52 protein-coding genes (2 of these 52 running past the window's edge) are annotated in these 55,212 nt (G+C 72.1%); 25 read left to right on the top strand and 27 right to left on the bottom strand.

Annotated elements, in window-relative coordinates; genetic code table 11:
• Positions 1–720: the 3' portion of a cytochrome P450 gene (locus tag ACNNMR_RS01055; protein ID WP_419992549.1), read on the top strand. It extends 708 nt beyond the left edge of the window; the window shows 720 of its 1,428 coding nt (coding positions 709–1,428); the start codon falls outside the window, past its left edge; its stop codon occupies positions 718–720.
• On the opposite strand, the gene ACNNMR_RS01050 is transcribed toward ACNNMR_RS01055, so the two are convergent.
• From ACNNMR_RS01050 to ACNNMR_RS01030, 5 genes are all read right to left on the bottom strand, one after another.
• A complete protein-coding gene (locus tag ACNNMR_RS01050; RefSeq protein ID WP_419992548.1) occupies positions 721–1,506 on the bottom strand; it encodes an SDR family oxidoreductase in 786 nt (261 codons plus the stop codon).
• Entirely contained in the window at positions 1,490–2,158 is a 669-nt protein-coding gene (locus ACNNMR_RS01045; RefSeq protein ID WP_419992547.1) for a TetR/AcrR family transcriptional regulator, read from the bottom strand. The genes ACNNMR_RS01050 and ACNNMR_RS01045 overlap by 17 nt, the downstream gene beginning before the upstream one ends.
• 61 nt (positions 2,159–2,219) lie before the next feature.
• Positions 2,220–4,016: a bifunctional sugar phosphate isomerase/epimerase/4-hydroxyphenylpyruvate dioxygenase family protein gene (locus tag ACNNMR_RS01040; protein ID WP_419992546.1), complete on the bottom strand. Its 1,797-nt coding sequence runs from the start codon at positions 4,014–4,016 to the stop codon at positions 2,220–2,222.
• Between the two features lie 11 nt (positions 4,017–4,027).
• Positions 4,028–4,894 carry a shikimate dehydrogenase gene (locus tag ACNNMR_RS01035; protein WP_419992545.1) on the bottom strand — a complete coding sequence of 289 codons (867 nt, stop codon included), beginning with the start codon at positions 4,892–4,894 and terminating at the stop codon, positions 4,028–4,030.
• Between the two features lie 13 nt (positions 4,895–4,907).
• Positions 4,908–6,257: an MFS transporter gene (locus ACNNMR_RS01030; RefSeq protein WP_419992544.1), complete on the bottom strand. Its 1,350-nt coding sequence runs from the start codon at positions 6,255–6,257 to the stop codon at positions 4,908–4,910.
• Between the two features lie 198 nt (positions 6,258–6,455).
• Between ACNNMR_RS01030 and ACNNMR_RS01025 the strand changes: the two genes are divergently transcribed.
• Positions 6,456–7,283: an alpha/beta fold hydrolase gene (locus ACNNMR_RS01025; protein WP_419992543.1), complete on the top strand. Its 828-nt coding sequence runs from the start codon at positions 6,456–6,458 to the stop codon at positions 7,281–7,283.
• Here the strand turns inward: ACNNMR_RS01025 and ACNNMR_RS01020 are convergent.
• The 3 genes from ACNNMR_RS01020 to ACNNMR_RS01010 all read right to left on the bottom strand — a co-directional run bounded on the left by ACNNMR_RS01020 (position 7,274) and on the right by ACNNMR_RS01010 (position 9,480).
• Entirely contained in the window at positions 7,274–8,644 is a 1,371-nt protein-coding gene (locus ACNNMR_RS01020) for a permease prefix domain 1-containing protein (protein ID WP_419992542.1), read from the bottom strand. The two genes, ACNNMR_RS01025 and ACNNMR_RS01020, sit on opposite strands and share 10 nt — an antisense overlap.
• A complete protein-coding gene (locus ACNNMR_RS01015) occupies positions 8,641–9,018 on the bottom strand; it encodes a PadR family transcriptional regulator (RefSeq protein WP_419992541.1) in 378 nt (125 codons plus the stop codon). Before ACNNMR_RS01015 ends, ACNNMR_RS01020 begins: the two co-directional genes overlap by 4 nt.
• A gap of 111 nt (positions 9,019–9,129) precedes the next feature.
• Complete coding sequence (locus tag ACNNMR_RS01010; RefSeq protein WP_419992540.1) at positions 9,130–9,480, bottom strand: YybH family protein; 351 nt, start codon at positions 9,478–9,480, stop codon at positions 9,130–9,132.
• 63 nt (positions 9,481–9,543) lie between these two features.
• Between ACNNMR_RS01010 and ACNNMR_RS01005 the strand changes: the two genes are divergently transcribed.
• The 3 genes from ACNNMR_RS01005 (at position 9,544) to ACNNMR_RS00995 (ending at position 12,255) form a co-directional block, all read left to right on the top strand.
• Positions 9,544–10,521 carry a helix-turn-helix transcriptional regulator gene (locus tag ACNNMR_RS01005; protein ID WP_419992539.1) on the top strand — a complete coding sequence of 326 codons (978 nt, stop codon included), beginning with the start codon at positions 9,544–9,546 and terminating at the stop codon, positions 10,519–10,521.
• 65 nt (positions 10,522–10,586) lie between these two features.
• Positions 10,587–11,294: a TetR/AcrR family transcriptional regulator gene (locus ACNNMR_RS01000; protein ID WP_419992538.1), complete on the top strand. Its 708-nt coding sequence runs from the start codon at positions 10,587–10,589 to the stop codon at positions 11,292–11,294.
• Complete coding sequence (locus ACNNMR_RS00995; protein WP_419992537.1) at positions 11,251–12,255, top strand: AurF N-oxygenase family protein; 1,005 nt, start codon at positions 11,251–11,253, stop codon at positions 12,253–12,255. Before ACNNMR_RS01000 ends, ACNNMR_RS00995 begins: the two co-directional genes overlap by 44 nt.
• A 12-nt stretch (positions 12,256–12,267) precedes the next feature.
• Here the strand turns inward: ACNNMR_RS00995 and ACNNMR_RS00990 are convergent, their stop codons facing one another.
• The 3 genes from ACNNMR_RS00990 to ACNNMR_RS00980 form a co-directional block, all read right to left on the bottom strand.
• The gene (locus ACNNMR_RS00990) at positions 12,268–13,233 is read right to left on the bottom strand and encodes an acyltransferase domain-containing protein (RefSeq protein ID WP_419992536.1); all 966 of its coding nucleotides are present in this window, start codon (positions 13,231–13,233) and stop codon (positions 12,268–12,270) included.
• Positions 13,230–15,032: a glycoside hydrolase family 20 zincin-like fold domain-containing protein gene (locus ACNNMR_RS00985; RefSeq protein ID WP_419992535.1), complete on the bottom strand. Its 1,803-nt coding sequence runs from the start codon at positions 15,030–15,032 to the stop codon at positions 13,230–13,232. The genes ACNNMR_RS00990 and ACNNMR_RS00985 overlap by 4 nt, the downstream gene beginning before the upstream one ends.
• A 99-nt stretch (positions 15,033–15,131) precedes the next feature.
• Complete coding sequence (locus ACNNMR_RS00980) at positions 15,132–16,040, bottom strand: polysaccharide lyase (protein ID WP_419992534.1); 909 nt, start codon at positions 16,038–16,040, stop codon at positions 15,132–15,134.
• Positions 16,041–16,166: 126 nt separating this feature from the next.
• Here ACNNMR_RS00980 and ACNNMR_RS00975 point away from each other — a divergent pair, with 126 nt between their 5' ends.
• The 7 genes from ACNNMR_RS00975 to ACNNMR_RS00945 all read left to right on the top strand — a co-directional run bounded on the left by ACNNMR_RS00975 (position 16,167) and on the right by ACNNMR_RS00945 (position 24,419).
• Positions 16,167–17,351, top strand: coding sequence for a GntR family transcriptional regulator (locus tag ACNNMR_RS00975; protein WP_419992533.1), 1,185 nt, complete (start codon positions 16,167–16,169; stop codon positions 17,349–17,351).
• On the top strand, positions 17,348–18,370 hold the full coding sequence (locus tag ACNNMR_RS00970; protein WP_419992532.1) for a Gfo/Idh/MocA family protein: 1,023 nt from the start codon (positions 17,348–17,350) through the stop codon (positions 18,368–18,370). The genes ACNNMR_RS00975 and ACNNMR_RS00970 overlap by 4 nt, the downstream gene beginning before the upstream one ends.
• On the top strand, positions 18,367–19,128 hold the full coding sequence (locus ACNNMR_RS00965) for a sugar phosphate isomerase/epimerase family protein (RefSeq protein WP_419992531.1): 762 nt from the start codon (positions 18,367–18,369) through the stop codon (positions 19,126–19,128). The genes ACNNMR_RS00970 and ACNNMR_RS00965 overlap by 4 nt, the downstream gene beginning before the upstream one ends.
• Positions 19,129–19,192: 64 nt before the next feature.
• The gene (locus tag ACNNMR_RS00960; protein WP_419992530.1) at positions 19,193–20,503 is read left to right on the top strand and encodes an ABC transporter substrate-binding protein; all 1,311 of its coding nucleotides are present in this window, start codon (positions 19,193–19,195) and stop codon (positions 20,501–20,503) included.
• A complete protein-coding gene (locus ACNNMR_RS00955; RefSeq protein ID WP_419992529.1) occupies positions 20,500–21,438 on the top strand; it encodes a carbohydrate ABC transporter permease in 939 nt (312 codons plus the stop codon). Before ACNNMR_RS00960 ends, ACNNMR_RS00955 begins: the two co-directional genes overlap by 4 nt.
• Positions 21,435–22,343, top strand: a complete 909-nt coding sequence (locus ACNNMR_RS00950; protein WP_419992528.1) for a carbohydrate ABC transporter permease — start codon at positions 21,435–21,437, stop codon at positions 22,341–22,343. Before ACNNMR_RS00955 ends, ACNNMR_RS00950 begins: the two co-directional genes overlap by 4 nt.
• 81 nt (positions 22,344–22,424) lie before the next feature.
• The gene (locus ACNNMR_RS00945; protein WP_419992527.1) at positions 22,425–24,419 is read left to right on the top strand and encodes a sulfatase-like hydrolase/transferase; all 1,995 of its coding nucleotides are present in this window, start codon (positions 22,425–22,427) and stop codon (positions 24,417–24,419) included.
• 6 nt (positions 24,420–24,425) lie between these two features.
• Here the strand turns inward: ACNNMR_RS00945 and ACNNMR_RS00940 are convergent, their stop codons facing one another.
• Positions 24,426–24,608: a hypothetical protein gene (locus ACNNMR_RS00940; RefSeq protein ID WP_419992526.1), complete on the bottom strand. Its 183-nt coding sequence runs from the start codon at positions 24,606–24,608 to the stop codon at positions 24,426–24,428.
• Positions 24,609–24,780: 172 nt separating this feature from the next.
• Between ACNNMR_RS00940 and ACNNMR_RS00935 the strand changes: the two genes are divergently transcribed.
• Complete coding sequence (locus ACNNMR_RS00935) at positions 24,781–25,983, top strand: MFS transporter (protein WP_419992525.1); 1,203 nt, start codon at positions 24,781–24,783, stop codon at positions 25,981–25,983.
• Here the strand turns inward: ACNNMR_RS00935 and ACNNMR_RS00930 are convergent.
• Positions 25,928–26,902: a GlxA family transcriptional regulator gene (locus ACNNMR_RS00930; protein ID WP_419992524.1), complete on the bottom strand. Its 975-nt coding sequence runs from the start codon at positions 26,900–26,902 to the stop codon at positions 25,928–25,930. The two genes, ACNNMR_RS00935 and ACNNMR_RS00930, sit on opposite strands and share 56 nt — an antisense overlap.
• Before the next feature lie 127 nt (positions 26,903–27,029).
• Here ACNNMR_RS00930 and ACNNMR_RS00925 point away from each other — a divergent pair, with 127 nt between their 5' ends.
• From ACNNMR_RS00925 to ACNNMR_RS00915, 3 genes are all read left to right on the top strand, one after another.
• The gene (locus tag ACNNMR_RS00925; RefSeq protein ID WP_420000232.1) at positions 27,030–27,683 is read left to right on the top strand and encodes an HD domain-containing protein; all 654 of its coding nucleotides are present in this window, start codon (positions 27,030–27,032) and stop codon (positions 27,681–27,683) included.
• Positions 27,684–27,710: 27 nt separating this feature from the next.
• Positions 27,711–28,121, top strand: a complete 411-nt coding sequence (locus ACNNMR_RS00920; RefSeq protein WP_420000231.1) for a nuclear transport factor 2 family protein — start codon at positions 27,711–27,713, stop codon at positions 28,119–28,121.
• Between the two features lie 161 nt (positions 28,122–28,282).
• Positions 28,283–29,647, top strand: a complete 1,365-nt coding sequence (locus ACNNMR_RS00915) for a phosphatase PAP2 family protein (protein WP_419992523.1) — start codon at positions 28,283–28,285, stop codon at positions 29,645–29,647.
• Positions 29,648–29,767: 120 nt separating this feature from the next.
• Here ACNNMR_RS00915 and ACNNMR_RS00910 read toward each other — a convergent pair whose 3' ends face one another.
• The gene (locus ACNNMR_RS00910; protein WP_419992522.1) at positions 29,768–30,106 is read right to left on the bottom strand and encodes an alpha-L-fucosidase; all 339 of its coding nucleotides are present in this window, start codon (positions 30,104–30,106) and stop codon (positions 29,768–29,770) included.
• A 362-nt stretch (positions 30,107–30,468) separates the two neighbouring features.
• Here ACNNMR_RS00910 and ACNNMR_RS00905 point away from each other — a divergent pair, with 362 nt between their 5' ends.
• A complete protein-coding gene (locus ACNNMR_RS00905; RefSeq protein ID WP_419992521.1) occupies positions 30,469–33,597 on the top strand; it encodes a discoidin domain-containing protein in 3,129 nt (1,042 codons plus the stop codon).
• Positions 33,598–33,639: 42 nt separating this feature from the next.
• Here ACNNMR_RS00905 and ACNNMR_RS00900 read toward each other — a convergent pair whose 3' ends face one another.
• From ACNNMR_RS00900 to ACNNMR_RS00890, 3 genes are all read right to left on the bottom strand, one after another.
• On the bottom strand, positions 33,640–34,893 hold the full coding sequence (locus ACNNMR_RS00900; protein WP_419992520.1) for a hypothetical protein: 1,254 nt from the start codon (positions 34,891–34,893) through the stop codon (positions 33,640–33,642).
• Between the two features lie 174 nt (positions 34,894–35,067).
• A complete protein-coding gene (locus ACNNMR_RS00895) occupies positions 35,068–35,913 on the bottom strand; it encodes a dienelactone hydrolase family protein (RefSeq protein WP_419992519.1) in 846 nt (281 codons plus the stop codon).
• Between the two features lie 174 nt (positions 35,914–36,087).
• On the bottom strand, positions 36,088–36,786 hold the full coding sequence (locus ACNNMR_RS00890; protein WP_419992518.1) for a TetR/AcrR family transcriptional regulator: 699 nt from the start codon (positions 36,784–36,786) through the stop codon (positions 36,088–36,090).
• Positions 36,787–36,870: 84 nt separating this feature from the next.
• On the opposite strand from ACNNMR_RS00890, the gene ACNNMR_RS00885 reads away from it, so the two are divergent.
• The gene (locus ACNNMR_RS00885) at positions 36,871–38,082 is read left to right on the top strand and encodes a hypothetical protein (RefSeq protein WP_419992517.1); all 1,212 of its coding nucleotides are present in this window, start codon (positions 36,871–36,873) and stop codon (positions 38,080–38,082) included.
• A 9-nt stretch (positions 38,083–38,091) separates the two neighbouring features.
• Here ACNNMR_RS00885 and ACNNMR_RS00880 read toward each other — a convergent pair whose 3' ends face one another.
• Complete coding sequence (locus ACNNMR_RS00880) at positions 38,092–39,249, bottom strand: agmatine deiminase family protein (protein WP_419992516.1); 1,158 nt, start codon at positions 39,247–39,249, stop codon at positions 38,092–38,094.
• 88 nt (positions 39,250–39,337) lie between these two features.
• Between ACNNMR_RS00880 and ACNNMR_RS00875 the strand changes: the two genes are divergently transcribed.
• From ACNNMR_RS00875 to ACNNMR_RS00860, 4 genes are all read left to right on the top strand, one after another.
• Positions 39,338–39,904 (top strand): TetR/AcrR family transcriptional regulator, encoded by a 567-nt coding sequence (locus tag ACNNMR_RS00875; protein ID WP_419992515.1) that lies wholly within the window; start codon positions 39,338–39,340, stop codon positions 39,902–39,904.
• An 11-nt stretch (positions 39,905–39,915) separates the two neighbouring features.
• A complete protein-coding gene (locus ACNNMR_RS00870; protein WP_419992514.1) occupies positions 39,916–40,983 on the top strand; it encodes an ABC transporter substrate-binding protein in 1,068 nt (355 codons plus the stop codon).
• Between the two features lie 54 nt (positions 40,984–41,037).
• Positions 41,038–41,820, top strand: coding sequence for a phytanoyl-CoA dioxygenase family protein (locus tag ACNNMR_RS00865; protein WP_419992513.1), 783 nt, complete (start codon positions 41,038–41,040; stop codon positions 41,818–41,820).
• A gap of 78 nt (positions 41,821–41,898) precedes the next feature.
• Positions 41,899–42,951: a cation diffusion facilitator family transporter gene (locus ACNNMR_RS00860; RefSeq protein ID WP_419992512.1), complete on the top strand. Its 1,053-nt coding sequence runs from the start codon at positions 41,899–41,901 to the stop codon at positions 42,949–42,951.
• A 12-nt stretch (positions 42,952–42,963) separates the two neighbouring features.
• Here ACNNMR_RS00860 and ACNNMR_RS00855 read toward each other — a convergent pair whose 3' ends face one another.
• The 3 genes from ACNNMR_RS00855 to ACNNMR_RS00845 are packed head-to-tail and all read right to left on the bottom strand — an operon-like array spanning position 42,964 to position 45,706.
• Entirely contained in the window at positions 42,964–43,803 is an 840-nt protein-coding gene (locus tag ACNNMR_RS00855) for an arylamine N-acetyltransferase family protein (RefSeq protein WP_419992511.1), read from the bottom strand.
• A gap of 32 nt (positions 43,804–43,835) precedes the next feature.
• On the bottom strand, positions 43,836–45,017 hold the full coding sequence (locus ACNNMR_RS00850) for an NADH:flavin oxidoreductase (protein ID WP_419992510.1): 1,182 nt from the start codon (positions 45,015–45,017) through the stop codon (positions 43,836–43,838).
• 35 nt (positions 45,018–45,052) lie between these two features.
• Complete coding sequence (locus tag ACNNMR_RS00845; RefSeq protein ID WP_419992509.1) at positions 45,053–45,706, bottom strand: TetR/AcrR family transcriptional regulator; 654 nt, start codon at positions 45,704–45,706, stop codon at positions 45,053–45,055.
• 67 nt (positions 45,707–45,773) lie between these two features.
• Between ACNNMR_RS00845 and ACNNMR_RS00840 the strand changes: the two genes are divergently transcribed.
• Positions 45,774–47,318: a serine hydrolase domain-containing protein gene (locus ACNNMR_RS00840; protein ID WP_419992508.1), complete on the top strand. Its 1,545-nt coding sequence runs from the start codon at positions 45,774–45,776 to the stop codon at positions 47,316–47,318.
• On the opposite strand, the gene ACNNMR_RS00835 is transcribed toward ACNNMR_RS00840, so the two are convergent.
• On the bottom strand, positions 47,272–48,288 hold the full coding sequence (locus ACNNMR_RS00835) for a hemolysin family protein (protein ID WP_419992507.1): 1,017 nt from the start codon (positions 48,286–48,288) through the stop codon (positions 47,272–47,274). The two genes, ACNNMR_RS00840 and ACNNMR_RS00835, sit on opposite strands and share 47 nt — an antisense overlap.
• Positions 48,285–49,634 carry a hemolysin family protein gene (locus ACNNMR_RS00830; RefSeq protein ID WP_419992506.1) on the bottom strand — a complete coding sequence of 450 codons (1,350 nt, stop codon included), beginning with the start codon at positions 49,632–49,634 and terminating at the stop codon, positions 48,285–48,287. The genes ACNNMR_RS00835 and ACNNMR_RS00830 overlap by 4 nt, the downstream gene beginning before the upstream one ends.
• Before the next feature lie 440 nt (positions 49,635–50,074).
• Between ACNNMR_RS00830 and ACNNMR_RS00825 the strand changes: the two genes are divergently transcribed.
• Together ACNNMR_RS00825 and ACNNMR_RS00820 are read left to right on the top strand one after the other, a co-directional pair.
• Positions 50,075–51,790: an LCP family protein gene (locus ACNNMR_RS00825; RefSeq protein WP_419992505.1), complete on the top strand. Its 1,716-nt coding sequence runs from the start codon at positions 50,075–50,077 to the stop codon at positions 51,788–51,790.
• On the top strand, positions 51,790–52,203 hold the full coding sequence (locus tag ACNNMR_RS00820) for a hypothetical protein (RefSeq protein ID WP_419992504.1): 414 nt from the start codon (positions 51,790–51,792) through the stop codon (positions 52,201–52,203). The genes ACNNMR_RS00825 and ACNNMR_RS00820 overlap by 1 nt, the downstream gene beginning before the upstream one ends.
• A 21-nt stretch (positions 52,204–52,224) precedes the next feature.
• Here the strand turns inward: ACNNMR_RS00820 and ACNNMR_RS00815 are convergent, their stop codons facing one another.
• The 4 genes from ACNNMR_RS00815 to ACNNMR_RS00800 form a co-directional block, all read right to left on the bottom strand.
• Positions 52,225–53,193: a lytic polysaccharide monooxygenase auxiliary activity family 9 protein gene (locus ACNNMR_RS00815; RefSeq protein WP_419992503.1), complete on the bottom strand. Its 969-nt coding sequence runs from the start codon at positions 53,191–53,193 to the stop codon at positions 52,225–52,227.
• A gap of 112 nt (positions 53,194–53,305) precedes the next feature.
• Positions 53,306–53,860, bottom strand: a complete 555-nt coding sequence (locus tag ACNNMR_RS00810) for a dihydrofolate reductase family protein (RefSeq protein WP_419992502.1) — start codon at positions 53,858–53,860, stop codon at positions 53,306–53,308.
• Between the two features lie 61 nt (positions 53,861–53,921).
• Positions 53,922–54,626, bottom strand: coding sequence for a helix-turn-helix domain-containing protein (locus ACNNMR_RS00805; protein ID WP_419992501.1), 705 nt, complete (start codon positions 54,624–54,626; stop codon positions 53,922–53,924).
• A gap of 29 nt (positions 54,627–54,655) precedes the next feature.
• On the bottom strand, positions 54,656–55,212 hold the 3' portion of the coding sequence (locus tag ACNNMR_RS00800; RefSeq protein WP_420000230.1) for a DNA alkylation repair protein. It continues 85 nt past the right edge of the window; only the last 557 of its 642 coding nucleotides appear in the window; the start codon falls outside the window, past its right edge; it ends in the stop codon at positions 54,656–54,658.

Genomic DNA, 55,212 nt, shown 5'->3' with positions numbered 1-55,212 from the left:
ACGTACTTCCGCGACCGCCTGGCCGACAAGCGCGACAGCAAGAGCGACGACCTGTTCAGCGTGCTCTGCCATGCGGAGAGCGAGACCGGAGACGCCTTCGGCGACGACGACATCGTCAACCACATGATCTTCGCGATGATGGCGGCCCACGACACCAGCACCCTCACCCTCGCGATGATGGCCTACCACCTGGGCCGCAACCCGCAGTGGCAGGACCGCCTCAGGGCCGAATCCGAAGCCCTCGGCAGGGACGCCCTCGACTACGACGACCTCGACCGGCTCCCGCTCCTCGACCGGGTCTTCAAGGAGACGCTGCGTATCAACGCACCCGTGGGCGGCCTCTTCCGGGAGGCGGTCAAGGACACCGAGATCCTCGGGTACTACATCCCGGCAGGCACCCGGGTACTGGCGAGCATCTACCAGACGCAGCGCATGGAACCGTGGTGGGACCGCCCGGACGTCTTCGACCCGGACCGCTTCACCGAGGACCGCCACGAGGACAAGACGCACCGCTACGCGTGGTCGGCCTTCGGCGGCGGCGCGCACAAGTGCATCGGCATGTACTTCGGCGGCATGGAGGTCAAGGCGATCATGCACCGGATGCTGCTGCGCTTGGAGTGGCGCGTCCCCGCCGGCTACGACCCACCACTGGCGTACGGCACCGGACCCGCGCCCGTGGACGGCCTGCCGCTGTCGCTGCGGCGCCTGGACCCGTCCTGATCAGACGGTGTACCCCCCGTCCACCGCCAGATGCTGCCCGGTCACGAACCCCGCCAGGTCCGAGGCGAGGAAGGCCACCGCCTCCGCGATGTCCTGGGCGGTGCCGAAGCGGCGCAGCGGGATGTTGCGGCGGGTGATCGCCAGGGCCGCGTCGTCGAGTTCGCCGTCCGCCATCAGGCGGGCGGCCATTCCGTCCGTCAGCATGCCGGGGCCCACGCAGTTGACCCGCACGCCGTAGCGGCCCTCCTCGGCGGCCAGGGCGCGGGCCACGGCCTCGACCGCGCCCTTGGCGCCGGACGACAGCCCGTCGCGTACGGGAAAGCGCTGGGTCGCGGCCGTGGTCACCGCGACCACGCTGCCGGCGCGTTCGCGCAGGGCGGGGAGGGCGGGGTGGACCAGGTTGTAGAAGGCCATCGCGTCCGCGTCGAGCTGCTCGCGGAAGCGGGCGGGCGGGACCGTGCTGAGGTGCCGCATCGGCACGTGCGGGCCCGCCGCGTACACCAGCGTGTGCAGCCCGCCGTCCGCCGCCGTCTCGCGGACCGCCCGCGCCGCGGCCTCCTCATCACCGAGCTCGGCCTGCAACGCCCGCGCCCCGCACTCCCGTTCCAGCTCCCGCGCGGCGCCCTCGCTGCTGCGGTACGTGAACGCCACGTCGCTGCCGTACCGGGCGAGCGTGCGCACCACCGCCGCGCCGATCGCTCCCGTGCCGCCCGCGACCAGCGCGGTGCCCTTGCGTCCGGAGAAGTCCATCGGGCCTCTATAGCGGACGTCAGCTGCGGTTTCCATCCCCGGTGAGGTACGAGAGGACGAGGTCGCCCAGCATCGCGCGGTAGTGGTCGCGGCGGTCGGGGGCGGTGAGGTCGCGGCCGAAGATGGTGTGGAAGGTGTGCCGGTTGGCGACCCGGAAGAAGCAGAATGAGCTGATCACGGCGTGCAGATCGACGGCGTCCACGTCCGCGGTGAAGACGCCCTGGGCCCTGCCCTCTTCGAGGATGCGGCCGATGACCTCGATCGCGGGGGAGTTGAGCGAGCTCAGCGACTCGGAGGCGGCGATGTGGACCGCCTCGTGGATGTTCTCGATGCTGACGAGCCGGATGAAGTCCGGGTGCGCCTCGTGATGGTCGAAGGTCAGCTCGGCGAGCCGCCGGATCGCTGAGACCGGGTCCAGGTGCTCGACGTCGAGCTCCTGCTCCTGGCGGCGGATGACCGCGTACGCCCGCTCCAGCACCGCCGTGAAGAGCTGCTCCTTGCTGCCGAAGTAGTAGTAGAGCATCCGCTTCGTGGTGCGGGTGCGATCGGCTATCTCGTCCACCCGCGCACCCGCATAGCCCTGGCGCGCGAAGACCTCCGTCGCCACGTCGAGGATCTCCGCCTGGGTCCTGGCCGCATCCCGCGTGCGCTTGGCGGACCCGGTCGGCGGGTGGACGGCGGCTGCCATGCGGCTCCTCTGCGGGGACGATACGGCGCCGCCAGTCTAGAGCCAGCCCACAGCTCCGGCCTCAGTGGGCGAAGGTGGTGTGCTGGGCGGCCAGCCGGACCATTGCGTTGTGGGCGCCGTAGCCGCGATACCCGCCCGTGCGCTCGACGATCTCGAAGAAGACGCGGCCGACGGCGGCGGTGTAGAAGTGCCGGAACTCGCCGTGGTCGTCGCGGTCGTAGAGGATCCCGAGCTCGCGCAGCGTGGCCAGCTCCGCCGCGGCCAGGTCGTAGCGGGCCTGCAGGTCGTCGTAGTAGTTGGCCGGGACCGGCAGCAGGGGCGCACCCCGCTCCCGTACGTGCCGGGCGGCCGCCACCGCGTCGTCGGTGGCGAGGGCGATGTGCTGCAGCGGTACGCCCGGATCGCCGGGGCCCGGCGCGACGCTGAGCGCGATGCGCAGGGAGCCGTCGGCGTTCGCCATGGCGCGGCTGCGGAAGAGGCCGTACGGGTCGGCGATGTCCAGGCTCTCGTCCGCGCGCAGCCCCAGCACGCTCCGGTAGAAGAGCGCCGCCTCGTCGAAGTGGTGCCACGGCTGGGTGACCGTGATGTGGTCGATACGGGCGAGGCCGGCCGGCTCGGCCGGTCCGGGTGGCACCGGCTCGAAGTCCCCGGTCCAGGTGGCGTGGCCCGCCCGGTGCGTGCGGCAGAAGAACAGCTCGGTGCCGTCGGGCGCGGCCACCGCGTCGAGCGGCGCCTCGCCCGCCGTGCGGCGGCGCGGCAGCACGGGCGCGAGCAGCGCCTCGGCGCGTCGTACCGCCCCGGCGGGGTCGGCGGTCTCCAGGCCGATCGCGGCCAGCGCCGGGCCCTCGCGGCCGGCGCCCGCGTGCGCCGCGGTGTTGAGCAGCAGCCGGGCTTCGCCCTGCTCCCACAGCTCCACCGGCTTCGCCGGATGCCGGCCGGTCCTGGAGAAGCCGAGCGCGGTCAGCAGCCCGCCCAGCGGCTCCGTATCCGCGACGGCGAGCTCGGCGAACGCGACGCCGGTGGGCACGACCGGCGCGGGCAGCGGCGCGAGGCCCGTCGACTCCTCCAGGGTGCGCAGCGAGCGCATCGCGTCGACGGCCGTACCGGAGGCGTCGGCCTGCCGGAAGACGTCGTTGAAGACCTCCAGGGACAGCGGCCCGGCGTAGCCGGCGTGCACGGCGAGCGAGGTCAGTCCGGCGACGTCGAAGCCGCCCTGGCCGGGGAAGCAGCGGTAGTGGCGGCTCCATTGCAGCACGTCCATGGCGATCCGGGGCGCGTCGGCCAGCTGCAGGAAGAAGATCTTCTCGCCGGGGATGTCCTCGATGCCCTTGGGGTCGCTGTCCCGGGAGAGGATGTGGAAGCTGTCCAGGCAGGTGCCGAGCGCGGGATGGTCCGCCAGCCGCACGATGCGCCAGGCGTGGTCGTACGTGCTGACGTGCCGGCCCCAGGCCAGGGCCTCGTACGCGATCCGGATGCCGTGCTGCCGCGCCTGTTCGGCGAGCGCGTGCAACTGCTCGGCGGCGAGGGCGTCGTCGTCGATCGCGTCGGGGGAGACGCTGGAGCACACCAGCAGCAGATCCGCGCCGAGGCGCTCCATGACGGCGAACTTGCGCTCCGCGCGCCGCAGATTGCGGGTCAGCACTTCGCCCGGCACGGCCTCGAAGTCGCGGAAGGGCTGGTAGAGCTCGATGGTCAGGCCGAGGTCAGCGGCGCGGGCGCGGACCTCCTCGGGGTGGAGCGGGCTGGCGATCAGGTCGTTCTCGAAGATCTCCACGCCGTCGAATCCGGCGCCGGCGGCCGCGGTGAGCTTCTCCGAGAGCGAGCCGCTGAGCGACACCGTGGCGATGGACTTGCGCATGGCTGGTCTCCTCAGATGGACGTGGCGCGGGCGAGGTCGGCGAGCATCAGCTCGGTGTGCGGCTCGAGGCCGGTGAAGAGCCGGAAGGCGTCCGCGGCCTGGAAGGCGGCCATGCCGCCGCCGTCGAGCGTGCGGCAGCCGCGCAGCCGCGCCTGGCGCAGCAGCTCGGTCTCCAGCGGCCGGTAGACGACCTCGGCCACCCACAGGTCGGCGCGCAGCAGTTCGGCGGGCAGCGGCAGGCCCGGGTGGGCGGCCATGCCGGTGGGGGTGGCGTGGACGAGGCCGTCGGCGCGGGCGATTTCGTCGGCCGTACCCGCGGCGGGGATGACGGCGCGGCCGGTGCCGAACCGGCCGCAGAGCGCCTTGGTCAGCCGCTCGGCCCGGCCCCGGTCGGTGTCGATCACGGCCAGCCGGTCCACGCCGATGGTCAGCAGCGCGTGCGCCACCGCCGCCCCGGCGCCGCCCGCGCCCAGCTGCACCACGCGCCGGGTCGGCGCCTCGGGCAGGCCCAGGGCGAAGGAGCGGGCGAAGCCGGTGGCGTCGGTGTTGTGCCCGGTGGCCCGTCCTTCGCGGAACACGACGGTGTTCACCGCGCCGAGCTCGGCCGCCTCCGGGGCCAGTTCGTCGAGGTGCTCGATCACCAGCTGCTTGCAGGGGTGGGTGATGTTCAGGCCGTCGAAGCCGAGCGCCCCGGCCGCCCGTACCAACTCGCCGACCGCCTCCGGCGCGAAGCCGAGCGTGTCGATGTCGATGGTGCGGTAGAGCAGGCGGACGCCGTGCCGGTCCGCCTCCCGCTCGTGCAGCGCGGGGCTGAGGGAGGGGCCGATGCCGGCGCCGATCAGTCCGGCGAGGTACGCGGCCCCGGTGCTACGCGTCATCGGGCGGTCTCCGTCAGGTCGTTGCCGAGTGGGTCGCGGCCGTCGGGGCCGGGGCGGCGGCGGGACGCTCGCCGAGCTGCGCGGTGGGGACCCGGTGCGTCTCGCGGCCGGTCGCGATGGCGAGGGAGCTGAGGAGGCAGAAGGCGGCCGTGAAGATCGCGACACCGGTCCAGTTCTGCCCGGACCGGCCGTCGATCTCCGCCGCGAAGGTGACCGCGAAGCCGGCGATGGCGAAGCCGCACTGGGTGCCGATGGCCATGCCGGACAGCCGGACCCGGGTGCTGAACATCTCGCCGTAGAGCGAGGGCCAGATGCCGTTCGCCGCGCTGTAGACGACGCCGAAGAAGAGGATGCCGGTGGTGAACACCAGGGCGTAGCTGCCGGTGGAGATCGCCCACAGATAGACAAAGATCATCACGCCGCAGCCCAGGGTGCCGAAGAGGAACACCGGCCTTCTGCCGATCCGGTCCGACAGCGTGGCCCACAGCGGGATGGCCAGCAGCGCCACGCCGTTGGCGAGGCCGTTCACCCACAGCATCGCCGTCTTGTCGAGGCCGACGCCGTCGCTCGTGGCGTACGACAGCGCCCACACCGAGAAGATGGTGCTGACCGTGGCGATGGTCGCCGCCGCGATCACCCGCAGCACGTCCGCCCAGTGGTGGACCAGCAGGTCGAGGAGGGGGAGCTTGGCGACCTCGTCGTTCGCCGCGGCCTGCTCGAAGACGGGGGTCTCCTCCAGCTTGCGCCGGATGATGTAGCCGGCGACCGCCACGACGACGCTGAGCAGGAACGGGATCCGCCAGCCCCAGGTGTACAGCTGGTGGTCGGGGAGCGCGGCGACCGGGATGAACACCACGGTGGCCAGGATCTGCCCGGCCTGGGTGCCGTTGAGCGTGAAGCTCGTGTAGTAGCCGCGGCGGTGTTCCGGGGCGTGTTCGAGGGTCATGGAGTTCGCGCTCGCCTGCTCGCCGGCCGCCGAGAGGCCCTGCAGCACGCGCATGAGGACCAGCAGCACCGGTGCGGCGGTGCCGACCTGCGCGTACGTCGGCAGGCAGCCGATCAGGAAGGTCGAGACGCCCATGAGGACCAGGGTGGTCACCATGATCCGGCGGCGGCCGAGCCGGTCGCCGAAGTGGCCGAGGAACAGGGCGCCGACCGGGCGGGCGGCATAGGCGACGCCGAAGGTCGCCATGGAGGTGAGCGTCGCGGTGGCCGGGTCGTCCGGGTTGAAGAAGACTTTGGGGAAGACCAGGGCCGCGGCGCTCCCGTAGATGAAGAAGTCGTAGTACTCCAGGGCGCTGCCGATCCAGGCGGCGACGGCGGCCTTCTTCGGCTTGCCCTGGGGGATGGCGGGTTGGGACACGGCTGCTCCTCTGGGGACGGGGGAGGAGGTGCGTCCAGTGAACTCACTGGATAGTTAATTACTGACCGGAGATGCTGGAGCCGGTCCTGCCCGCTGTCAAGGTGCGCCGCGCGACCAATCTCCGGGCGGCGACCGGCCATTGACCGCCGCGCCGTTCAGTGAGTTACTGCTCGGTACGTTACCGACGGGGAGGTCGTTGTGCTGGCATACGAACGCTTCGGAAGCGGCGAGCCGCTGGTCCTGCTGCACGGGATCGGACACCGAAGGCAGGCCTGGGAGCCGGTCGTCGCGCGGCTGGCCGAGGAGCGCGAGGTGATCGTCGTGGACCTCCCGGGCCACGGTGAGTCCGGCCGGCTGCGGACCGGCGGCAAGTCGACCGCGGAGGCGGTACGCACGCAGGTCGTCGAGTTCCTCGCCGAGCTGGGGCTGGACCGCCCGCACCTCGCGGGCAATTCCCTCGGCGGCGGGATCGCCCTGCAGATCGCCGCCGCGGGCGGGGCGCGCAGCGTCACCGCACTGTCCCCGGCCGGCTTCTGGTCCTCGCCCCTCGACTGGGCGTACACCGGCGGCCTGTTCTGCACGATGCTCACCGGCGCCACGCTGGTCGCGCCGATCGCTCCGCGGATGACGAAGTCGGCGTTCGGACGGTGGGTGCTGATCGGCTGGACCACCGACAAGCCGTCGCGGCTGAGCCCGGAGCGGTCCCTGGGCGACTTCCACGCCTTCCGCCGCGCGGCCGGCACCGTGCTCCGCTACGGATACTTCCGGCTCGACGCCCCGCTGGCCGGCGCGATACCGGAGGACGTGCCGGTCACCGTCGCCTGGGCGGCCCGCGACGTCGTGCTGCCGCGCTACCAGCGTCGGCGCGCCCGCCGGGTGCTGCCCGCCGCCGACCACCATCTCCTGGCGGGCTGTGGCCACGTGCCGATGTCCGATGACCCCGAGCGGGTCGCCGGCCTGATCCTCCAGGGCAGCGCCCCGGCCGCGTCACACCAGGCCACCGTACGCAGGACCGGTCACGCGTAGCTGAAGAGCGGGGGGAAGATCAGGGCCACCACCCAGCCCCACGCCGCGTACACCGGCAGGTAGCCGGTCTGCCAGCGTTCGAGCGCGGAGAAGGGCTGCCGGTGCCGGATGAACGACAGCAGCAGCCACGCCGACCACGCCAGGTTGGCGAGCAGGATGACGTTCTCGCCCAGGGCCGCCGTCTTGTTGGGCGTGGTGCCGTATTCCGAGATGCGGCCGGCGATCTCCACCAGGACCAGCACGTCGATGGCGAGTGCGCCGGTGACGAGGGCGAGTTGCAGCCGGTCGAAGGGGCCGGGTGGAGCGAGTGGTTCGCGGGCCGAGATGGAATACAGGAGCAGGCCCAGTACGACGACAAGCAGAAGGTCGAAGAGGATCAGCGCTTCGCGCTCCATGTCGATGCCGGAGCTGTTCCACCCGACGGTGATGAGGAAGGCCAGCAGGGTGGCGGCGAACAGCGGTGTGAACAGCCGCGCCAGCACCGGCGCGATGTTCTCGACCACGCTCTGCTTGGCCTCCACGAGCCAGCCGGCCACGACGACCGCAGCCGCGGCCCCGCAGGGCAGCAGCCACTGCTGGATGACGTCCTCCGGGACGATCCCGATGGCCTCGAAGGTCCCGAAGGTGAAGGCGGTCAGCACACCGCCGCCGGCGGCCATGAGCGCGAGATAGACGAACCATTCGCCGGTGAAGCGGATGAAGTCCATGTGCCGGCGCGGCGATCGCAGATCGTCGGCCACGTACGCCAGGCCGACCGCGAACCACAGGGCGATGGCCAGGTGGATGGCGGTCAGGACCACGGACTGCGAGTCCTCCGCGAGCGGGTACACATTGGCAGCCACGGCGCCGAGCGCGAACAGCGCCGCCAGCACGCCGATCAGCGCCGGCCCGACCTGCCGCCGCCAGGCCAGGAAGGCCGCCAGCCAGGGGAGGGCGAACAGGGCCAGGTTGCGCCCGTAAAACGCGCCGTCGTCCGCCAGGCCCACCCCGAACAGCGCGGGCACCTTGACGGACACCGCCGCCCCCGCCGCACAGCAGACCAGAGCGATCAGGTCGCGACGGGCGCGGGAGTCCGCCGGGCCGTCGGCCTCGCCGGTCAGCACCAGTTGCTTCCACAGCCGCTCGGAGTGTTCCCGGGCGAACTCCCGCGACAGCTCATCAAGGCCGCCCATGCGCTTGACCGCGACCAGGAAAGCCTCGTCCGCCCGCAGGCCGAGGGCGGTGAGCTCGGCCACGGAACCCCGGAGGTGGTCCTCCAGCTCCTCGGCATCGGACGTCCGCAGCTCCGGCCGACGCTGTACGTAATGACGCCACTCGGCGAACTGGGCCTCCAACCCGCCGCGATCGTCCAGCGCGGTCATGCCAGACCCTCCAGCGGCCGCGCCGCCCGCGGGCGCGGATCACCGGGGTCGCCGTGCCAGACCTTCTTGAGCGCGTCCACCACCGTGTCCCACTGGCGGCGCTGCTCGGCGAGCTCGGTCAGGCCGCCGTCGGTGATGCGGTAGTACTTGCGCCGCCGCTCACCGGCGACCGACTGCCAGCTCGACTCCACGTGCCCGAGGCGCTCAAGCCGGTGCAGCAGTGGGTAGAGCAGGCCCTCGGTCCAGTCCAGTTCGCCGTCGGACAGGTCGCTGATCCGTTTGAGGATGGCGTAGCCGTAGCTCTCGCCCTCCGCCAGGATGCCCAGCACGATCGGGGTCGCCGAAGCGGCCACGAGATCCTTGGTGACTCGCATGAGCCCTCCCATACATCCGCATGCCTAAGACCGTGATGCATAGTAGCTCTAGGTATTAGACCCGCACAAGAATCGTCGCGGCCGCTCGGCGACAAGCCGTGCCGCTCCGAACTACCGTGCCAGTGACGGCTGGTCCGCGGACCACAGCCAGGAGCCGTCGGGCTGGCGGCGGGCGACCTCGACGGTGATGTCGCCGTTGGTGAGCGTCGAGGCCGTCAGCGCCAGGTCGCCGGAGATCAGCGCCGGGTGCTGCCGGCCCGGCGAGAGCACCGGTGCGGCGGCGACGAACTGCTCGTACACCTTGCGGATTTCGGCATGCCCGGTCGCAAGATTGCCCGGCGGAAAGGCCAGCACGGCGTCCGGCTCGTACAGCGCCACCAGCCCGTCCACATCCCCCGCGTTGGCGCGCTCAATGAAGTATTTGCCCAGGTCATTCGGCTCGTTGGCCGCTGCGTGTGTCATGTGGGCAAGCCTCGCAAGGAATACATGACATCTTGTGTCACATATCTGGGATAGTTTTTTCGGATGCGTGCCGACCGCCTGGTCTCCCTGGTCCTGCTCCTGCGGCAGCACGGCCGGCTGTCCGCTACCGCGCTCGCCCGCGAGCTGGAGGTCTCCACCCGCACCGTCCTGCGCGACATCGAAGCGCTGTCCGCGGCAGGCATCCCGGTCTACGCCGAACGCGGCCGCAACGGCGGCTTCGCGCTGCTCCCCGGCTTCCAGACCGAACTCACCGGCCTCAACCACGACGAGGCCCTCGCCCTCCTGGTCGCCGGCTCGCGCCGCGGCGCGCAGGCCTTCGGCCTCGGCTCCGCCCTCGCCTCGGCCATGCTCAAGGTGGTCGACGCGCTGCCCGAAGGCCACCGGGCCACCGCGGCGGGCGCGGCCCAGCGGGTGCTCATAGACCCGGAGACCGACCTCCTCTCCCGTCGGCTGGTCAGCGAGGAGGAGGTGCCCGACGCCGTCGTGGCCGAGATCCGGCGCGCGGTGTTCGCCGGACACAAGCTGCGTATCCGGTACGCGGCCGTCGACCAGGCGCCGAAGTGGCGGACGGTGGACCCGATCGGCCTGGTCACCGCTGGCGACCGCGGCTACCTGCTGGCGACGCGGGCCGGCGCGGACCGCACGTACCGCCTCTCCCGCGTCCTCGCCGCCGAGGAACTCGCCGAGCCGGCCCAGCGCCCCGACCGCGTCGACCTGGACCGCGCCTGGCAGGAACGGAGCGCCCGCTTCCGGACCGGCGGCGACCAAGTCGCCGTGCTCGTACGGCTGGACCCGGCCCGCCGCGAAGACCTGGTGAACACCGCGCTCGCAGTCCTCACCGAGGAAGCCGACGCGGACGGCCGCCTGCGGATGGAGGTCGCCTTCCAGGACCGGCGGCACGCCGAGTGGGCCCTGTGGCAGCTCGCCACGTACGGGGAGGCCCTCAGCCCGCAGTGGCTGCGAACGGCCCTCCGCGACCGCGCCGCCGCGATCGCCGCCCGCTACGGAGGGCCCGCCTGAGGCGCGGCCCACATCACTTACATGCAGGCTTGCATGCTTGTTTGTTGCGGCCGTACGGTAACGCCATGCCCGTAACCAGCACTGGCAGTACGGAAATTGAGCCGGGCGCCCGCCGCACCCAGAAGGAGCGGCGGACGCGCACGCAGGCGCGGCTGCTCGATGCCACCATCGAGTGCCTCGCCGAGCTCGGCTGGTCGAAGACCTCCACCACCGAGGTCGCCCGCCGCGCCGGCGTCTCGCGAGGCGCGCAGCAGCACCACTACCCCACGAAGATGTCGCTGGTCGACGCGGCCGTGGAGCATCTGCTGGACCAGCAGCGGCAGGCGTACGAGGCGGCCTTCGCGGAGCTGCCGCCGGAGCGGCACAACGTCGAGGGGGCGCTCGACCTCCTCTGGGACGTATTCCGCTCACCCTCCGCCCGGGCGATGCTCGAGCTGGCCGTCGCCTCCCGTACGGACCCGGAGCTGCACGCGCTCTGCGTCGACCTCAACGACCGCGTCCTGGACCTCATCCTGGTCACCTTCGAGCAGCTCTTCCCGCAGACCAACCTGCCGGACGGCTCGGTGCCGACCACGCTGCGCACCGTGCACGCGATGTTCGTGGGCCTGTCGGTGCACAACGCGCTCGACGACGACGTCCACGGCCACCAGCGCGCCGTACTCGAACAGGTCAAGTCGCTCGCCAGACAGCTCATCCCCGACCCCGAAGCCGATCCGAGGGACACCCGACATGACGCAGGCACCCAAGGAACTCGCCCAGGAAATCCGCACTGACGTCAAGGACAAGCAGTCCTTCCTGGCGGTCATCGAACGCCTCAACAAGGCGTCCGTGGACAAGCACTGGGAGGCGTACGCGGACATCGCCTGGGACGACCCCGAGCTGCAGATCGACCGGAACGACCCGCGCTGGATCCTGCCGGAGGCCGACAAGCTGGGCCGCACGGAGTGGTATCGCGCGCAGCCGCCGGAGATCCAGGCGCAGATCGGGCTGTGGCGTGTCGCCACGGCGATGAAGATCGGCCTGCAGTTCGAGAACCTGCTCAAGCGCGGCCTGCTCAACTACGCCTACCGGCTGCCCAACGGCCGCCCGGAATTCCGGTACGTCTACCACGAGACGACCGAGGAATGTCATCACGGGATGATGTTCCAGGAGTTCGTGAACCGCACCGGCCTGCCGATCCGCGGCATGCCGCGCTCGCTGCGGCTGATCGCCGAGGTGACGCCGCTGATCCCGCTGATCAACACCGAGCTCTTCTTCGTCTTCGTACTCGGCGGCGAGGACCCCATCGACTACGTCCAGCGCAAGTCCCTCAAGGAGGGACACATCAAGCACCCGCTGGAAGAGACCATCATGCGCATCCACATCGCCGAGGAGGCCCGCCACATCTCCTTCGCCCGCCACTACCTCAGGCACCGCGTCCCGGGCATGCTGCCGATCCGCCGCCGGATCCTCGGGCTGATCACCCCGGTCATCCTCGGCGTGATGTCGCGGATCATGCTGTCGCCGCCCGGGACGATGATCCGGCGGTTCGAGATTCCGCCGGAGGTGGTGCGGGAGGTGTACGAGTCGGAGACGGCGCAGGAGGAGATCCGGGCGTCCGTGGGGAAGGTGCGGGAGTTGATGGGGGAGCTGGGTCTGATCACGCGGGTCAACAAGCGGGTGTGGAAGGCCTTCGGTATCTGGGCCGAGCCCCGTCGTCCGCGCCGGGGCTCAGAGGCCGCGAAGGCTGCCTGACCGCGCGGCACGCTATCGGGGCAGCGCGGTCCAGCCATGGCCCATCCGCCAGTGGCCCCCGGACCGCAGCTGGCCCAGGATCGCCCGCTGCAATGCGCTGTCGCGCGGCAGCCGGTCCAGGTCCGCCGTGCCGGGCGGCGCGTCGAAGACGAACTCCAGGATGTCGTCGTCGCACACCGGCCGGTCGCCGAAGAGGCGGAAGCGCCGCTGGAAGCGGACGATGTTCGCGTCGGCGGGCAGGTGACGGGCGAGTTGGTCGTCGAGCAGCCAGGAGTGGCAGGTCGCGTACGGATACGGGGTGCCGGGGAAGTGGCGGGCGTAGAAGGCCGGGGCGGCGGCGAAGGAGGCGTCGCAGCGGGCCGGTGTCATCGGGCCGTCGCCCGGGATGTGGACGTCCAGTACCGGCTCGCCGTCCTCGGGGCCGTCGCCGTCAGGCTTGCCGCCGCAGGCGGCGGCGTCGAGCGTGGTGCGCTCGAACTGCAGCCTGCCGAGGCGGTGCAGGGTGCCGCGGAAGTGCCGGACCAGCCAGGACTGGCGGTCGAGGCCGCCGGTGCCGTGGGCCCGGCGATACGTGATCAGCTTCGCGCCGAGGTCGGCGAAGGTCGCGCGGATGACGTCCGGTGGCACGTCGTGGCGGCGCTGGCGTTCCAGGGCTTGCGGCAGCGCGAGTGCGTAGAGGTGCACGTAGAAGTAGCGGCCTGCGGCGCCGAGGCGCTCGGGGGCGTTCGGCCAGTCGACCCGGGCATCGGCGAACAGCGTGCGATGACAGTGCAGCAGCGCCTGCCACAGCTCGGGGGTCCTGGCCGGACTGGGCAGGGACGCGAGCACGGCCGCCCGGTCCTCCTCCGGTACGGCGAGCAGCCGCATCCGGTCCCAGGTCTCGGCGGCGGTTGGCAGGTGCGGGTCGGGGATTCCGGGCGCCGCCGACTGGCCGGCGAGGGTGCTCAGCCAGCGTTCCAGGGCGGGTCCTGCCGTCATCGCTGCGCAGCCTTCAGCAGGTCGTGCCGTACGCGATCGATGCGCGCGACGCTGTCGTCGAGGCCGCCCGGGCGGGAGCGCAGCAGCCAGCAGGCGCGCTGCTCGGCGAGGAGCGGGTCGAGCTCCAGGAGCAGCCGCCGGGCCGTCGCAGGGCCGATCGCATCCGCCCCGCCGTCCGCCTCCCCGCGCGCCCGCAGCAGCTCCACCGCGAACTCGGACAGCGCGATGCCATGGGCGAGTTCACGTCGTACGACATCGCCGTCGGCCGCAGCGGGATCGGCACTGGCCAGCTCGCGGCGGCACTGCGCCAGCGTGCCCGAGACACCGTCGAGCGCCGCCGCCGTCGGGTACTCCGGCAGTGGCGGCCCCACGTCCGGGAACAGCACCCGCGCGATCGGGGAGCCGTTGAGCAGCGGCACACCGAAGGACCTGGCCACCCGCCCCAGGCGGTCGAGCACCGCGCCCGTGCGGCCGGTGCCGTCCAGCAGCACGTGCTCGTTCAGCACCCCCGCGATGTCGAGATCGCGGTTCGCCTCCAGGCACCAGCTCACCGCGCCGCCGTAGAGCGCCGGACCGAAGCTGACCGACGGTGGGTCCCACATCCCGTGGTCGCCCCAGCACGTGAGCAGATAGCCCCCGGCGGCGTTCTCCAGGCCGACCGAGGCGGCGTCGGTCATGTTCTCGACCGCGTTGTCGAGGCGGCCCAGGAGCGAGTTCCAGTTCCCGGTGCCCGGCGCCACCCAGAACGGCACCCCCGCCTCCCGCAGCAGCTTCGCCCGCCCGCGGAAGCCGTCCCGCAGCCGCTCGACATCCGCGCCCAGCCGCCGCCAGGAGCGGAGCTCGCCGCCGTCCGCGGCGATCACCTCCGCGACGCTGCGCGGCGCGTCGTACTGCCAGACGACCGGCACCGCACCCGGCGGCACCCGGTCCATCAGCTCCGGGTGATCACCGAAGACATCGGCCCAGAACTCCACCGCGTAGCCGGCCTCCAGCCACGGCCGCATCACCGACGTCACGTAGGAGAGATAGACGTCGCCCAGGCCCTCGCGCACCACCCGCTCGCGCGAGCGTCCGGTGCCGAGCTCGAAGGGCTCGTCGGCGCCTATGTTGATGCGCTTCGTACGGACATGGCGCGCCATCTCCGCGAGCAGCCCGCCCGCGAAGGCGGCGTTCTCCGCGGTCGGCGCCAGTGTGCTCGGCGGGTAATGCCGCCCACCGCGCTCGAAGCCCCCGGGGTTCTCCGCGCGGTGGGCGTACGGCTCGTGCGCGAGGAACCGCTCCATATGGCCGAAGGTGTTCTGGTTCGCCACAAGCTCGATGCCCAGGGCCGCGCAGCGGGCGTCCAGCCACCGCAGGTCGTCGGCCGTGAGCGGGGAGGCGTCCTGCCAGACCTGTGCGTGGTCGCCGTAGGCGAAGGTGTGCTCGCAGTACAGCTCCAGCTGGTTGAAGCGGGCCAGTGCGAGGATGCCCAGCCAGCCCTCCAGGGTGCGGCGGGTCGGCACCCGGTCGCGGCTGATGTCGAGGTGGAAACCGCGGACCGGGAAGTCGGGGTGGTCGGCGATGTCGTACGCCACGGCGGGGAAGTCGGGGGCGGCACGCAGCTGGTCGAGGGTCTGCAGTGCGTAGCGCAGGCCTGCCGGGTCGCGGTGGGTGACGGTGATGCCGCCGGGGCCGGTGCGCAGCCGGTAGCCCTGGGCGGGCAGCGTCGGGTCCGCGGTTACGGTGACGGGCGCGTCGGCAGGGGCGCCGCCGGTGCCGGTGGTGAGTGAGCGGGGTCGCGGGAAGGGCGTTACGGGCACGGGCTGCTCCGAGGTCGGGACGGCCGGGGGAGGGGCGGGCGTCCGTGCCGGGAGGGCAGGGTGGTGGGTCCTCCCGGCACGGGGATACGGGCAGCGGGCTCAGGAACAGCCGCTGAGCTCGCAGATGTCCGCCGGATCGGTCGAGACCTTGACGTCGTCGTACCAGATATAGCTGTCGTTCCGCGGCGCGAACTCCGTCGTGGCGCCGCCCGCGAAGCTGTCGAAGTACGCCTTGTCCACCTGGTCGTCATTGGTGACGAAGCGCAGCCCGGTGACCTCGGCGGCGGACTCGCCGTTGTAGAAGACCTCGATCTCGCCGTCGCGGTTGGCCTGCCCGTCGGTGACGGAGTTGACCTTGACCCGCTGCACGACATTCACCCACTCGCCCTTGGGCCACTTGATGACCGAGCCGTTCTTCTCCAGCGAGACGTAATCGCCGTACGTGTCCTTCTTGTCCATGTGGTAGTAGTACAGCGCCGCCTCACCCCCGGCCCGCCGCCAGATGAAGCGGGAGCTGAAGCCGTTGGTGCCGTCGCAGGTCTGGCCGCCGGAGCAGGACTTGCCGCCCGCGAGGCCGATGCCGACCTTTCCGGCGTACTGCGAGGTGCCCCAGCTGAAGTCCTCGTCGAATCTGATCCACATGGACACGTAGTACTCGCGCGCCTTGTCCAGCTGGAACGGCGCCTGCGCGCCGGAGTCCTCCGGGCCGATCTTGCCCTCCGGGTAGAGCACCCGCAGCGACTTGTCGCCGCTGTGCGCCGGGGAGCCGTCGTCGACCAGGGTGCGCTCGTCCATGCCGAGCTCCCAGGGCGCGCTCCAGCCGTCCTCTTTCCAGGCGTTGAGCGAGTACGGGCCGCCGGCGGCCGGGCGCTCGAAGGTGTTCTCTTGATACGCGGCCGCCCGCGTGTCCTCGGCGGGGGAGCCGGACGCGAACTGCGGGTAGAGCACCGCGGGCGCCAGCAGCGTGGCGGCCGCGGCCGTGCTGATCATGAGCTTCTTCGACTTCATGGGTCCTCTCCCGGTGCCGAATTCATTCCAAGAAAGGGAATGAATTCCTCGAATTCTGCGGGCTTGGGTTACGAAAGCACCGCCAAGGGCTTGACGCAAGAGATTGATTACTGCAATCTCCTCGGCATGAAATCGCAAGAAGAGAAGGAATCATTCCTTCCCGGACCCAAGTACCGAAGGGTCGCGGAACGGCTCCGCCGGGAGATATCCGACGGCAATTGGGCCCCCGGCGCACAGCTCCCCGTCGAGCGCGAGCTGGCCGACTCGCTCGCGGTCAGCATCAATACCCTGCGCCGCGCCGTCAGCCAGCTCGTGGACGAGGGCGTGGTGCAACGGCGGCAGGGCGCGGGCACGTTCGTGCGCCCGCAGGACGCGCCGCCGCCGACGCCACCGGAGCCGTCACCCGCCGTCTCCCGCCGCCTGATCGGCGTCCTGGTCCCGTCGACGACCTACTACTATCCGCGCGTCGTCGACGGCATCCAGCGAGTCCTCAGGGACGCCGGCGCCGGCGTCGTGCTGGCGTCCTCGAAGTACGACCTCGGCATCGAGAGCAGCGAGCTGCGGGCGATGCGCGAGACCGGCGTGCAGGGGCTGCTGCTGGTGCCGAATCTGCATCTGATGGACGATCCGCAGGGGTACGTGGACGGGCTGCGCGAACTGCCCGTGCCGTACGTGCTCGTGGAGCGCCGGCCGCCGCACCCCGCCCCCGACGATCCAACGACGTACGTGGAGACCGACCACGCCGGTGGGGTGTACCGCGCGCTGCAGCATCTGCGTGCGCTCGGCCACCGGCGGATCGGCCTCGTCGGGCGGCGGCTCACCGGCACCAGCGAGCTGGTCGCGCGCGGCTTCGACGCCGCGGCCAGGCTGCTGGACGTCGAGCTGGTCGAAGGTGCAGTGGTCCGCCGCGAGTTGTGGACGCCCGCGGACACCGCCGCCTACGCGCGGCACTGCGCGCAGGCGGGCATCACCGCCGTCTTCTGCCACGGCGACCGGGACGCGGCCGCGCTCATCGTGCACGCCCGCCAGGGCGGCCTCGCCGTGCCCGGCGACCTGGCCGTGGTCGCGTACGACGACGAGGTGGCGGAGGTGGGGGACGTGCCGCTCACCGCGGTTTCCCCGCCGAAGTCCGAGGTCGGCGCCCTCGCGGCGGAACTGCTGCTGCGCCGCCTGGAGGCGGGCGAGGAAGCGCCCACGCACCGCGTGCAGCTGCAGCCGCGGCTGGTGATCCGCGCTTCCTGCGGCGCCGTGCAGCCGGGTGCAGGGGCCGTGCAACAGGCGGGCGCTCACCGGTCGGTGGTGCGGGCGTGACACCCCGAACCCACACCGGCCGCTTCCGCATCGGCGTGCTCGGCGCGGGTGCCGTCGGCACCGACCACGTCCGGGCGGCCGCCGGCGCCGCCGCGTACGAGATCGCCGCCATCTGCGACGTGCACCGTGCCGCGGCCGACGCCCTCGCCGCCCCGACCGGCACGCCCGTCTACACCGACCACCGCGCGATGTTCGCCGCCGCCGGGCTCGACGCCGTCATCGTCACCGCGCCGCATGCGCTGCATGCGCCGCTGGTCGTCGAGGCCGCGGCGGCGGGGCTGCACGTCCTCGTGGAGAAGCCGATGGCGACCACCGCCGACGACTGCACCCGCATGATCGAGGCCTGCCGGGAGGCGGGCACGCTGCTGGCGGTGGCGCATGTCATCCACTTTGACCCGGTGGTGAGGGAGGTGCGCCGGCTGATCGCCTCGGGGGAGTTCGGCGACCCGCTCCTCATCACCCACCGGCGCTCGTCGCATTACGAACCCGGCTCCCGTCCCGGCTGGTTCTTCGACCGCGCGGTCGCGGGCGGCGGGATCGTGCTCAACGTCGGCACCCACGGCCTGGACCGCATCCAGCTTTTCGGCGGGGCCGCCGTGCACAGCGTCAGCGCGGTGGTGCGCGGCCGCCCCGGCATGGAGGTGGAGACCGACGCGCTCGCGCTGCTGGAGCTCGACAACGGCGTCCATGCGAGCCTCACGCTGACCAGCCGCGGAGCGCCGTACTACGACGAGACGGAGGTGGTACTGGAGCATGCGACGCTGCGGGCCTCCCGGGCGGACGGGCTGTCGCTGCTGCGCGACGGCGCGGCCACGCCGCTGCTCGCCGCGGATCCGGCGCATGGGCGGGCGGCCTTCCGGGCGCAGTTGGACGGCTTCGTCGCGGCGGCCCGCGGGGGAGAGGGGGAGTACGCCGATGGGGCCTACGGGCGCTCAGTGGTGGCCGCCGCCCTCAGCGTGTACGCGTCGGCGGAGGCCGGCCACACCGTCGAGGTGCAGGGACCGGTGGTGGTCCCGTGAACCGGCGGGCGTTCAGCACGCTGGGATGCCCTGAGCTGGATCTCGCCGGTGTCGTCCGGCTCGCGTCGGCCGACGGGCGCTGCGCGGGCGTCGAACTGCGCTGCGCCGACGGCCAGATGATCGCGCCGGACAAGAGTGCGGCGGAGGCGGACGCGATCGCCGCCCGGCTCGGCGCGGCGGACCTGGCGGTGGTCTGCCTCGCGTCGTACGTCCAGGTGGCCTCCCCGGCCTCCGGCGTGGTCGCAGAGCTGGAGCGTCACCTGCGGCTTGCGGCCAGGCTGGGCGCCTCGTACGTGCGGGTCTTCGGAGGCATCGGCAGTCCCGAGCGGGCCGTACGCAATCTCGCCGCCTCCGTGCCCGCCGCCGAGGCCGCCGGGGTCGGCATCGTGCTCGAGACCCACGACGAGTTTCTGACCGGTGCCGCCGTGGCCGACGTGCTCGCCGCCGTCGGCTCCCCGGCCGTCGGCGCGGTGTGGGACGCGGTGAACCCCTGGCGGGCGGGCGAGCCGGTCGCCGAGACCGCCGCCGCGCTTGGGCCCTGGCTGCGGCACGTGCAGTTCAAGGACGTCGCGTCGGCGGCCGACCTGCGGCCGGTGCTGCCCGGCGCGGGCGTGCTGCCGCTGCAGGACATCCGCGCCGCGCTGGACCGGATCGGCTACGCGGGCTGGATCAGCCTCGAATGGGAGCGGGCCTGGTATCCGGAAGCCGCCCCGCTGGCCGAGGCGCTCGGGCGCTTCCACCGGGTGCTCGACGCTTAGCCGAAAAGCCGCCTCCAGCCCACGCATTCATTTGGCATGCATTTGACAATCACGAGGAGACCTCATGATCAGCAGGCGCGGCCTCCTGGCCGCAGGCGCCTGGACCACCCTGGCAGGCGTGACCGCCGCCACGGCGGGGTGCAGCGCGGCCAGCGCCGCGAACAGCGACCCCGACGGGCCGCTCACCTTCTGGTCCGCGCTGCGCGGCACGGACACGCTGGTGGCGGCCTGGAACGCCAAGCACCCGGACGACCCGGTGCAGTTCGACATGATGACCTCAGGCCTCGCCGGCGGAAATGCCAAGCTCTCCAACGCCGCCCGGGCCGGCAACGCCCCCGACATCGTCTCCCTCGTCGACGCCGACCTGCCGGGCTTCGCCATCGACGGCGTCTGCGCCGACGTCACCGACCTCATCACCCCGCGGCTGCGCAGCCGCCTGGGCCCGCAGGCGTGGACGAGCGCCGAGCTCGACGGCCGCCGCTACGGCGTCCCGTTCGACCTCGGCCCCATGCTCTTCGCCTACCGCGCGGACCTCCTGCGCAGGCACCGGGTCGACGTGCCCACCACCTGGGATGAATTCCGCGACGCCGCCCGCAAGCTGAAGCGCTCCGCGGGAATCGACCTCGCCACCTTCCACCCGAACGCCTACAACGTCCTCGCCGGGCACGCGATGCAGGCGGGCGGCCAGTGGTTCGGCATCGAGGGTGACCACTGGGAGGTGAACTTCCTCGACGCACCCACCCGCCGGGTGGCGGCGTACTGGCAGGGGCTGATCGACGACGACCTGCTGATGGTCGCCCCCGGCAGCAGCCAGGAGTGGCTGTCCGCGCTCGCCGGCGGCCGGGTGGCAGGACACATCGTCGGTCCCTGGGGCCTGGCCGCCCTGGTCGCCTCGGTGCCCGGCGGCGCGGGCAAGTGGCGCGTCGCCCCGCTGCCGCAGTGGAATCCGCGGCGGCCGGTCCTGGGCACCGACGGGGTCTCCCTCCACGCCATCACCGCCGACAGCAACAAGAAGGAGCGCGCCATGCGCTTCCTGGACTGGCTGACCACCACCCCCGAGGCGATCACCGCCCGGCTCTCCAGCGGCCGCTCCAGCATCCTGCCCGCGGCCGGGTCCCTGGTGAAACCGGCCGCCCGGCAGTTCAAGACGGACTACTACGGCGGCCAGGACATCTACCAACTCGTCGCCGAACAGGCGGAATACCTCCGTACCGGCTGGATCTGGGGCCCGCGCATGCAGGCCACCGCCACCTCCCTGCACCACGCCCTCGCGCGGCTGTCGTACGGCACCACCATCACCGAGGCGCTCGCGACCGCCGAGGCCGAAACGCTGCCGGACATGCGCAGCCTGGGACTGTCTGTGAGGCAAGCATGAGCGCTACGACTTCCACGACCACCGGAGCTGCCGGGCACCGCCCCCACCGTCTCGCCATCGGGGTCCTCCTCGGCCCCTTCGCCGCGCTGCTGCTGTGCGTCTTCGTCGTGCCGACGCTGTACGCGATGTACCTGAGTTTCTTCTCCACCACCCACCGCGGCCTCGGCTTCGGCAACGCCGAGACGGCCTTCGCCGGGATCCGTAACTACGCGGCCGTCCTCGACGACCCCAGCTTCGTCCGTGGCGTGGGGATCACGCTGCTGTACGCGGTGGTGTTCATCCCCGTGGTCGTCGTCGGCGCCCTCGTGCTCGCCCTGCTCTTCGACTCTGGCGTCGTATGGGCCCGGCGGCTGTGTCAGACCGTGCTGTTCGTGCCGCACGCCGTGCCCGGGATCATCGCCACCGTCATCTGGCTCTACCTCTACACGCCCGGCATCTCGCCCGTGCTGAAGGCCCTGGGCGGCGCCGACCTCGAGGTGAACTTCCTTACCCTGCACATGATCGTGCCGTCGCTCGTGAACATCGCCCTGTGGAGCGGCCTCGGCTACACCGCCGTTATCTTCTTCGCAGCGCTGCGCGCCATTCCGCAGGAGCTCATCGAGGCGGCCGCGATCGACGGCGCCGGGCCCGTACGCACCGCGCTCACGATCAAGCTGCCGCTGATCCGCGGCACCCTCGCCACCGTGGCCATCTTCACCACCATCGGCGCTCTGCAGCTGTTCACCGAGCCGATGCTGCTCGGCAAGGCCACCCCGCTCATCGGCCCCCGCTTCACCCCGAACATGTACATCTTCGACGCGGCCTTCACCCGCAACAACTACGGCCTGGCCGCCGCCGCCTCCGTCCTGCTGCTGCTGATCTGCTGCGCCCTGTCCTACGCGGTGACCCGCGGCACGTCGTACGCCCCCAGAAGCCCGAGGAAGGTGCAGCCGTGAGCGCCACCGTCGAAACCTGCCCCCGCGCCACCACCCCCGCCCCGGCCGCCCCGCCCCACCGCCGGCGCCGCGGCCTCTGGACCGGGCGCGGCGCCGCCAACCTCGTCGTCGGCGTCAGCGTCCTCTACGCGCTGCTGCCGCTGCTCTGGCTGCTGCTCGCCTCGACCGTGAACTCCGAGGCGCTCTTCGCCTCCAAGTTCTTCGACCTTTCGCACTTCGCGCTCATCGACAACATCCGCGCACTGCTCGACGAAGGCGGCGGCGTCTATCTCCGCTGGTACGGCAACAGCCTCCTGTACGCGGTCGGCGGCGCCGCCGTCGGCGCGCTGCTGAGCACCGCGGCGGGCTATGTCTTCGACAAGTACGAATTCACCGGCAAACAGCAGCTGTTCGCCCTCGTCCTGGTCTCGGTGATGGTGCCGGCCACGGTGCTCGCGCTGCCGATGTATCTGCTCGCCTCCGGGCTCGGGCTGGCCAACACGCTCTGGTCGGTGCTGATCCCGGTCCTCTTCAACCCCTTCGGGGTCTATCTGGCGCGCATGTTCTCGACCGCGTACGTCCCGGACGAGGTCCTGGAAGCCGCCCGGGTGGACGGCGCGAGCGAGCTGCGGAGCTTCTTCTCCGTGGGCCTGCGGATGCTGGCGCCGGGATACGTGACGATCTTCCTCTTCCAGCTGACCACGATCTGGAACAACTTCTTCCTCCCGCTGGTCATGCTCTCCGACGAAGACCTCTACCCCCTCAGCCTCGGCCTCTACAGCTGGAACGCCACCGCCTCCATCAACCCCGACTACTACCCGCTGATGGTCATCGGCTCCCTCCTGGCCCTGCTCCCGCTCGTCATCGCCTTCCTGCTGCTGCAGCGTTACTGGCGCTCGGGCTTGACGGCGGGCAGCGTCAAGTGACATACGGTGTTCATATCAACGTTGCAGACAACGTTGTAGGTTGACAGTCCGTCAGCACCCGAGGACCTGGAGGACCCACCCATGGCAGCAGCGAAGCCCGACCGGCGCACCGTGCTCCGCGGGCTGGCCGCGGCCGGACTCGGCGGGGCGGTCGGCTCCAGTGCCGGAGCCGGCGCCGCCGCGGCCGCCGCGAAGCGCAACATCATCGTGGTCCTCATCGACGACCTCGCCCGGCGCGAACTGGGCTGCTACGGCAACACCTTCAACGAGACCCCGCACATGGACCGGCTCGCCGCCGACGGCATCACTTTCGAGCACGGCTATGCCGCCGCGCCCGTCTGCTCGCCGACCCGCGCCAGCATCATGACCGGCCAGTACCCGGCCCGCGTAGGCATCACCGAGTTCCTCGACGCCACCGGCGACGACTACCTGCCGACCAGCCACCACACCCTGCCGGAGACGCTGCGCGACGCCGGCTACCGCACCGGTCTGATCGGCAAGTGGCACCAGACCGAGACCTACACCGGGCCCGTACGCGACCGGCCCGGCAATCCCTGGTCGCACGGCTTCACCGATGTCATCGCCTCAGAGCAGAAATACATCGCGGGCGGCGACTACTTCCACCCGTACTTCATGCTCCCCGACCTGCCCGCCCGCCAGGAGAACGAGTATCTGACCAGCCGCCTCAATCTGGAGGCGACGGACTTCATCACCCGCGCCCACGGCGACGACAAGCCGTTCTTCCTCTATCTGTCGCACTACGCCACCCACACCAAACTGGCCGCCCCGCAGCCGCTGATCGACAAGTACGCGGCCAAGCCGGGCGCGGGCGAACCGGGCCGTAACCCCGTCCTCGCCGCGATGCTGGAGGTCATCGACGACGGCGTCGGCGCCATCCGCGACACGCTGCAGGACCTGGGCATCGCCGAGGACACGGTGATCCTGCTGCTCTCGGACAACGGCGGCGACACCGGCGTGGCGGTCAGCGACCCGCTGCGCGGCGGCAAGGCGACGCTGTACGAGGGCGGCGTCCGGGTGCCGATGATCGCGTACCACCCGGCGGGGGACGCGGGACGGGTGGTCGACACCCCGTTCAGCACGGTCGACTTCATGCCCACCCTGCTCGACACCGCGGGCGTCGCCCGCCCGCGCGGCCAGCACCTCGACGGCGTCAGCTTCGCCGGGCTGCTCGCCGGTGGTACGGCGCCGCGGCGCGGCGACCTGTTCTGGGTGTATCCGCACTGGCACAACCCCGGCGCCCCGACCGTCTCGATGCGGCGCGGCCGCCACAAGCTGCTGCGGTATCTGCACGACGGGAAGACCGAGTTGTACGACCTCACCGCCGACCCCGGCGAGACCGACGACCTCGCTGCCCGGCTGCCCGGCAGAACGCGCGAGCTGCGGGCGGCCCTGGACGCGCACCTGCGCGACGTCGACCTGCTGCCCCCGGCGCCCACCCGCGAGAACTTCCCGCGCCAGGTGCTGGCCGCGGACTTCGAGGACGGCCTGGCCGGCTTCACGGTGCTGGCGCCCGAGCCGGAGGCCCGCCCCGGCACGGTGCGCGCCGAGGGCGGCGCGCTCACGGTGGCGGCCGCCGGCGCACCCGCCTTCGCCCTGCTCCGCTCGCCCCGCCCCGCCGCCGAGTCACCGGCCGCGATCGTCGTCAGCCCCCGCTCGTACGCGGGCACCGACGCGCCGGCCCAGGACACCCTCTTCGCCGGCCTGATCAAGGACGCGGAGAACTACCTCCTCGTCTGGTACAACCACCGCCGCAAGCGCACCGGCTGGGACGTCAGGGTGGCCGGCCAACCGGCGGGCAAGCGCATCGAGCAGCTCGACGGAAAGATCGACTATCCGACGCCGGACGCCCGGCTGGCCTGCGCGGTGCTCCGCGACGAGCTCACCGCGTACGCGGTCGCGCCCGACGGCTCCTGGCAGTACCTGTTCACCGCGGACGTCGGCCAGTACGCGCGGCTCGACGACCCGGAGGTGCTGGGGCAGTACCACTACGGATTCGGCGTCCGCCTCGACGGCGGCACCGCGGCGGTGGAGCGCTTCGCGGTCCATCGCAGGTGACCGCCGCTACTCGGGATCGGCCCCTTCCGCGCCGAAGCGCGACTCCCACTCGGCGGCCAGCTCCAGCCGGGCCTGGTCGATGGCATCGAAGAGCTCAAGCAGCGATTCCTCGGCGGAACGCGAGTCGTCCCGCCGGGGAGCGGGGATGAAGGGCGCTGCGGCAAAGTGGGGTGAGTGGTTGCTTCGCACACCCCGGTCAACGTCAACATCGCGGCGCGGATACGCGGCATACGGGTGAAGCCCGCCCGGGGGTTTACGCGACCGAGCGGGCCCGCCTAATCTGCCGGAGTCGCTGCTCTATCCGTACGGGACAACCGAAGGCCACCCGCCCGAAACCCACGACTGGGATTCGGGAGTCACCGTGGACCTTCGACTGCTGCTGCTGACGCTCACCACCTTCGCCGCGGGCCTCGCCGAGGCGATCCTCACCGGCATCCTGCCGTCGCTCGCCGCCGACCTCGATGTCTCGGTCAGCGTGGCGGGCCAGCTCACCACCCTCTTCTCGCTGAGCTTCGCCCTCGCCGTGCCGGTGCTCGGCTGGCTGACCCGCGGCGCCGACTGCCGACGGCTGCTGGTGCTCAGCCTGGTGGTGTTCGCCGCGTTCAGCGCCGGTGCCGCGCTGAGCCCCGGCTATACGACGCTGCTGCTGATGCGCATCGGCATGGCCGCCTGCTGCGGGCTGCTGGTGATGCAGGCGAGCCTGCTGGCGGTGGAGCTGGCGCCGCGGGCGCAGCGCGGGCGGGCCATCGGGCTGATCTTCGTGGGGGTCAGTGGTGCGCTCGTCTTCGGGGTGCCGGCCGGGGTGCTGATCAACGACTGGTTCGGCTGGCGGTGGATCTTCGCCGCGATGGCGCTGTACGCGCTGCCGCTGGCAGCCGTGCTGCGCGCCGCCCTGCCCGACCGCACCCTGAGCACTCCGGCCGACGGCGCCGCGTACCGGCGGCAGCTGCGCAACCCGGCGCTGAACCTGGCCCAGCTGGTGTCGATCCTGCTGCTCGGCGGGCACTTCACGCTGTTCGCGTACATCACCCCCTGGTTCGAGGAGGTCGCCGGGATCACCGAGAGCGGGCGGATCGCTCTGACGCTGCTGCTGACCGGCTCGGCGGCGATCTGCGGCGGCTATCTCGGCGGCTGGCTGAGCGATCGCATCGGGCATCGGCGGGCGCTGGTCGTGGTGCCCGCGCTGTTCGCAGCGGCGATGCTGGCGATCCCGCTGAGCCTCGGGCACCCCTGGCTGCTGCTGGCCGTACTGATGGTCTGGTCGACGATCAGCTGGATGATCTCCCCGGCCGTGCAGAGCTATCTGCTGGGCAGCGACCCCGAGAGCGGCAGCGCGGGGGTCGCCCTGAACACCTCGGCGATGCACCTGGGCGTGGTCCTCGGCGCGGCACTCGGCGGCGTGGTCATCAGCGTGGCCGGGATCGACTGGACGCCGTGGGTCGGCGTCACGCTCGTATCGCTGTCGGTGCTGTGCGCCGCGCTGTCCTGCAGGCTGCAGCGCGCACCAGCTAGCGCCCCGCCGGCAGCGCACTCGCAAAGCGCGCCCGGTACGCCGACGGCGTGACCCCGAGCCGCCGCAGGAACGCCCGCCGCAGCGACTCGTCGCTGCCGAGCCCCGACCGCCGCGCCGCCGCCGACACCGACTCGCCCGCCTCCAGCAGCGCCTGCGCGGCCTCGCACCGCACGGCCTCCACATACGCCGCCGGCGTCTCGCCCACCTGATCGGCGAAGAGCCGCCCCAGGTGCCGGGTGCTCACCCCGGCGCGGGCCGCGAGCACCGGGCCCGAGTGATCGGCGGCCGGGTCGGCATGGATGGCGTCGAGCACCGCACGCAGCACATCGTGCCGCGGCCGCGGCGTGCGGGCCGGCACCGAGAACTGCGACTGCCCGCCCGGCCGCTGCAGGAACACCACCAGATCGCGCGCCACCTCCCGCGCCACCTCGGACCCGGCATCCTCCTCCACCAGCGCCAGGCACAGGTCGATCCCGGCGCTCACCCCGGCGGAGGTCAGCACCCGCCCGTCCCGTACGAAGATCGCGTCCGGCTCCACCGCGATACGGGGATGGGCGCGCGCCAGCAGCCCCGTGTGCCGCCAGTGGGTGGTGGCGCGGCGCCCGTCGAGCATCCCGGCACCGGCGAGCACGAAGGCACCCGTGCACACGGAGGCCACCCGCCGCGCCCGCCCCGCCAGCTCGGTGATGGCGGCGAGCAGCGACTCGGGCACGGGCGCGGTCGGCAGCGCGGGCGCGCCCGGGACGACGACGGTGTCGACGCGGTCCAGATCGGCGGCCGCCGCCTCAGGCAGCAGCCGGGTGCCGGTGGCGGCGGTCACCGGGCCGCCGTCGGGGGAGCAGAGGGTGACGTCGTAGCGGGCGCCGAGGGAGTTGGCGGTGGCGAAGACCTCGAGCGGGGCGGTGACGTCGAGGAGCCGGACGCCGTCGAAGGCGAGGACGGCGACGGAGTGTGATGCGCGGCGGGCCATGGCAGGAAGCGTAGCCGGACGGCGTGTCCGAATGTGTGGGATAGCTGTCCGTACGGACATCGCGCCCGACCTCGCCCCGGACCAGGATCAGTGCCGTAACGACGACAACGACCTGGAGGGACCACCGATGACGACCGCCACCCCGGCCGCCCGTATCGCCGGCGTCGACATCCCCGGCAGCCGGCTCGCCCGCGAGGCGACCGAACTCGTCCGCGAGGCGGCGAGCTCGCTGATCTTCGACCACTCGCGCCGCGTCTACCTCTGGGGCGCCCTTGCCGGCGCCCGCCGCGGCCTGTCGTACGACCCGGAGCTGCTCTATGTCGGCGCGCTCTTCCACGACCTCGGCCTGACGGAGGCGTACCGCACCGACCACCAGCGCTTCGAGCTCGACGGCGCCGACGAGGCGCGCCGCTTCCTCGCGGCGCACGGCATTGGCGAGGACGCCGTCCGCCGCGTCTGGACGGCGATCGCGCTGCACACCACGCCGGGGATCCCGGAGCGGATGGAGCCGGAGGTGGCGCTGGTGACGGCAGGAGTGGAGTTCGACGTGCTCGGGATCGGCCTCGACCAGGTGCCGGACACGGCCCGCGCGGAGGTCGTGGCGGCGCACCCGCGCCCGGACTTCAAGCGCCGCATCCTGCGCGCCTTCCACGAGGGGATCGCCCACCGGCCCGAGACCACCTTCGGGAACGTCAAGGCCGACGTGCTGGCCCGCTACGAGCCGGGCTTCGTCCGTACCGACTTCGTCGACGTCATCGAGAACTCGGGGTGGTCCGAGTGAGCACCGCCGAGGAGCCCCGCCCCCCCGCTGCCGCCCTTCACGGGGGCGGCCGCCCGCGCCAAGGTCCAGGCCGCGGAGGACGCGTGGAACACCCGCGACCCGCACCGGGTGGCGCTCGCCTACACCCCGGACTCGGAGTGGCGCAATCGCGGCACCTTCCTCCGCGGGCGGGCCGAGATCGAGGACTTCCTGCGCGCGAAGTGGGCGCGGGAGCGGGACTACGCGCTGCGCAAGGAGCTGTGGACGTACGGCGAGGACCGGATCGCGGTCCGCTTCCAGTACGAGTGCCGCGATGCGGCGGGGCAGTGGTGGCGGTCGTACGGGAACGAACTGTGGGAGTTCGCCGCGGATGGCCTCATGCGGCGGCGCGAGGCGAGCATCAACGATGTCCGCATAGAGGAGGCGGAGCGGCGGATCTTCGGGCCCCGGGAGCGCTGACGTCCGGTTTCCTCGCCTTCCCCTGAAGTTTTCCAGCTGGTCAGAACGCCCACATCCAGGGCAGACTGTCGCGACGGGACTTACGGGGGTGGTGGAGACATGGGCTCGCACGGCGGGGCCGGCAGCGCCATAGCGGTGGCCACGGCAGTACGGCACGGCAAATGACGCAGCCGATGATGCGAGCCGTGGAGCGGCAGCGACTGCCCTTGCTGTGGGGCGGGGCGGGAGCGGTGGTCGCCGCCTTCCTGCTGACCCTGGAGTTCGTCGCGCGGCACTACGGCCATCGGGGGCCGGTCACGAGCCTGGGGCGGGAGCTGGTCTTCGCGCCTCAGTCGGGGGCGGTGCTGTACGGCGGCCTGGCGCTGATGATGGTGGTGCTCACCAGGCGGCAGCGGCTGCTCGCGGCCGGCTTCGCCATCGGCATCGACGTCGTCTTCCTCGTGGTGCGCCTCGCGGTCGACGCCAGGCCGAACTTCGGCAACGGCGCCCTGTGGGTGCTCATCACCTGTGCGGTGATCGCGGTCACCCGCCGCACCGGCCGCGAACGCATCCTCATGCTGAAGGGCGTCGGCCTCGGCTCGCTGCTGATAGCCGGGCACAAGACCGGCGCCACCTGGCTGCTGATCACGTCCGAGACCCGACCGATGGTGCTCGACCCGTACGTCGCCGTCGCCGACCACGCCCTCGGCGACCCGTCGTGGCTCGCGGGCCGGGTCGTCGAGGCCTCGGGGCCGCTCGGTGAGGGCCTGCTGGGGGCGGTGTACGGGCAGCTGCCGCTGGCGGCGGCCCTGGTCGCGCTCTACCAGCTCCGCCACGTGGCGACCGAGGGACGCTTCCCCGGCCACCACCTGGTGCGCACCTTCCTGGTCATCGGCCTCCTCGGCCCGGCCTTCTACATGATCTTCCCGGTCGTCGGCCCGGTCTACGCCTACGGCGCCGACGGCGGCGCCTGGGCCTCGGCGCACCTGTGGCCCGACGTACTTCCGACGATCAGCACCCCGCAGCCCTTCCTCTTCGACGGGATCACCCCGCGTAACTGCATGCCCAGCCTGCACACCGCCTGGGCCACGACGCTCTTCCTCCACTCCCGCAACGGCTCCCGGCTGATGCGTTTCGCCGGCACCTTCTGGCTGATATGCACCCTCGCCGCGACGCTAGGCTTCGGCTACCACTACGGCGCCGACCTCGTCGCCGGCGTGGTCTTCGCCCTCACGATCGAGGTGGCGATGCGCGCGTTCGACCGCGGCTGGGACCGGCAGGCGGGCTGGCTGGTGGCCTACGGGGTGACGGTCTTCGCCGCGATGCTGGTCTCGTACCGCTACATCCCGATGGAGATGGCCCGCTATCCGTGGATCTTCGGCCCGCTCCTGATCCTGTCGATGCTGTCGGTGATCCACGCGTACGTACGCCTGACGCGGCAGTGGAACCCGAAGACCCCACCCCCGAACCCGGACCCGCCCATCGCCCGCGTCCGCAAGATCGTCGCCCAGCGCCTGCCGGACCGCACGCAGCAGGGCGTGCTCTAGGGCGAGAGCTCTTTGAGGCGGTCGACGTAGGCCTGGGGAAGGCGCCCGGATTTCTCCGGCCCTACGTTGAGGAGCAGAAGGCGTTATTGGCCACGACGGTGCGGGGTGACAGTGTGCGGATCATGTCGCACACCGGCTGGTACGGAATCCGCGCGTACGGGACGCGCCACCCCCAGCCGTCGAACCACAGGTGGTCGACCGGTCCCAGAAGCCCACCTTGAGCCCGGCCTCGTGCATCGCGTCCACGTACTCCCGTACGACATCCCCCTTCCCGTCCCGGTACGGGCTGGACGCGATGTCGTGAGCGGACTGCTTGCTGTCCCACAGGCCGGAGCCGTCGTGGTGTTTCGCGGTGAGCACGCCGAAAGTCATCCCCGCGTCCTCCATCGCCCGCGCCCATGCGCGCGGGTCGAGGCGGGTGGGGTGGAAGAGGGCGGGGGAGGCGGTCGGTTCCGCCATTGCTGGTTCGTGTACGTCGACATGTTGAAGTGCAGGGACATGCCGAACGGGTTGTCCTTCACCCAGCGCCGGGCGGCCGGGGACGGGGTGATCCGCTCGCGGCCGAAGGCGTGCACGGCTCGGCCTCGCGGTCAGTGTGCGTGACCGACTCTTCGCCGAAGCCGCGGCGCGTGCCTTCGGTGGCCCGGGTCGCGGCGGTGGCGCCTAATGGGGAGATCGGGAAGTGCACAGGTGCACCTTCGCACGGTGCCCGTGCGTGCGCGTCGATCCGCGGCCGCACGGCCGTTGACGTTCGCAAGTACAACGTTGAAGAATGTGCGGAACGCCTTCTGACAACGTTGTCTAACCCGAGGGGACCCTCCGTGCCGCACCACCCTCTCCCAGTCGATCGCCGACGGTTTCTGCAGCTCATAGGTCTCGCGGGCGCCATCACCGCCCTGCCTGCCGCGCTCGGTGGTGGTGCTGCGGGGGCGGTGGCCGCCGGGCGGTCGGACGCCCCGCCCGACGACATCGCCGCCACCTACCATCGCGTCCTGCTGCACCACACCAACTGGTCCGAGACCCAGTGGGACGAGGCCAAGGGGCACTACACCAACAAGGACTTCGGCTTCGCCGTCGTGCTCGGGCACGCGGTGCTGCTCACGCACGGCGGCTACGACGCGAAGGTCGCCGGGATCGACCGCGAGACGCTCAAGAAGCGCACCCTCGCCTCCATCCGCCACTTCGCCGCCTCGAACCGGCTCACCGGCGGCTCGGAGTGGGGCAGGAAGCTGTTCTTCGACACCACCTTCCAGTCGTACTTCATCCTCGCCGCCCGCCTCCTCTGGGACGACCTGGACGCCGCGACCCGTAAGAACATCGACACCATCACCCGGGAACAGGCCGCCTACACCACCTCCCTGGGCACCGGCGACGACCCGGACTCCGGCGACTGGACGCCTAACGGGCTCAAGGGCGGCTACCAGGGCGACACCAAGCTGGAGGAGATGGGCCTGTACGCGCAGACCCTCGCCCCCGCCCTCGCCTGGGCCCACGACGACCCGCGCGCCGCCGCCTGGAAGGACGGCTACGGCACCTGGTCCCGCAATGAGGCCGGCCTCCCGCCCGCCGACCTCGCCAACCCGGCGCGCGTGGACGGCGTTCCCGTATCGAAGAACACCGCGAACAACCTCTACGACACCTTCATCGTCGAGAACCACGAGTCCTTCGGCCCGCACTACCAGGAAGAGCTGTGGCGCACCTCCGCCCGTAACGCCGCCCACTTCCTCACCGCCGAGCGCCCGCTCCCGGAGGTCCTCACCCGCCAGCCCAACGCCGACCCGCTGTGGCGCACGCTGCTCGGCGTCATGAGCGACGCCGGCGAGCCGCTGATGCCGATGGTGAACGACCGCGAGCACCTGTACGGCCGGGATGTGATCCCGCTGGCCTTCCTGGCGCAGGTGGCGGGCGACCGGGCCGCCGCGCGGGCGGAGCTGGAGATGGCGGAGCGGCTGGAGGCGTATCAGAAGTATCCGCCCGAGTACCGGCTGGCGAAGTTCTCCGGCGAGCCGAAGTACGAGCCGGAGGCCAGGGCCGAGGTCGCCATCAGCTATCTGCTGCATGTGTGGGCGGCCGCCGAGGGGCGGCAGGTGCGGCCGCTGTCGCGGGCGGAGCTGTTCGAGGAGGCGTCCGGGGTCACGGACTTCGGGAGCGGGCCGGGGCTCGTATCGCACCAGTCGTCCGCGGCCTGGGCGGGGGCCGTGTCCAAGGCCGGGTTCGTGAAGTTCGCGTGGCAGCCCGCGCACGACGACTGGCTGTTCAGGCTGAGCGGCGGCACGCCGATGTTCCTGCCGGACACGAAGGCGAAGGCCGAGGGCCGGACGGTCCGGCTGTACGAGAAGATCCGCGACGGCTTCGACGGCACCGCCACGCTGCTGCGGCTCGACAGCGGCTATGCGGGCTATACGACGCTGCCGTCCGGCGCCGTCGTCTACGCCAGCAGCGGCACGGCGGCGGGGGAGGGGCGCCTGGAGATCCACAACCTCACCATGCCGGGCGTGGCGGGCCTGGGCGGTTCGCGTACGTACCGCTTCCAGGAGGGCGAGGCCACGGTCCGCGCGCAGGACGGTGCCGCCACCGAGGCCGCGGGGCGCGTCGACCGGCTGACCTTCGACCGCACCTCGGTCCGGCACCTGCGGATGCTCGGTGTGCGCCCAGACCCGTCGTACGGCTACTCGCTCTTCGCCTTCGAAGCCCGCGCCGAAGCCGACGGCACGGACCTCGCCCGCGGCAAGTCCGCCACCGCCTCCTCCGCCGAGACCGGCAGGGGCGCCGCGCTCGCGGTGGACGGCGACGCGGCGACCCGCTGGGCGGTCGCGAAGGCCGAACGCCCGCGCGCCGACAGCTGGCTGGCCGTCGACCTCGGCTCCGCCCAGGAGGTCGCGGAGGTCACCCTGCGCTGGGAGTCCGCGGCGGGGCGCGGCTATCGCATCCAGGGCTCGCCCGACGGCAAGGACTGGACCGACCTCGTGACCGGGCCGACCCCGTCCGCGCGCAGCCGCGGCGGCTGGCTGGACATCGACGGGCGGGCGGGGGTCGTGGTGCGCGGTTCGGAGCAGCCGCTGGCCGTGTACGGCGACACGATCGTGCTCGCGGACGGGGCGGCGGCGCCGGTCCTGATCGAGGGCTTCCCGGGCGCTTCCGCTACGGAGCTGCGCGCGGCCGCGGGCCGCGCGACCCCCAAGGCCGGGGACGCAGCCGTACGGGCCGCGCTCACCGAGGGCCACCTGAGCGTCTTCAACCTGTCCGGCGACCCGGTCACGACCCGTATCGACGTGCCGCAGTCCGGGCGGAAGCTGCTCGTCTACGAGGGCGAGCAGACCGTCACGGGCGCCGGCACGGCGTACGAGGCCCGGCTCGACGCCTCCGCCGCGGCGCTGCTGCCGCCCCGCTTCACGCTGACGTCCCCGACGGGCGGCTCGCTGCCCGCCGGGCTGCGGGTGCGCGTCGAGGACGGCGCCCGGCTGCGGCTGTCCGGAGCGCGCTGCCGGGTGCGCGTCGAGGGGCAGGGACGCAGCACGGTCGCGTCGGTGCGGGGCGACCGCGAGACCACGGTCACCCTGCGCGGCGCCACCGCCTTCCCCCACGAGGACCTGGCCCTCGGCCGCAACGTCTTCCCCACCAGCCCGCTCCCGGAGGGCATGTCCGACCCGGCCGCGGCGGTGGACGGCGACCCGGCCACGGCGTGGCGCCCCGGCAAGGACGGCCGCCTGGTCGTGGACCTGGGGGCGGTCCGGGAGATACGCACCGTGGAAGCCGAATGGTCCACGGCCGGAGCCCCGTCGGCCACGGTGGAGTTCAGCCAGGACGGCATCGACTACCGCACCGCCGGGCGGGTGAGCGGGCGCGGGCGCGTCCGGAAGCTCGACGCGAGCGGGTCGGCGCGCTACGTCGCCTTCCGGGTCGACGGGGCGGCGGGGGACGGCGAGTTGGTGCGCTTGTCCGTGCGGTGAGCGAGCGCGCGGCGGCCCGGGGGAAAGGCCCCGGGGCGCCGCTCACGCGCGCACGGACGCCGTATCGGAGAGCGCGGCCGACCCGGTCTCCGCCCAGCCCGCGCGCCTGCGCGACCCCGTACCGGTCATCAGCACCGACCAGTCGAGCGCGCGCCGCCGTCCCTGCTCGATGTCCGCGATCAGCCGCCGGGCGAACTCCGCACCCCAGGGCGGCGGCACGGACCCGCCGGCCTCCGCCAGCACCCGTCGCACACGCCGCCAGGCCCGGGAGGAGCGGCCCTGGCGGTGGTCCACGTACGCCAGGGAGAGCCGCGCGAGGCAGCGGCCCCAGGCGTCGTCGACGGTGTCCGCCGCGGTGAGCGCACGGTGCGCGGCGCGTCGGGCCGCGGCGGGCGCGCTGCCGGCCAGCGCGAAGGCAAGCGCGGCCAGGCTCACCGCGCGCGACGGCCCGCCGAGGGCGTGCGGCGGGATCAGCTCCGACGCCAGCGCGAACTCCCCGGCCGCGCCCGCCTCGTCGCCCCGGTGCAGCGCGAGCATCCCCTGCACCTGCGCGATCCGCCCCGCGGTCGCCGCATCGCCGTCCAGCACGGCCTGCGGCCAGGCGGTGGCCAGCAGCCGCCCGGCGGCCTCGGGGTCGCTGCCCGCCATGAGCCATGCCGCGAGGTAGTGGGCATGCGCCGGTACGGATCCGTCCGCGGGCGCGGCGCGCAGCAGCGGCAGCAGCTCCCGCAGCCCGGCATCGGCGTCGTCCTGCGCCACCCACCAGAACCACAGGCTGACCGCCGCCTCCAGCGCGGCCGGCGCGTGCTCGGGGTCGCGGCGCCCCTGGGCCATTGCGGCGGTGAGGTTCTCCAGCTCCTCCCGTACGAGCCCGACGGCCTGCGGCCGGCAGCCGGTGCTCCACAGGTGTTCGGCGACCGCGGCGAGGTAGCGGCAGTGGATGACGAAACGTTCCATCGCAATCCCGGACTCGCCCGCGTACCGCAGCCGCGAGCCGCCGAACTCGCGTGCCTCCCGCCCCATTCGGTACCGCACCGCCCGCGACCCGTCGGCCGCCCCGTCCTCCCGGGTCAGCACCCCGTACGCCGCGAGCCGGGCCAGCGCGGCGGGCACCTGCTCCGGCGGCACCTCGCCGCCCGCGGACACGAAGACGGCGGACTCCTCGGCGAATGACCCGGCGATGACGGCGGTTCTGGCCCACACGATCCGCTCGACGCGGGCGCACTGTAGGTACGCTCGCGCCAGGCCGAGCCGCGGCGGCCCCTCATCGCCCTGCCCCACCCGTTCCGCAGTCATCTTCCGCAGCGCTCCTCGCCCTCGTCCGCCCGGCCCGGGTCCGGACCAGCCGAGAGCTCAACGCACCGACGGCGCTGCGGTGTCGCGTCCGGCGCGAGGACCACGCGTCGCGCGGACACCTACGAAGCTATGTTCTGACGGATACGTATACGGAGGCCGTTCGAGTGGGCCGGATCAGTACGGACAGGTGCTGCGGTATTCCGAGACGGCGCTGCCGGGTGCGGGACCGGGGCACAGGACGGCATTCTGGCCCGTATCGCCGTCCACGAAGCGCTTCAGCCAGGCGACGCTGTACTTCTCGATGGTGGCGTTGCTCGTCATGGGCGCGAAGTGGTCGGCGTCGTTGAGCTCCAGATACGCCTTGTCGGTGGTGCCTGGCAGACTGGCGTAGAACGGCTCCGAGTGCGAGGCGACCGGGGCGATGGCGTCATTCTCCGCGCCGACGACCAGGGTTGGGGTACGCACCTCCGGCCAGGTCGTGTCCGTATTCCAGCCGGTCAGGGGAATGGCCGCCTTGAGCGCCGGCCGGTCCTTCGCGGCCTCCAGCGCGCCGCCACCGCCCATGGAGTGCCCCATGACGGCGAGCCGGCCGCTGTCCACCCGGTCCTTGAGGGTGCTGCGCTGGGTGAGGTGGTCCAGCGCGGCGAGCAGCTGGTCGCCGCGGCTTGCGGGCACGTCGTAGATCGACTTGGTGTCGATGACGAAGACGATGAACCCCTGCTCGGCAAGGCGCGGCCCGAGCCAGGCGACGGCGGCCTGCTTGCTGAGGAAGCCGGGTGAGATCGCGACGGCGCCGTGGCGGCCGGTGTCGCCCGGGTAGTAGATGGTGCCGCCGCCGAAGCCGGAGACTCCGGAGCGCGGCACGCTCACCGAGCCGATGGCCTCCGCCGCCTTCGGCGTGCCCGCGGTCGCACTGCCGGGGATCTGGGTGAGCCCGAAGGCGGTGAGGGCGACGGCGGCGGCGAGGCTGGCGGCCCGGCGCCTGGCTCGGTGTGCGGGGGACGGACGATGCCGGCGCACGGGGTGCTCAACTCCCTCTACGTCAGGTGACGGTCCGAAGGCTGACACGTCCGGGCGCCCAGGAGGCAGGATGCCGCCCGAAGGGTGTACGCGGGACCAGGTGAGGGTGTGCGCGGGCACAGACGCCCTGTGCCCGCATCAGTAAGCCCGGCGGCGTAGTACGCAGCGCGCTGACTAGCCGCCTGTCCGGCTGAGTTGGCTCTCGATGCCGTCGAGGATGATGTCGAGGCCCCGGGTGAACTGGCCGTCGAAGTCGTCGTTCTCCAGCTGCGCCTGCCGGGCGAGGGTGGGATACGACTCGACCCGCGCGTCGATGAACTCCTGCGCGCGCAGGCGCAGATCGGCCTCCCCGGCCTTGCCGCCGCTCCACTCGCGCCAGATGTTCTCGGTCGCGACGAAACCCTGCACGTAGAAGGTGAGGGTGCCGACGGCGGCGACCAGCGGCGGCCCGTCGAGCCCGGCCCGGACGAGGGCGGCGTAGAACAGCTCCGAGCGGGCCAGGGAATGCGGCCCGAGCAGGGGGCGGGTGGCCATCAGCGCGGGAATCCACGGGTGGCGCTTCATCATCTCGCGGCTCTGGTGCAGCTGCCGGCTCAGGAGCGCGCGCCAGGGGAGTCCGTCTTCGTCGGTGCGAATCGCCGCGATGACCTCGTCCATGGCGAGGTCGAGCACATCTTCGCGGCTGCGCACGTATTCGTACGCGGACATGGCGCCCGCGTCCAGGCGGGCGGCGAGGCGGCGCATGGAGAAGCCGTCCACCCCTTCGGCGTCGAGGAGTTCGACCGCGGCCCGGACGATCCGCTCGCGGGAGAGGCGGGGCTTGCGGGGAGGTTCGTCGGTGAACCAGATGTCGGCGGGGCGCGGTCGGGGCATCCTCGCTTCTCCTCCCGTACGGCGTACGGGAAACCGTACATCTAGCGTCGTTCGTGGCGGCACCTTCCAGGGACGGAGCGGGCGATGGCGATGACCGGTGCGGAATGGTTCGAGGCGTACGCGCTGCTGGCGCTGCGGATCGACCGGCAGGTGGCGGCGGCGGCCGGCGGGGGGACGGTGGTGATCTACCGCGGGCCGGGGGAGTGGCGGGAGCTGGTCGCGGAGGAGGAGCCGCCGCCGGCCGGGAGGCTGGCCGATGACGCTGATGTGCTGCTTGACCGGCCGCCGTTCGGCCCTGGACGGGCGCGCTATCTGTCGGCTCAGGTACGGGCCATGCGCGCGGTCGCGCGGCGGCTGGCCGGGGAGGAGCTGCCGTTCGCCGAGTACGCCCGCGCCTGCCTGGGTGTCGCGGCGGATCCGGTGCCGGAGGCGGTCTTCGAGCTGGCGCACGAGCAGTTGGCGGGCGCGCTGCCGCCCGGCGGGGGCACGCTGGCGGAGCGGCTGCGGGCCTGGCAGCGCTCGTACACGCTGCCTCAGGAGCGCATGGGGCAGCTGCCGGAGCTGGTGTTGCGGGCGGTGGCGGAGACGCGGCGGCGCACCGGCGCGATCGTGGCGCTGCCGGAGGGCGAGTCGGTGGACTGCCGGCTGCAGCCGGGGGCGCATTTCCGGGCCGCCGGGCATTACGCGGGTGGGCTTGACTCGACGATCTTCATCAACGGCGATCTTCCGTTCAATCTGGCGGATCTGTTGTACGTGGTCGCCCACGAGGGCCACCCCGGGCACATCGCCGAGTCCCTCCTCAAAGAGCGGATCCTGGTCGAGGAGCAGGGGCTGCTCGACCAGCAGGTGCGGTTCATGCTCGGCCCGTCCTTCGTCCTCAGCGAGGGCCTCGGGCTGCATGCGCAGGACATCGTCTTCCCCGGCGACGAGGCGCAGGCGTGGCTCGCCGAACACGTCCTGAGCGAGCTGGGCATGAAGCCCGACGGCAGCGACTTCGCCGCTATCCACCGCGCCCAGAACGCCCTTTTCGGCGCCTGGGCCAACGCCGCGCTGCTCCTCGCCGACGGGCGCCCGCAGGCGGAGGCGGCGGACTACCTCGCCCGCTGGGCGCTGCTCTCCGAGGCGGAGACGGCCGCCGCCCTCGGCTCCCTCGGCGCGGCGGGCATGGCGCTGTACGTGCTCGGCTACTACCACGGCTGGCGGCTGCTCACCCCGTGGCTCGACACGCCCGACCGCCCGGTCCGCGTACGGCGCCTGCTCACGGAGCAGCTGCTGCCCGCCGATCTGACGGGCTGACCGCGGGGCTTACCGACCCACCTTCGGCTGCTGCTGGGTGGAGCAGTGGATGCCGCCGCCGCCCTCGCCCAGGTAGTCGACGGGGACCTGCACCACCTCGCGGTCCGGGTAGAGGTCGCGCAGCACGGCCGCGGCGTTGCGGTCGGCGCGGCGGTCGCCGAAGCGGGGTGCGATGACGCCGTCGTTGACCACGTAGTAGTTCACGTAGCTGGCGAGGAACTCGTCGCTGTGCCCGCGGAGATCGTCGGGCTCCTGCAGGTCCACGATCTCCAGCCGCTTGCCGCGGGCGTCGACGGCGTCCTCCAGCACGGCGCGGGCCTGGTCGTACGCGCGCCGCCACACGTCCCTCGGGGCGCTGTCGGCCGGCTTCCCGATGACGACGACGCCGGGCTCGCTGAAGCGGGCGAGGGCGTCGATGTGGTAGTCGGTGATGTCCTCGCCCTTGATGCCCTTCACCCAGATCACCTTGGTGACGCCGTAGAGCGCCTTGAGGGCGTCCTCGATGTCGTCGCGCGACTTGCCGGGGTTGCGGTTGGCGTTGACCCAGCAGCTCTCGGTCGCGAGCAGCGTGCCCGCGCCGTCGACCTCGAGGCCGCCGCCCTCGCCGGTGACCGGTGCCTTGATCCGCTTGATGCGCTCGCGGTCGAGGATGGTGCGGGCCACGTGGGCGTCGCGGCGGTGGGTCTGCTTGTCGCCCCAGCCGTTGAAGTTCAGGTCGATGCCGGCGATGCCGTCGGGGCCGAGCACGAAGCTCGGGCCCGTGTCGCGCATCCAGAGGTCGTCGACCGGGGCGGGCATCAGCTCGACGTCCTTGCCGCATGCCTTCTGGGCGCTGCGCACATCGCGCTCATTGGCCAGAAGGGTCACCGGCTCGAACTCGGCGATCGTCCGGGCGATCCGCGCGATGTCGTCGCGTACGCCGTCGAAGTCCGCGCCGTGGATGCTGCGGATGGCCGGCCAGGCCATGAAGGTGCGCTCGTGCGGCTCGCTCTCCTCGGGCATGCGCCAGCCAGGCGTCTCCTCGGACACCCCGGCCGCTCCCGCGGACCCCGCCGCCTGCGACGGCCGGCCGCCCTTGTCGCCCGTACCCCCGCAGGCGGCGAGCGCGGCACCGCCCACGGCCGCGAAGAACCCCGTCCGCAGCACCTGACGTCGGCGAATGGCCATCCCCTTAGCTCCTAACTGAAAATTTAGTCAGGACCAGTCTAAGGCATGATGAGACCTGCCACCCACCCTTGATCGCCAGGGAGCGCCGATGCCGGACAGGCCGACCCAGATCCTCCGGGCCACCGCCCGCCTGATCGCGCGCAACGGCGTGCGCGGGCTGCGCGTGGAAGAGGTCGCGGCCGAGGCGGGCGTGTCGACGGCGCTGATCTACTACCACTTCAAGAACCGCGGTGGACTGCTCCGCCACACGCTGGAGTTCATCAACCAGCGCGCCATCCGCTACACCGACACCCCCGGCCTGGACGCGGATCCGCGCGCGCAGCTCACCGAGATGCTGCTGATGGAGCTCCAGGACGATCCGGCCGTACGGGAGAACAGCGCGGCCTGGGGCGAACTGCGCGCCACCGCCGTCTTCGACCCCGACCTGCATGATGACCTGAGCGGTGCGACACGTTCGTGGGCCGCTGACGTGGCGGACGGGATCCGCCGGGCCCAGGCCGCGGGCGCTGTCGGCCGCGACGCCGACCCGCAGGCCGCCGCCGAACGCCTCGTCGCCCTGGTCGAAGGCCTCAGCCAGCAGTGGCTGAGCGGCTCCCTCCCACTGACCCGCGCCCGTGAGCTCCTCCGGGGCGCGATCGACCTCGAGCTGCGTTGAAAGGCCCAGACATGCATGCATCGCCTGTCCGGATAGGCGCCCTCGCCCCGCTGGCCCGGCCCGGCTGGGTTGAGGCAGGACAGCACCTGCTGGCCGGTCTTGAAGCGGCTGCTGAAGACATCAATGACGCCGGGGGGATCGCCGGCAGGCCGCTCGAGCTCGTGGTCAGGGACACCGCGGCCGACCCCGAGAAGGCTGTCGCGGCCGTGAACGAGCTGGCTGATCTGGGCGTTGCCGCCCTCGCGGGGGAGTATCACAGCGTCGTCGCCCGGGCCGCCGCCACCAGGGCCGATGCCCTCGGCGTGCCGTTCCTCTGCTCCTCGGGCGTGCTCGACGCGCTCACCGAGCAGCCGACGGACTGGGTCGCGCGCCTCGCCCCGCCGCAGTCCCGCGGCTGGCGGATCTTCGCCGACTTCCTCCTCGCCGCAGGCCACCGGCGCATCGCCGTCGCCGCACAGCCGAGCATCTACTGGGCCTCGGGGACTCGCATCCTGCGGGACCACCTCGCCGCCCGCGGCGGCTACCTCATCGAACTCGACCCGGCTGCGGTATGCGACGGACTCGCGGACCACCGGGCCACGGCGCTGCTCCTCCTGGTCGGCGCCCCGGAGCCGGCGGTGCCGATCGTCCGGGCCGTCCGCCGCGACCCGCGCCTCGCCGATGTCCTGATCGGTGCACCGGCCGGACAGCCGGAGTTCCCCGGATGGCTGAAGGAGCTGGGCGGCGAGGGCGCCGGCATCCCCTTCCTGCGCTACCTGCCCGAGCGCCTCACCCCACTCGGCCGCAGTGTCGACGCGGCCCTCCGCGAGCGACTCGCGACCGAAGCACCCTCCTTCGTCGCCTTCGAGGGCTACGACACGGTCGCCGTCCTCGCCGACGTGCTGCGTGCCGGCGGTGCGGACGACCGGGCGCGCATCGCCGAAGCCTGGCCGCACGTCGCCGTCGAAGGCACCCGCGGCCGCATCCGCCTCTCCCGTACTCCGGGCATCAACGTCTGGCAGTGGGCCGACCCGCCGATCCAGGTCGCCGACCGCGACCCGGCCGAACCCGAACGCCTCCGGACCCTCCGCACCGACTGAACCGGTGCGGAAAATGTCGGGTCGCCGGGCGCCGCGGCACCGCACGATGGGGCCATGGACGACGACAAGACCCTGGTATCCGACTTCCTCCGCGACGGCTTCGTAAAGCTGGAGGGGGCCGTGGCGCCGCGCGTGGCCGCGGACTGCGCGCGCATGCTGTGGCGGGAGACGGGGTGCGACCCGGACGATCCGGCGACCTGGACGCAGCCGGTGCACTGGGTGGGCGGGATGGCGCAGGGCCCGTTCGCGGCCGCGCCCAACTCCCCGGAGCTGCACCACGCGTACGACCTCCTCGTCGGCGCGGACCGCTGGGAACGGATCTACTCGCTCGGCACCTTCCCGCTGCGCTTCCCGCACGAGGAGGAGCCGGACGACGCGGGATGGCACATCGAGGGGAGCTACGCGGTGGACGGCGAGACCTGGCCCTTCACCAACCTGTATTCGCGCGGCCGGGCGCTGCTGATGCTGTTCCTGTTCAGCGAGGTCGGCGAGGAGGACGCTCCCACCCGGATCAGGGTCGGCTCCCACCTCGACGTGCCTAAGGTGCTGGCGGAGTACGGGGAGCAGGGCGCGAGCGGGCTGGCCATCGCGCCGGATCTGGTGGCGGCGTCCGATCACCGGCCTGTTGCGCTCGCCACGGGGTCGCCGGGCGACGTTTTCCTCTGCCATCCGTTCCTGGTGCACGCGGCGCAGCCGCATCACGGGGTGCGGCCGCGCTTCATGGCCCAGCCGCCGCTGCTGCCCACCGCGCCGTACGAGCTGGAGCGGGCCGATGGCGCGTACTCGCCCGTGGAGCTGGCCATCCGGCAGGGGCTGGGGTGGGACGCCAGGCATTGAGCGGCTGCGTGCGGCCCGGGAGGGGTGGGCATACTCGGATATCCGCAGTCCCCGCCCCGCCCGTCGGAAGGCCGCCCCGTGAGCGAGAAGCACCCTCATGGACACGCCCATGACCACAGCCACGCACCCGCCGCCGGCACCCGCCGGGCGCGGCTCCGCCACCGGCTCGGCCACCTCCTGACCCCCCACTCCCACGAGGCCGCCGACAAGACCGACGCCGCCCTGGAGTCCTCGGCCCGCGGCATGCGCGCGCTGTGGATCTCCTTGGCCGTCCTCGGCGCGACCGCGGTCGCGCAGGCCGTCGTGGTCGTGCTGTCCGGATCCGTCGCGCTGCTGGGTGACACCGTGCACAACGCCGCCGACGCGCTCACCGCGGTGCCGCTCGGCATCGCCTTCGTGCTCGGGCGGCGCGCCGCGACGCGCAGGTTCACTTACGGGCTGGGGCGGGCCGAGGACATCGCGGGCCTGGTGATCGTGGCGACCATCGGCGCGTCGGCGGCGTTCGCGGCCTGGAGCGCCATTGACCGGCTGCTCGACCCGCGGGACATCTCCCACGTGCCCATGGTCGCCGCGGCGGCCGTCATCGGCTTCATCGGCAACGAGTGGGTGGCCCGCTACCGCATCCGGGTCGGCCGCGACATCGGCTCCGCGGCCCTGGTCGCCGACGGGCTGCATGCCCGTACCGACGGCTTCACCTCGCTGGCCGTGCTGCTCGGCGCGGGCGGCGCCGCGCTCGGCTGGCGGCTCGCCGACCCGATCGTGGGGCTGCTGATCACGGCCGCGATCCTGCTGGTGCTGCGGGACGCCTGCCGCGAGGTCTTCCGCCGGGTCCTCGACGCGGTCGACCCGGCGCTCGTCGACGCCGCGGAGCACGCCCTCGAACAGACGCCCGGTGTACGGTCGGTGGGCGAGCTGCGGATGCGCTGGATCGGCCACCGCCTGCGTGCCGAGGTCGCCATCGTGGTCGACGGCGACCTGACCGTACGCGCCGCCCACGAGGTCGCCGTCGAAGCCGAACACGCCCTGCTGCACGCCGTACCAAAGCTCATCGCTGCCCTCGTACACGCCGACCCGGAACCACAGCCGGGCGCTCCCGACCCGCACACAGTGCTGGCCCACCACGTGGCGTGAGACCGGCCGGGCTCACTGGCCCCGCGCGGCCTCCCACTCCTGGTGTGCCTTACGGACCCGCTGCCACAGGTCCGCCCGCGCCGCCGCGTCGACATCGCCCAGGTCCAGCCGGAAGACGCCGGCCAGCACCTCGTACCAGTCGTCGGCCGAGTCGATGACCCGCTGGTCCGTGCCGCCGCCGTGGATGCGGCGCAGCACGCACCCGCGCAGCACGTCCACGCCCTTGGCGCCGCGGAGCTGGGCGGTGGCGGTCCGTACGAAGCCGGACTCGGGGTCGGTGGACAGGTAGGTGTGCATCTCGGCGAAGGCGGACAGCTCCACCGGCTCCGGGGCGAAGTCCATGGAGATGAAGGCGCCGCGCGGGTCGTGGGTGAAGCGCCAGCCGCCGGGGACCGTGTCCGAGAGGGCCATCGCGTACGTGAAAGGGCCCTGGGTGTAGGTGCCTTCGCGCAGCGGCAGCGGCTCGTAAATGCCGCCCGCCTGTCCGGTGTCGACCAGCCACCGCTCGCCGTCGAGCAGGACCGTGAGCGCGAGATGGTCGCCGTTCGCGCCCGGGATCTCGTCGGGGCTGCCCTGCATCCCGCCCCAGTGCAGGGTGACGTCATAGCCGAGGGTCTTGAGCAGCTCGCTGAAGGCGCCGTTGAGATGGAAGCAGTAGCCGCCGCGGCCGCGCATGAACCGGGCCACGGACTCTTCGGGGAGGATGCTGGTCGGCCGCCCCAAATGGATATCGATGTTCTCGAAGGCGAACCGTTCCACCTGCGCCCGGTGCAGCGCCCACAGCGCCTCGGCGGTCGGGGCGGCGGGCCGGGCCACCCCCAGCGCGGCCAGATACCCATCGACGTCGATCATGCTCCCCCTCAGCGTTCGAACGGAAGGGCAGCTTACCCGCCGATGAGCGGGCAGTGCGTGCCGGTGTAGATGGTGGGCATGCAGCGGTTGCAGTGGATGCACTGGGAGCGGGTGTCCGGGGCGCGGCGGATGCGTTCCAGAAGGTCGGGCTCGCGGAGCAGCGCCCGCGCCATCGCGACGAAGTCGAAACCCTCGGCCATGGCCCGCTCCATGCCCGCCCGGTCGGTGACCCCGCCGATCAGCACGAGCGGGAGCGAGAGCGCCCGGCGGAACGCTCGCGCCCGGTCGAGCAGATACAGCGGCTCGTACGGATAGGACCGCAGGAATTTCTTGCCCAGCAGCCGGATGCCCACCCGCTGCGGCAGCGGGAACTGCGCCGCGAACTCCTTCACCGGCGCCTCCCCGCGGAAGAGATACATCGGGTTGAGCAGCGAGCTCCCGGCCGTCAGCGTCAGCGCGTCCACGGAGCCGTCGTCCTGCAGCCACTGCGCCACCTGAAGGCTGTCCTCCGGGGTCAGGCCGCCCCGCGCACCATCCGACATGTTGAGCTTCGCGGTGATCGCGATACGGTCCCCGAGCTCCGCCCGCACCGCCCGCCCGATCTCCAGCGCCAGCCGCGCCCGCCGCCGCAGCGAACCGCCATACGCGTCGTCGCGCCGGTTGAGGCGCGGGCTGAGGAAGGCGCTGGCCAGGTAGTTGTGGCCGAGGTGCAGCTCTACGGCGTCGAAGCCGGCCTCGGCGGCCTGGCGGGCGGCGGTGGCGTGGGCCCGTACGATCCGGTCGAGGTCGTCGGGGGTGGCCGCCCGGTCGCGGCGCATGCTCACCGGGTTGAAGCCGGCCATCGGCGCGAGCGCGGGGGCCCGGTTCGAGCGGGCGTCGGCCACCGGGCCCGCGTGTCCCAGCTGCAGCGCCACCGCGGCGCCCGTCTCGTGCACGGCCGCGGTCAGCCGCCGCAGGCCCGGCAGCACCTCCGGCCGCATCCACAGCTGCCCCCGCTGGGTACGCCCCTCCGGCGCGACCGCGCAGTACGCCACGGTGCACATGGCCACGCCGCCCTCGGCGGGGCGCCGGTGGTAGGCGATCAGCTCATCGGTGACGAGGGCGTCGGGTGCCATTCCCTCGAAGGTGGCGGCCTTGATGATCCGGTTGCGCAGCCGCAGGGGGCCCAGATGTGCGGGCTGGAACACGTCAGGTGTTTCCGGGACAGCCGGCATGCGCGGAGGATCCCACAGACCTGACGAAGTGTCAGCTATCGCGCTCGGCTCCCGTACTGGCGGCACTCTCCGGTGAACACCTCGGCGAGCGCGGCCCGCAGCAGCTGGTCGGCCGCGGTGCCCAGCTTGCGCCGGCCGACCTTGCGGGACGGGTCCTCGTAGAGCTGGTCGGCGAGGCCGTCGGTGAGGGCGGCGATGCGGGTGGCGGCCAGTTCGGCGTCGGTGCCGGCCTCGACCTCGCCGCACTCCTTGCCGTTCGTGACTGCCTGCGCGAGCTGCCCGCGCAGCTCGGCGGCGGTGGTGCGGGCGACCTCGGCGAGGTCGGGGTTGTCGAGCGCGCGGCCGCGGAAGGCGCGGGTGACGCGGTACTCGCCGCGGCGGGCGGCGTCGAGGGGGAGCAGCTCCTTGAGCGAGGCGAAGGTCACCGTCGCGATCGGCTGCTTGCCGGTGATCCCCTCGGTGATCCGCTCGGCCACCCGGGCGTTGACGTCGGCCATCACCTGCCGGCAGGTGAGCAGCAGCAGGGCGTCCTTGCTGGGGAAGTAGTGCTGCACCAGCCCGACGGAGAAGCCCGCCTCGCGCGCCACCCGCGCGACCGTGGCGGCGTCGAGGCCGCCTTCGGTGACGAGTTGCCGCACCGCCGCGGCGATCTGCCGGCGGCGGGCGTCGTGGTCTGCCGTACGAGCCATGCCGTAACCGTATCAGCGTATGGTTAAATCAAAACCGTATGCGGATACGGTTATGAGCGGAGGACACATGAGATCTCGGGGATACGGTGCGGTGCTGATCGCCGTCGTGCTCGCCCTGTGCGGCGCCCTGCTGGCGCCCTCGGCGGCGGTGGCGGCGGCGGGGGAGCGGGAAGTGGACGCCTACCTGCGCCAACGGATGGCGGAGGCCAAGACCCCCGGCATGGCGTACGCCATCGTCGACCGCCGGAAGATCGAGCACATAGGCACCATGGGACACGACGGCGACGGCGCCCCCGTCACCGCCCGCACCCCCTTCCTGTGGGGCTCGGTCGCCAAGCCGGTGACCGCGACCGCCGTGATGACCTTGGTCGAGGACGGCAAGGTCGACCTCGACCGGCCGGTACGGGCCTACCTGCCCGACTTCACCCTCAAGGACCGGGCCACCGCCGCCCGCATCACGGTCCGGCACCTGCTCCAGCAGACCAGCGGCCTCCCGGAGGTCACCGACGCCACCGACCGCTTCGAGCACCGGCGCGACCCGTATCGCAGTGCGGTGGCGGAGCTGGCCGACGTGGAGCCGGCGGCCGAGCCGGGGGAGAAGCACATCTACGCCAGCGCCAACTACCTGCTCCTCGGCGCGATCGTGGAGGAGGTGACGGGCCGGCCGTACGCCACGTACCTTCGCGAGTCGGTGCTGGGCCCGCTGGGGATGAAGAGCGCCATCGCCACCCCGGGCCAGGCGGCGCGGCTGCCCGACGGGCACAGCTATGCCTACGGTCAACCGATCTCCGTCGCACCGCACTTCGACCAGACCGGCCCGAGCTACGGCTATCTCGGCGGCACGGTCGAGGACCTGGCCCGCTTCGCCATGGCGCACCTTGACGAAGGCCGGGGCGCGCGGATCCTCAAGCCCGCCTCGGTACGGGAGATGCACACCGGCACCGTCCGCATCCAGGACACCCACCACTACGGCCTCGGCTGGCGCGACGACAAGCGCAACGCCGACCTCGGCGCCCGCACCGTCTGGCACGGCGGCGCGGCCCCCGGCTATCAGGCGATGGTCGTGCTGCTGCCGGACAAGGACCGCGCGGTGGTCCTGACGCAGAACATCTACGGCTACTTCCAGGAGAACGAGTTCGTGTCCGCCGGACTCGGCGCGGCCCGCATCCTGGCGGGCGGGCAGCCCAAGGACCAGGGTGAAGACCCCCTGTACGCAACCTTGCTGGCCGCGCTCACCGCCATCGCGGTCGCCGTGACCGTCGCCACCGGCTGGGCGGCGTTCCGCACGCTGCGTCCGGCGCCGCGGCCCGTGCGGCGGCTCCGTACGGCGGTGGCGACGGCGGCATGGGCGGTGCTCGGGCTCGGGCTCGCTTACGCCGCCTGGTTCGCCGTCCCGGAATCGCTGGGCGGCAGCCGGCGCCTCATCCGGCTCTTCACCCCGGACCTCGGGTGGCTGCTGACCGGCATCGCGATCGGCGGGCTCGCGCTGGCGGCCACTCGACTCGGGTGCGGGCTGCGGCGGCTGGGCCGGGCCGGCAGGCCGGCGACCGAGCCGCGCATGGACGCTATGCCGCCGGGTGCAGCAGCCGCGCCAGCAGGTCGTCGAGGCTGATCAAGCCGGTGAGGCGGCCGGTGTCGTCGCGTACGACGGCGAGGGTCGCGCGGCGGCGGCGGAGCTGCTCGACCGCGTGCGCAATGGTGTCGTCCGTGCGCAGTTCGGGGACCGGGCGGGCCAGCTCGCGGGCCGTTATGGCGTGCCCGCGGGCGCGGGCGGCCAGGGCGTCGCGGGAGTGGACCGAGCCGAGGACGCGGGTGTCGTCGCGGACCAGGAGGCGGGTGCGGTCGGCGGTGGTCGCGGCCGCGAGGATGCCGTCCAGGTCGGCGTCCGCGGGGACGGCGTCGATGTCGGCGGCCGGGACCTGCAGGGCGCCGACCGCGGTCTGCGGTTCGGTGAGGGAGCGGGTGAGGAGGGCGGAGTCGTCGGCCTCGATCAGGCCGAGGCGTTCGGATTCTGCGACGAGGTGGGTGAGCTGCTCGCTGTTGTGGACAGAGGCGATCTCCTCGCGCGGGGTGACCCGGCACAGCCGCACCAGCCCGTTGCTGATCTTGTTGAGCAGCCAGATCAGCGGGCGGACGACCAGGGTGATGCCACGGAAGGGCGGGGCGAGGAGCATTGCCGAGGTCTCCGGGTGGGCGATGGCCCAGGATTTCGGCGCCATCTCGCCGACGACCATGTGCAGGAACACCACCACGAACATGGCGATGGCGAAGGCGATCCCGTAGCTGAGCGCGGTCGGCAGGCCGAGCTTCTGCAGCAGCGGGTCGAGCTCGTGGGAGATCGCCGGCTTGGATACGGCGCCGAGCCCCAGCGTGCACAGGGTGATGCCGAGCTGGGCGCCGGCGAGCATCAGCGACAGCTCGCGCATCCCGGCGAGCGCGGACTTCGCCCCGCGCTTTCCATCGGCCACGGCCTGCTCCATGCGGTGCCTCTTCGCGGCCACCAGCGCGAACTCGGCGGCGACGAAGAAGCCGCTGCCGACCAGGAGCAGGAAGGTGACGAAGAGGGCCATGGGGAAGCTCATGCGTGGCTCTCCTCGATGCGGTCGTCAGCGGGGGCGGCGGGCGGCAGCGGCGCGATGCGGATGCGTTCCGGCACGTGGTGGTCGAGGGTGCGGACCTCGATCTCGACCCGTCGGCCGCCCACCGTCTCGACGGTGAGGCGGTCGCCGATGGCCGGGAAGCGGCCGAGGCGGTCGAGGATCAGCCCGGCGGCGGTGTCGTAGTCCTCCTCTTCCGGCAGGTCGATTCCGGTGGCCTCGGCGATCTCGTCCAGGCGGCGGCCGGCGCCGACGAGCCAGCCGTCGGCGTCGGGGACGGCCAGGACGTCGGCGCGGTCGGTCTCGTCCTCGATCTCGCCGACGAGTTCCTCGGCGATGTCCTCGAAGGTGACGATCCCGGCGAGGCCGCCGTGCTCGTCCAGGACGACTGCGAACTCGTCGTCGCGCTCGCGCATCTTCTCCACCGCATCCGGCAGCTGCAGGGTGTCGGGCAGCAGCAGCGCGGGCCGGGCGAGTTCGCCGCAGGTGGCGGCGTCGATACGGGCGGCGGGCAGCCGCATCAGGTCCCGTACGCCCAGCACGCCCACCACGTCGTCGTCGCGGCGGCCGACGACCGGGTACGTGGAGTGGCCGAGGCGGGTGATCAGGGCGACGGCCTCCGGCGCGGGGTCGGCGGCGCGCACGTAGGCGGCGTCCACGCGCGGCACCATCACCTCAGCCAGGGTGCGCTCGGAGAACTCCAGCGCGTGGTCGAGGAGGTCGGCGGTGTGCGCGGGCAGGTGGCCGTGTTCGTGCGACTCGCCGATGAGGTGGCCGAGCTCCTCGAGCGACGCGCCGTGGTGCAGCTCCTCGACCGGCTCGATGCCGACGAGGCGCAGCAGCCTGTTCGCGGCCGTGTCGAAGATCCGGATCAGCGGCCCGACGATCTTGAGATACAGGAGGGTGGAGGCGGCGAGGGATTTCGCCAGCCGCTCCGGGACGGCGAGGGCGAGGTTCTTGGGCGCCAGCTCGCCGAGCACCATCTGGATGACCGTGGCGAGGATGAAGGCGAGCGTGAGCGAAATGCCGCTCACCGCGCCCTCCGGCACCCCGATCCCGGTCAGCAGCGGCCTGATCAGCACCGACAGCGACGGCTCGGCGAGCACACCGACCACCAGGCCGGTGACCGTAATGCCCAGCTGCGCTCCGGACAGCATGAACGACAGCCGCTCGAGCACCTTGACCGCGCGCGCCGCCCGCTTGTCCCCGGCGGCGGCGTCCCGGGCCAGCGCGATCCGGTCGGCGGCGACGTACGCGAATTCCTGGGCGACGAAATAGCCGGTGCCGGCCGTCAGCACGATCACGGCCAGCAGGCCGAGCGCGGCGCTCACCGAACACCACCCCGCCGGGCGCCGCGATCATGCTGAAGGGGGCGGGATGGTCGGGGACTGTCCCCGGCCGGGTCCGTCGATCTGGATCTGGCGGACAAAAGCAGTGGCTCCTCGGGCGTGTGGTACGTATCCGGGCAACGGCTGCGGCCGGTGATCAGTTCCCGGCCGCGCACAGGCTGCGCTGCCAAGATAGCGCCGTGCGCACCGTCCGGGCGGATCGCGCGCCGCCCGGAGAGACGTGTCGCGTATTCTCACCAAACTTCGACTGCGTGATCGGGTTGCGGCGGTAGTTGTGGCGGATGAGACCGGTTTGGTCAGGGTGGCGGCAAAGTTGCCGACAACCATGGCGGTCGGCCGAGCGTCTAGTGATTGGGCACTGGCGGCCGTTGTGTTTCGTTGGCCTCGGTGACTGCGGCCATTAACAGAAGAACGGGGAGCGGATGGCGCACGAGGGTGAGGGCGAGGGTTCCATAGGCGGCACCGCCGCCGATGGGGGCTCGGCAGCGGTGGACACGACGCTTCGGCTGACTGCCGCGCGCGAGAAGGGGGCGCGGGGCACCACGACCGTGCCCGCGCAGGCCACCGCGCCCGAGGACGCCGCTTCGAGCCCGCCGTCCGGCGGTGGCGGCGGAGACGGGAAGCGGCGGCACGCCGCCGACGCGCCCAAGCGCAAATCCGTACGCGTGCTGCGCTGGACCGCCATCGGCGTCTCCGCGGCCCTGCTGGTGACGGCGGGCGGCGGCTACCTCTACTACCGGCACCTCGCCGCCAACATCACCAAGGACGCGCTCAACCTCGGCGATTCGAAGGTGAAGAAGAGCGAGCCGAACGCCGCCGGGCAGCACCCGCTGAACATCCTGCTGCTCGGCTCCGACAGCCGTAACACCAAGGAGGACCTGAAGCTCGGCGGCGCCCGCGACACGGTCGGCGACAAGGAGCGCGCCGACGTGCAGATGCTGCTGCACGTCTCGGCCGACCGGAGCAACATGACGGTCGTCAGCATCCCCCGCGACACCCGGGTCACCATCCCCAAGTGCACGGACAATGAGGACGGCAAGGTCTATCCGGAGACTTCGGACATCATCAACACCAGCCTCTCCCACGGCGGTCCCGGCTGCACGGTGGCGACCTGGGAGGAGCTCACCGGCATCCACATCGACCACTTCATGAAGGTCAGCTTCTCCGGCGTGGTGGACATGGCCGACGCCGTCGGCGGCGTCCCCGTCTGCGTCAGGGACAACGTCCGGGACGTGAAGTCCGGGCTGAAGCTCACCAAGGGCTCGCACACCATCCAGGGCGAGCAGGCGCTGCAATGGCTGCGCACCCGGCACGGCTTCGAGGACGGCAGCGACATCGGCCGTACGCACGCCCAGCACCTCTACATGAACTCGATGATCCGCGAGCTCAAGGCCAGCGCCAAGCTCACCGACCCCGGGAAGCTGCGCAGCCTCGCCGAGGCGGCCACCAAGGCGCTCACCGTGGATGAGGGGCTCGGCTCCCCCAAGAAGCTCTACGACCTGGGCAACGACCTCAAGCGGGTCCCGGCCAGCCGGACCACCATGACCACGATGCCGCGGCTCCCCGATCCGCGGAATCCCCTGGCGCACGTCGTGCCCGCGCCCGCGGCCGAGCAGCTCTGGGCCCTGCTGCGGGAAGACAAGCCGGTCGACGGCAAGGGGAAGGGCAAGGCGGGCAAGAAGGATTCCGCGGACCCGACGCCGACGAGCTCCACCCCGAAGGGCGAGGTCGCCGTCACCGTACGCAATGGCACCGGGTCCGCCACCGCGGCACCCGTCCCCGGCCGGGCATCGGTGATCGCCGAGCGCCTGACCTCGCTCGGGTATCAGCAGACCCGCGCGGACACCATGATCCAGCCCCAGCAGACCACGACGATCAGCTACCCGGACGCCGCCGCCAAGCCGGACGCCCTCGCCCTGGCGAAGTCGCTGGGCCTGCCCGCGAGCGCCGCGAAGCAGGCGAAGGCGGGCGACACCGCGACGGGCCTCGTCCTTGTCGTCGGCGCCGACTGGAAGACCGGCACGCGCTATCCGAAGTCCGCCGCCAAGAACCCCGAGGACGCGCTGAAGTCCGCCGACCCGATGAAGGCCACGGATTCCAAGGCGTGCATGAAGGTCAATCCCAACAACACATGGTGATGCAACGTTCCGTCGCGGACAGCCCGCGTCGCTTTGCGGCGGGCTGCGGCGTCGGCGTGCTGATGGTGGTGTGCGGCGGGCTGGCCGGGTTCGGCTCGTACCGGCTGGCGCGGGCCGCCCGGCGGACCTGCCATGTCTACGGCGAGGAGTGGCCGGACATGCTGGGGTGGCGCTTCTGGGAGATGCCGCTGAGCATGGGCACCGGGGCCGTGGTGGCGGCGCTTGCGTACATGCTGGCGGGGGCCCGGGTCCGTACGGGCCCCGCCGTGGCCACGACCTTCGTGGTGCTGGCCGTGACCACGTGGGTGCACTTCGCCTGGCTCGGCACGCCGGCGGGGGCCGGCACGGTCGACGGGCCGACGTGTCCGGCCTCCAACATTCCGGAATGGTGGCCGGGTTGGCTGCCGGCGTGAGGTGAGGTTCGGTCGGGCGGCTCAGGCCATCGGGTTCCGGTCGGGGCGGTTGCGGCGGAAGTAGAGCAGTACGCCGGCCGCTGCGACCAGGGTTGCGGTGGTCACCGGCAGGATGAGCGAGGTGCCGGTCGAGGACTCCGGCGCTTGGCTCGCGGTGTCCGCGACATCCGCGACATCCGCGACGTCGGCGGCGTGACCGGAGTGGTCGCCGTGATGTGCCACGGCCTGTGCGGCCTTGCTGCCCTTGGCGTCAGCCGCGGCCGCGGAGATCTCCTCCGCCGACTTCGTACCGCCGCCAAGGCCGGTGACCTCGCCCTGGCCGCCGTCGAAGACGACGTCCGAGCAGGAGAAGAAGTTCTCCTGGCTGTCCGAGCGGATCCACTGGATGAAGAGCATGTGCTCGCCGGAGCGCGCCGGGAGCTTCAGGTCCCAGTAGTAGTGGCCGCCGTTCGAGCCGGGGCCGCCGCCCGCCTGCGGCGGGTCGTTCACGGTCTGCAGATGGGTCAGGTCGCCCCAGGCGAGCGGGCTGCTGGGGGACCAGCCGCTGTTGGTGATGTAGACCTCGAAGCGGCCCGGGTGGTGCGCCCAGTTGCTGTACTGCAGCTGGATGTTCGCACCCGAAGTGAGATGCGTCTTGGGCCAGTCGGAGCGGACCGCGTTGTACGGGGAGAAGTTGTACGGGCTCTTGTCCCCTGCGCTGCAGAGCTTCCCGTCGGGGACGTAACCCTGGCCCTTGCCGCCGGCGTTGGAGTCCAGCACCGCGAACCAGTTGTACAGCGGCGTGGTGCTGGCCGCCCTGACCGCGGCGGCGCAGGCAGGGTTCGACGGCATCTGGGTCGAGCTGTTCTGGAGCAGATCCAGGTAGCACAGGTACGTGCGCGAGCCGGGGTCCATCGCGACGCCGTGCGCCGCGGCGGGAGTTGGCGTCAGGGCGATGAGCAGCGCCAGAGCTGCGGTGGCGGGGAGCGCGAGTAAGCGTCTTATGTGCATGGTGGGGGGCTCCTCTGTCCGGGGGTCAGAAGGGATTTTCTTGACTGATCGATTGACTGATCACTGTCAAGTGGGAGCGCTCCCACACCGTAGCGCCGAGTCTTCGTACCCGTCAACGCACCGGACGATAGGTCGCGATGACGACCCCGCTGCTGGTCGGCTGCGCGCTCACCAGCTGAAGCTTCTTGAGCGCGGCATCGTCCGCGAACAGCTTCTTCCGGCCCTCGCCGGCGATCACCGGGTGGATCAGCAGCACCAGCTCGTCCAGCAGATCCTGCTCCAGCAGCGACCGCACCAGCGTCGGGCTGCCCGCGACCGTGATGTCCTTGCCGTCGCCGGCCTTGAGCTCGCCCACGGCGGCCGCCAGATCGCCCTTGATCAGGGTGCTGTTGGCCCAGTCGTCGACGCTGTCCAGGGTCGAGGAGGCGACGTACTTAGGGGATTCATTGATCCACTGCGCGAAGCCGGAGTCCTCCCCGCTGGTCACGGTCGGCCAGTACCCGGCCCACTCGGAGAAGGTCACCCGGCCGAGCAGGATCGTGTCGGCGCTCTCCAGCGACTGCGCCAGCGCCGCGCCCATCTCCTCGTCGAAGTCGAACTGCCACTGGTCCGGCGACTCCACGACACCGTCGAGGGAGATGAAGAGGCCGGTCACTACCTTGCGCATGATTCCTCCATGAGAGTGCGGATTGCTTCGCTCGTCATGGAGATTACGAGGCCGCCGGACCTCAGGTCTTGTACAGAAGCGACAGCGGTCCCGCCTGGTCGTCGCCCGCGCCGAGCTGGGTGGCGGTACGGCCGATGTACCTGGTCAGGGATCGTGCCAGGTGCGGCTGGTCGAAGTACCCGAGCCGATGCACGACATCCTGCGCCGGCGTCCCCTCCTGGAGCAGCACCGCCGCCTGCCGGACGCGGTGGATCTGCCGTACGGCCCCGCGGGTCAGCCCCGTCGCCCCGACGAAGCGCCGCTGCAGCGTCCGCTCCGACACGACCGCCGAGGCCCCGCCGAAGACTGCGGGCACGATCGGGTCGTGGTCGACGATGCCCTCGCGCACCATGCGGCGTACGAACGCCTCGGCCGTGTCGTAGTCGGGAAGGTGCCAGGCGGAGCCCTTCAGCCAGAAGGAGCGCCGTGTGACGTCGGGGATCGCGGCGGCGCCGCCGACCAGCCGGTCGATCGGGATGTGCGGCAGTGAGGTGCCGAGGGCGAAGGTGATCCCGAAGAAGGTCGCGTCCTCGGGGATCGGCGCCTGGCTGGCCCCTGGCTCCGGGCCCAGCACGGCCGCCTGCACCTGGCCGCGGTGCTGCCAGAAGACGAGCTCGCAGTGGGTCGTGGCGATCGAGGTCATCTCGCCGCCGTGGTCGCTGCGGCTGCGCCACACGCGCTCGATGTACGGCAGCTCGGACGGTCGGCTCTCGACGTGCAGGCCCATCAGCGTCACACCCCCCTCAGAGCTTTCGGCTAGCCGCCCTGCCGCCGCACGATCTCGTTGATCCAGACAGGCGCGTACGGAGAGGTGCAGCCCGGGGACGTCGGATAGTCCTTGAGCACTTCCAGCCGCTCACCGATCCCGAGCGCCCGGGCGCGGTGCTCGGCGTGCTTGATCCCGATCTGCGCGAGAGTGTTGTTCATCTCCCACTGCAGGCGGTCAGGGGCGCCCTTCATGTCCGCCTCGATGGTGTCGAGGAGCCCTTCGAGGTCGAGGCCCGCGGGCTTCTTCGCCACCCGCTCCGCCGTCAGCGCCCAGCCGGCGCCCGCCACGACCGGGTCCGGGTCGGCGGACCAGGCGAGGCGCAGCTCCTCGGCGTGCGGGCTCTTCTTCACGGCGTAGTTCACGAGCCAGTCGAGCACCTTGGGTGTGCGCGCCTCGCGCACCATGCCGTCCAGCTCGTCCCGCTCGTACGCCTTCGGCCGGCAGATCAGCAGCGCCAGCAGCCGCGCCGCGGTGTCGTCCGTCGCCCAGAGGGCGCGGGCGAGCTCCTGCTGCGTCTTGAGCCGCTTGGCGACCGCCCGCAGCT

Source organism: Streptomyces boninensis (genome assembly GCF_048572725.1).
Taxonomy (GTDB): Bacteria; Actinomycetota; Actinomycetes; order Streptomycetales; family Streptomycetaceae; genus Streptomyces; species Streptomyces boninensis.
This window is presented reverse-complemented; position numbering and strand designations above follow the sequence as displayed.

What these genes read in the sequence shown, in the direction of transcription:
- ACNNMR_RS01050 (WP_419992548.1), bottom strand. Translation starts at nt 1,506, where the DNA reads ATGGAAACCGCAGCTGACGTCCGCTATAGAGGCCCGATGGACTTCTCC.
- ACNNMR_RS01045 (WP_419992547.1), bottom strand. Translation starts at nt 2,158, where the DNA reads ATGGCAGCCGCCGTCCACCCGCCGACCGGGTCCGCCAAGCGCACGCGG.
- ACNNMR_RS01040 (WP_419992546.1), bottom strand. Translation starts at nt 4,016, where the DNA reads ATGCGCAAGTCCATCGCCACGGTGTCGCTCAGCGGCTCGCTCTCGGAG.
- ACNNMR_RS01035 (WP_419992545.1), bottom strand. Translation starts at nt 4,894, where the DNA reads ATGACGCGTAGCACCGGGGCCGCGTACCTCGCCGGACTGATCGGCGCC.
- ACNNMR_RS01020 (WP_419992542.1), bottom strand. Translation starts at nt 8,644, where the DNA reads ATGACCGCGCTGGACGATCGCGGCGGGTTGGAGGCCCAGTTCGCCGAG.
- ACNNMR_RS01015 (WP_419992541.1), bottom strand. Translation starts at nt 9,018, where the DNA reads ATGCGAGTCACCAAGGATCTCGTGGCCGCTTCGGCGACCCCGATCGTG.
- ACNNMR_RS01010 (WP_419992540.1), bottom strand. Translation starts at nt 9,480, where the DNA reads ATGACACACGCAGCGGCCAACGAGCCGAATGACCTGGGCAAATACTTC.
- ACNNMR_RS01005 (WP_419992539.1), top strand. Translation starts at nt 9,544, where the DNA reads ATGCGTGCCGACCGCCTGGTCTCCCTGGTCCTGCTCCTGCGGCAGCAC.
- ACNNMR_RS01000 (WP_419992538.1), top strand. Translation starts at nt 10,587, where the DNA reads ATGCCCGTAACCAGCACTGGCAGTACGGAAATTGAGCCGGGCGCCCGC.
- ACNNMR_RS00995 (WP_419992537.1), top strand. Translation starts at nt 11,251, where the DNA reads ATGACGCAGGCACCCAAGGAACTCGCCCAGGAAATCCGCACTGACGTC.
- ACNNMR_RS00990 (WP_419992536.1), bottom strand. Translation starts at nt 13,233, where the DNA reads ATGACGGCAGGACCCGCCCTGGAACGCTGGCTGAGCACCCTCGCCGGC.
- ACNNMR_RS00980 (WP_419992534.1), bottom strand. Translation starts at nt 16,040, where the DNA reads ATGAAGTCGAAGAAGCTCATGATCAGCACGGCCGCGGCCGCCACGCTG.
- ACNNMR_RS00975 (WP_419992533.1), top strand. Translation starts at nt 16,167, where the DNA reads ATGAAATCGCAAGAAGAGAAGGAATCATTCCTTCCCGGACCCAAGTAC.
- ACNNMR_RS00960 (WP_419992530.1), top strand. Translation starts at nt 19,193, where the DNA reads ATGATCAGCAGGCGCGGCCTCCTGGCCGCAGGCGCCTGGACCACCCTG.
- ACNNMR_RS00955 (WP_419992529.1), top strand. Translation starts at nt 20,500, where the DNA reads ATGAGCGCTACGACTTCCACGACCACCGGAGCTGCCGGGCACCGCCCC.
- ACNNMR_RS00945 (WP_419992527.1), top strand. Translation starts at nt 22,425, where the DNA reads ATGGCAGCAGCGAAGCCCGACCGGCGCACCGTGCTCCGCGGGCTGGCC.
- ACNNMR_RS00930 (WP_419992524.1), bottom strand. Translation starts at nt 26,902, where the DNA reads ATGGCCCGCCGCGCATCACACTCCGTCGCCGTCCTCGCCTTCGACGGC.
- ACNNMR_RS00925 (WP_420000232.1), top strand. Translation starts at nt 27,030, where the DNA reads ATGACGACCGCCACCCCGGCCGCCCGTATCGCCGGCGTCGACATCCCC.
- ACNNMR_RS00915 (WP_419992523.1), top strand. Translation starts at nt 28,283, where the DNA reads ATGACGCAGCCGATGATGCGAGCCGTGGAGCGGCAGCGACTGCCCTTG.
- ACNNMR_RS00910 (WP_419992522.1), bottom strand. Translation starts at nt 30,106, where the DNA reads ATGGCGGAACCGACCGCCTCCCCCGCCCTCTTCCACCCCACCCGCCTC.
- ACNNMR_RS00900 (WP_419992520.1), bottom strand. Translation starts at nt 34,893, where the DNA reads ATGACTGCGGAACGGGTGGGGCAGGGCGATGAGGGGCCGCCGCGGCTC.
- ACNNMR_RS00890 (WP_419992518.1), bottom strand. Translation starts at nt 36,786, where the DNA reads ATGCCCCGACCGCGCCCCGCCGACATCTGGTTCACCGACGAACCTCCC.
- ACNNMR_RS00885 (WP_419992517.1), top strand. Translation starts at nt 36,871, where the DNA reads ATGGCGATGACCGGTGCGGAATGGTTCGAGGCGTACGCGCTGCTGGCG.
- ACNNMR_RS00880 (WP_419992516.1), bottom strand. Translation starts at nt 39,249, where the DNA reads ATGGCCATTCGCCGACGTCAGGTGCTGCGGACGGGGTTCTTCGCGGCC.
- ACNNMR_RS00875 (WP_419992515.1), top strand. Translation starts at nt 39,338, where the DNA reads ATGCCGGACAGGCCGACCCAGATCCTCCGGGCCACCGCCCGCCTGATC.
- ACNNMR_RS00870 (WP_419992514.1), top strand. Translation starts at nt 39,916, where the DNA reads ATGCATGCATCGCCTGTCCGGATAGGCGCCCTCGCCCCGCTGGCCCGG.
- ACNNMR_RS00865 (WP_419992513.1), top strand. Translation starts at nt 41,038, where the DNA reads ATGGACGACGACAAGACCCTGGTATCCGACTTCCTCCGCGACGGCTTC.
- ACNNMR_RS00855 (WP_419992511.1), bottom strand. Translation starts at nt 43,803, where the DNA reads ATGATCGACGTCGATGGGTATCTGGCCGCGCTGGGGGTGGCCCGGCCC.
- ACNNMR_RS00850 (WP_419992510.1), bottom strand. Translation starts at nt 45,017, where the DNA reads ATGCCGGCTGTCCCGGAAACACCTGACGTGTTCCAGCCCGCACATCTG.
- ACNNMR_RS00845 (WP_419992509.1), bottom strand. Translation starts at nt 45,706, where the DNA reads ATGGCTCGTACGGCAGACCACGACGCCCGCCGCCGGCAGATCGCCGCG.
- ACNNMR_RS00840 (WP_419992508.1), top strand. Translation starts at nt 45,774, where the DNA reads ATGAGATCTCGGGGATACGGTGCGGTGCTGATCGCCGTCGTGCTCGCC.
- ACNNMR_RS00835 (WP_419992507.1), bottom strand. Translation starts at nt 48,288, where the DNA reads ATGAGCTTCCCCATGGCCCTCTTCGTCACCTTCCTGCTCCTGGTCGGC.
- ACNNMR_RS00825 (WP_419992505.1), top strand. Translation starts at nt 50,075, where the DNA reads ATGGCGCACGAGGGTGAGGGCGAGGGTTCCATAGGCGGCACCGCCGCC.
- ACNNMR_RS00820 (WP_419992504.1), top strand. Translation starts at nt 51,790, where the DNA reads ATGCAACGTTCCGTCGCGGACAGCCCGCGTCGCTTTGCGGCGGGCTGC.
- ACNNMR_RS00815 (WP_419992503.1), bottom strand. Translation starts at nt 53,193, where the DNA reads ATGCACATAAGACGCTTACTCGCGCTCCCCGCCACCGCAGCTCTGGCG.
- ACNNMR_RS00810 (WP_419992502.1), bottom strand. Translation starts at nt 53,860, where the DNA reads ATGCGCAAGGTAGTGACCGGCCTCTTCATCTCCCTCGACGGTGTCGTG.
- ACNNMR_RS00805 (WP_419992501.1), bottom strand. Translation starts at nt 54,626, where the DNA reads ATGGGCCTGCACGTCGAGAGCCGACCGTCCGAGCTGCCGTACATCGAG.